This is a genomic window from Burkholderia sp. APQ4-4ca (assembly GCF_057837105.1).
Genome location: NZ_JBYQCG010000071.1, coordinates 1 through 55,361, shown reverse-complemented (window position 1 = coordinate 55,361; position 55,361 = coordinate 1). Strand labels below are relative to the sequence as shown.

55 protein-coding genes and 3 pseudogenes (1 of these 58 running past the window's edge) are annotated in these 55,361 nt (G+C 67.0%); 27 read left to right on the top strand and 31 right to left on the bottom strand.

Annotated features, from left to right (window positions below; all coding sequences use genetic code 11):
* The 4 genes from AC3IFE_RS05655 to AC3IFE_RS05640 all read right to left on the bottom strand — a co-directional run.
* Nucleotides 1-230: the beginning of a hypothetical protein gene (locus tag AC3IFE_RS05655; RefSeq protein WP_489189840.1), read on the bottom strand. Its footprint begins 298 nt before the window's first position; the window shows 230 of its 528 coding nt (coding positions 1-230); it begins with the start codon at nt 228-230; its stop codon lies off the left edge, out of view.
* Nucleotides 172-2,973: an ABC transporter transmembrane domain-containing protein gene (locus AC3IFE_RS05650; protein WP_489189839.1), complete on the bottom strand. Its 2,802-nt coding sequence runs from the start codon at nt 2,971-2,973 to the stop codon at nt 172-174. Before AC3IFE_RS05650 ends, AC3IFE_RS05655 begins: the two co-directional genes overlap by 59 nt.
* A 47-nt stretch (nt 2,974-3,020) precedes the next feature.
* Nucleotides 3,021-3,872 (bottom strand): BON domain-containing protein, encoded by an 852-nt coding sequence (locus AC3IFE_RS05645; protein ID WP_489189838.1) that lies wholly within the window; start codon nt 3,870-3,872, stop codon nt 3,021-3,023.
* Nucleotides 3,873-4,056: 184 nt separating this feature from the next.
* A complete protein-coding gene (locus AC3IFE_RS05640) occupies nt 4,057-4,410 on the bottom strand; it encodes a chemotaxis protein (protein WP_489189837.1) in 354 nt (117 codons plus the stop codon).
* A 268-nt stretch (nt 4,411-4,678) separates the two neighbouring features.
* On the opposite strand from AC3IFE_RS05640, the pseudogene AC3IFE_RS05635 reads away from it, so the two are divergent.
* A pseudogene (locus AC3IFE_RS05635) lies at nt 4,679-6,267 on the top strand (PAS domain-containing hybrid sensor histidine kinase/response regulator).
* 10 nt (nt 6,268-6,277) lie between these two features.
* On the opposite strand, the gene AC3IFE_RS05630 reads toward AC3IFE_RS05635, so the two are convergent.
* From AC3IFE_RS05630 to AC3IFE_RS05620, 3 genes are all read right to left on the bottom strand, one after another.
* Nucleotides 6,278-6,601 (bottom strand): four-helix bundle copper-binding protein, encoded by a 324-nt coding sequence (locus tag AC3IFE_RS05630; RefSeq protein ID WP_489189836.1) that lies wholly within the window; start codon nt 6,599-6,601, stop codon nt 6,278-6,280.
* 58 nt (nt 6,602-6,659) lie between these two features.
* Nucleotides 6,660-7,865: a zinc-dependent alcohol dehydrogenase gene (locus tag AC3IFE_RS05625; protein WP_089471182.1), complete on the bottom strand. Its 1,206-nt coding sequence runs from the start codon at nt 7,863-7,865 to the stop codon at nt 6,660-6,662.
* 285 nt (nt 7,866-8,150) lie between these two features.
* Nucleotides 8,151-8,789, bottom strand: coding sequence for a MarC family protein (locus AC3IFE_RS05620; RefSeq protein WP_489189895.1), 639 nt, complete (start codon nt 8,787-8,789; stop codon nt 8,151-8,153).
* A 122-nt stretch (nt 8,790-8,911) separates the two neighbouring features.
* Here AC3IFE_RS05620 and AC3IFE_RS05615 point away from each other — a divergent pair, with 122 nt between their 5' ends.
* On the top strand, nt 8,912-9,130 hold the full coding sequence (locus AC3IFE_RS05615; protein ID WP_059574987.1) for a DUF6566 family protein: 219 nt from the start codon (nt 8,912-8,914) through the stop codon (nt 9,128-9,130).
* A 35-nt stretch (nt 9,131-9,165) separates the two neighbouring features.
* On the opposite strand, the pseudogene AC3IFE_RS05610 reads toward AC3IFE_RS05615, so the two are convergent.
* The 5 genes and pseudogenes from AC3IFE_RS05610 to AC3IFE_RS05590 form a co-directional block, all read right to left on the bottom strand.
* Nucleotides 9,166-9,285: pseudogene (locus AC3IFE_RS05610) on the bottom strand (DUF5594 family protein); the annotation flags it as partial.
* A gap of 42 nt (nt 9,286-9,327) precedes the next feature.
* On the bottom strand, nt 9,328-10,854 hold the full coding sequence (locus AC3IFE_RS05605) for an FAD-dependent oxidoreductase (RefSeq protein WP_489189835.1): 1,527 nt from the start codon (nt 10,852-10,854) through the stop codon (nt 9,328-9,330).
* A 346-nt stretch (nt 10,855-11,200) separates the two neighbouring features.
* A complete protein-coding gene (locus AC3IFE_RS05600; protein WP_489189834.1) occupies nt 11,201-11,656 on the bottom strand; it encodes a DUF1269 domain-containing protein in 456 nt (151 codons plus the stop codon).
* A 96-nt stretch (nt 11,657-11,752) separates the two neighbouring features.
* Entirely contained in the window at nt 11,753-12,205 is a 453-nt protein-coding gene (locus AC3IFE_RS05595; RefSeq protein ID WP_489189833.1) for a phosphate-starvation-inducible protein PsiE, read from the bottom strand.
* Between the two features lie 178 nt (nt 12,206-12,383).
* Nucleotides 12,384-12,539: pseudogene (locus AC3IFE_RS05590) on the bottom strand (helix-turn-helix domain-containing protein); the annotation flags it as partial.
* Nucleotides 12,540-12,976: 437 nt separating this feature from the next.
* Here AC3IFE_RS05590 and AC3IFE_RS05585 point away from each other — a divergent pair.
* The 5 genes from AC3IFE_RS05585 to AC3IFE_RS05565 all read left to right on the top strand — a co-directional run bounded on the left by AC3IFE_RS05585 (nt 12,977) and on the right by AC3IFE_RS05565 (nt 21,002).
* Nucleotides 12,977-14,056, top strand: a complete 1,080-nt coding sequence (locus AC3IFE_RS05585) for a Dyp-type peroxidase (protein ID WP_489189832.1) — start codon at nt 12,977-12,979, stop codon at nt 14,054-14,056.
* A complete protein-coding gene (locus AC3IFE_RS05580) occupies nt 14,049-14,864 on the top strand; it encodes a family 1 encapsulin nanocompartment shell protein (protein ID WP_489189831.1) in 816 nt (271 codons plus the stop codon). The genes AC3IFE_RS05585 and AC3IFE_RS05580 overlap by 8 nt, the downstream gene beginning before the upstream one ends.
* Nucleotides 14,865-14,968: 104 nt before the next feature.
* Entirely contained in the window at nt 14,969-15,238 is a 270-nt protein-coding gene (locus AC3IFE_RS05575) for a hypothetical protein (RefSeq protein WP_489189830.1), read from the top strand.
* A gap of 530 nt (nt 15,239-15,768) precedes the next feature.
* Nucleotides 15,769-18,600, top strand: coding sequence for an ATP-dependent Clp protease ATP-binding subunit (locus AC3IFE_RS05570; protein WP_489189829.1), 2,832 nt, complete (start codon nt 15,769-15,771; stop codon nt 18,598-18,600).
* A gap of 122 nt (nt 18,601-18,722) precedes the next feature.
* On the top strand, nt 18,723-21,002 hold the full coding sequence (locus AC3IFE_RS05565) for an FdhF/YdeP family oxidoreductase (protein WP_089471173.1): 2,280 nt from the start codon (nt 18,723-18,725) through the stop codon (nt 21,000-21,002).
* A gap of 294 nt (nt 21,003-21,296) precedes the next feature.
* On the opposite strand, the gene AC3IFE_RS05560 is transcribed toward AC3IFE_RS05565, so the two are convergent.
* The 4 genes from AC3IFE_RS05560 to AC3IFE_RS05545 all read right to left on the bottom strand — a co-directional run bounded on the left by AC3IFE_RS05560 (nt 21,297) and on the right by AC3IFE_RS05545 (nt 23,586).
* A complete protein-coding gene (locus tag AC3IFE_RS05560; RefSeq protein WP_089471172.1) occupies nt 21,297-21,743 on the bottom strand; it encodes a hypothetical protein in 447 nt (148 codons plus the stop codon).
* Nucleotides 21,744-21,978: 235 nt separating this feature from the next.
* Entirely contained in the window at nt 21,979-22,527 is a 549-nt protein-coding gene (locus AC3IFE_RS05555) for a hypothetical protein (RefSeq protein ID WP_489189828.1), read from the bottom strand.
* Nucleotides 22,528-22,619: 92 nt separating this feature from the next.
* A complete protein-coding gene (locus AC3IFE_RS05550) occupies nt 22,620-22,913 on the bottom strand; it encodes a RebB family R body protein (RefSeq protein ID WP_050014033.1) in 294 nt (97 codons plus the stop codon).
* A gap of 115 nt (nt 22,914-23,028) precedes the next feature.
* Nucleotides 23,029-23,586, bottom strand: coding sequence for an RNA polymerase sigma factor (locus AC3IFE_RS05545; RefSeq protein WP_089471170.1), 558 nt, complete (start codon nt 23,584-23,586; stop codon nt 23,029-23,031).
* Between the two features lie 411 nt (nt 23,587-23,997).
* Here AC3IFE_RS05545 and AC3IFE_RS05540 point away from each other — a divergent pair, with 411 nt between their 5' ends.
* Complete coding sequence (locus AC3IFE_RS05540; RefSeq protein ID WP_089471169.1) at nt 23,998-24,672, top strand: Crp/Fnr family transcriptional regulator; 675 nt, start codon at nt 23,998-24,000, stop codon at nt 24,670-24,672.
* Nucleotides 24,673-24,753: 81 nt separating this feature from the next.
* Here AC3IFE_RS05540 and AC3IFE_RS05535 read toward each other — a convergent pair whose 3' ends face one another.
* From AC3IFE_RS05535 to AC3IFE_RS05520, 4 genes are all read right to left on the bottom strand, one after another.
* Nucleotides 24,754-25,077, bottom strand: coding sequence for a RebB family R body protein (locus AC3IFE_RS05535; RefSeq protein WP_489189827.1), 324 nt, complete (start codon nt 25,075-25,077; stop codon nt 24,754-24,756).
* Nucleotides 25,078-25,251: 174 nt separating this feature from the next.
* Nucleotides 25,252-25,623, bottom strand: a complete 372-nt coding sequence (locus AC3IFE_RS05530; RefSeq protein WP_301736848.1) for a RebB family R body protein — start codon at nt 25,621-25,623, stop codon at nt 25,252-25,254.
* A 190-nt stretch (nt 25,624-25,813) separates the two neighbouring features.
* Nucleotides 25,814-26,149, bottom strand: a complete 336-nt coding sequence (locus tag AC3IFE_RS05525) for a RebB family R body protein (protein ID WP_034209306.1) — start codon at nt 26,147-26,149, stop codon at nt 25,814-25,816.
* Between the two features lie 80 nt (nt 26,150-26,229).
* Nucleotides 26,230-26,871 carry a hypothetical protein gene (locus tag AC3IFE_RS05520; protein WP_489189826.1) on the bottom strand — a complete coding sequence of 214 codons (642 nt, stop codon included), beginning with the start codon at nt 26,869-26,871 and terminating at the stop codon, nt 26,230-26,232.
* A 475-nt stretch (nt 26,872-27,346) separates the two neighbouring features.
* On the opposite strand from AC3IFE_RS05520, the gene AC3IFE_RS05515 reads away from it, so the two are divergent.
* Both AC3IFE_RS05515 and trpS read left to right on the top strand, forming a co-directional pair.
* The gene (locus AC3IFE_RS05515; RefSeq protein WP_489189825.1) at nt 27,347-27,502 is read left to right on the top strand and encodes a hypothetical protein; all 156 of its coding nucleotides are present in this window, start codon (nt 27,347-27,349) and stop codon (nt 27,500-27,502) included.
* 209 nt (nt 27,503-27,711) lie between these two features.
* The gene (trpS, locus tag AC3IFE_RS05510; protein WP_489189824.1) at nt 27,712-28,725 is read left to right on the top strand and encodes a tryptophan--tRNA ligase; all 1,014 of its coding nucleotides are present in this window, start codon (nt 27,712-27,714) and stop codon (nt 28,723-28,725) included.
* 70 nt (nt 28,726-28,795) lie between these two features.
* On the opposite strand, the gene AC3IFE_RS05505 is transcribed toward trpS, so the two are convergent.
* The 3 genes from AC3IFE_RS05505 to AC3IFE_RS05495 form a co-directional block, all read right to left on the bottom strand.
* Nucleotides 28,796-29,458 carry an amino acid ABC transporter permease gene (locus tag AC3IFE_RS05505; RefSeq protein ID WP_089471165.1) on the bottom strand — a complete coding sequence of 221 codons (663 nt, stop codon included), beginning with the start codon at nt 29,456-29,458 and terminating at the stop codon, nt 28,796-28,798.
* Nucleotides 29,459-29,485: 27 nt separating this feature from the next.
* Nucleotides 29,486-30,136, bottom strand: a complete 651-nt coding sequence (locus AC3IFE_RS05500; RefSeq protein ID WP_489189823.1) for an amino acid ABC transporter permease — start codon at nt 30,134-30,136, stop codon at nt 29,486-29,488.
* A gap of 65 nt (nt 30,137-30,201) precedes the next feature.
* Nucleotides 30,202-31,029, bottom strand: a complete 828-nt coding sequence (locus tag AC3IFE_RS05495; RefSeq protein ID WP_489189822.1) for a transporter substrate-binding domain-containing protein — start codon at nt 31,027-31,029, stop codon at nt 30,202-30,204.
* Between the two features lie 477 nt (nt 31,030-31,506).
* Here AC3IFE_RS05495 and AC3IFE_RS05490 point away from each other — a divergent pair, with 477 nt between their 5' ends.
* The 6 genes from AC3IFE_RS05490 to AC3IFE_RS05465 all read left to right on the top strand — a co-directional run bounded on the left by AC3IFE_RS05490 (nt 31,507) and on the right by AC3IFE_RS05465 (nt 38,185).
* Nucleotides 31,507-32,445 (top strand): LysR family transcriptional regulator, encoded by a 939-nt coding sequence (locus AC3IFE_RS05490; RefSeq protein WP_489189894.1) that lies wholly within the window; start codon nt 31,507-31,509, stop codon nt 32,443-32,445.
* A gap of 102 nt (nt 32,446-32,547) precedes the next feature.
* The gene (locus AC3IFE_RS05485) at nt 32,548-33,696 is read left to right on the top strand and encodes an SRPBCC family protein (protein ID WP_489189821.1); all 1,149 of its coding nucleotides are present in this window, start codon (nt 32,548-32,550) and stop codon (nt 33,694-33,696) included.
* Between the two features lie 49 nt (nt 33,697-33,745).
* Nucleotides 33,746-34,924, top strand: a complete 1,179-nt coding sequence (locus AC3IFE_RS05480; RefSeq protein WP_489189820.1) for an ABC transporter ATP-binding protein — start codon at nt 33,746-33,748, stop codon at nt 34,922-34,924.
* Nucleotides 34,925-34,926: 2 nt separating this feature from the next.
* Nucleotides 34,927-35,991: an ABC transporter substrate-binding protein gene (locus AC3IFE_RS05475; protein WP_301736840.1), complete on the top strand. Its 1,065-nt coding sequence runs from the start codon at nt 34,927-34,929 to the stop codon at nt 35,989-35,991.
* A 96-nt stretch (nt 35,992-36,087) separates the two neighbouring features.
* Nucleotides 36,088-37,326: an ABC transporter permease gene (locus AC3IFE_RS05470; protein WP_489189893.1), complete on the top strand. Its 1,239-nt coding sequence runs from the start codon at nt 36,088-36,090 to the stop codon at nt 37,324-37,326.
* A gap of 25 nt (nt 37,327-37,351) precedes the next feature.
* Nucleotides 37,352-38,185 (top strand): ABC transporter permease, encoded by an 834-nt coding sequence (locus AC3IFE_RS05465; protein ID WP_089471158.1) that lies wholly within the window; start codon nt 37,352-37,354, stop codon nt 38,183-38,185.
* A gap of 186 nt (nt 38,186-38,371) precedes the next feature.
* Here AC3IFE_RS05465 and AC3IFE_RS05460 read toward each other — a convergent pair whose 3' ends face one another.
* Entirely contained in the window at nt 38,372-38,638 is a 267-nt protein-coding gene (locus AC3IFE_RS05460) for a hypothetical protein (protein WP_489189819.1), read from the bottom strand.
* Between AC3IFE_RS05460 and AC3IFE_RS05455 the strand changes: the two genes are divergently transcribed.
* The 6 genes from AC3IFE_RS05455 (at nt 38,616) to AC3IFE_RS05430 (ending at nt 44,294) form a co-directional block, all read left to right on the top strand.
* Nucleotides 38,616-39,968, top strand: a complete 1,353-nt coding sequence (locus AC3IFE_RS05455) for a flavin-containing monooxygenase (RefSeq protein ID WP_489189818.1) — start codon at nt 38,616-38,618, stop codon at nt 39,966-39,968. The genes AC3IFE_RS05460 and AC3IFE_RS05455 overlap by 23 nt on opposite strands.
* Before the next feature lie 58 nt (nt 39,969-40,026).
* Entirely contained in the window at nt 40,027-40,473 is a 447-nt protein-coding gene (locus tag AC3IFE_RS05450) for a RidA family protein (protein ID WP_301736837.1), read from the top strand.
* Between the two features lies 1 nt (nt 40,474).
* A complete protein-coding gene (locus tag AC3IFE_RS05445) occupies nt 40,475-41,152 on the top strand; it encodes a DUF1028 domain-containing protein (protein WP_489189817.1) in 678 nt (225 codons plus the stop codon).
* Nucleotides 41,145-42,329 (top strand): acetylornithine deacetylase, encoded by a 1,185-nt coding sequence (gene argE / locus AC3IFE_RS05440; RefSeq protein ID WP_489189816.1) that lies wholly within the window; start codon nt 41,145-41,147, stop codon nt 42,327-42,329. The genes AC3IFE_RS05445 and argE overlap by 8 nt, the downstream gene beginning before the upstream one ends.
* A 222-nt stretch (nt 42,330-42,551) precedes the next feature.
* Nucleotides 42,552-43,430: an amino acid ABC transporter ATP-binding protein gene (locus AC3IFE_RS05435; protein WP_489189815.1), complete on the top strand. Its 879-nt coding sequence runs from the start codon at nt 42,552-42,554 to the stop codon at nt 43,428-43,430.
* A gap of 141 nt (nt 43,431-43,571) precedes the next feature.
* Nucleotides 43,572-44,294 carry a class II aldolase and adducin N-terminal domain-containing protein gene (locus AC3IFE_RS05430; protein WP_489189814.1) on the top strand — a complete coding sequence of 241 codons (723 nt, stop codon included), beginning with the start codon at nt 43,572-43,574 and terminating at the stop codon, nt 44,292-44,294.
* A gap of 58 nt (nt 44,295-44,352) precedes the next feature.
* Here the strand turns inward: AC3IFE_RS05430 and AC3IFE_RS05425 are convergent, their stop codons facing one another.
* The 4 genes from AC3IFE_RS05425 to AC3IFE_RS05410 form a co-directional block, all read right to left on the bottom strand.
* Nucleotides 44,353-44,766 carry a VOC family protein gene (locus tag AC3IFE_RS05425; protein ID WP_089471152.1) on the bottom strand — a complete coding sequence of 138 codons (414 nt, stop codon included), beginning with the start codon at nt 44,764-44,766 and terminating at the stop codon, nt 44,353-44,355.
* Between the two features lie 93 nt (nt 44,767-44,859).
* Entirely contained in the window at nt 44,860-45,780 is a 921-nt protein-coding gene (locus tag AC3IFE_RS05420; RefSeq protein WP_089471151.1) for a bestrophin family protein, read from the bottom strand.
* Nucleotides 45,781-45,952: 172 nt separating this feature from the next.
* Nucleotides 45,953-46,960: a cytochrome d ubiquinol oxidase subunit II gene (cydB, locus tag AC3IFE_RS05415; protein WP_489189813.1), complete on the bottom strand. Its 1,008-nt coding sequence runs from the start codon at nt 46,958-46,960 to the stop codon at nt 45,953-45,955.
* A 2-nt stretch (nt 46,961-46,962) separates the two neighbouring features.
* Nucleotides 46,963-48,363: a cytochrome ubiquinol oxidase subunit I gene (locus AC3IFE_RS05410; RefSeq protein WP_089471150.1), complete on the bottom strand. Its 1,401-nt coding sequence runs from the start codon at nt 48,361-48,363 to the stop codon at nt 46,963-46,965.
* Between the two features lie 422 nt (nt 48,364-48,785).
* On the opposite strand from AC3IFE_RS05410, the gene fdhD reads away from it, so the two are divergent.
* The 5 genes from fdhD (at nt 48,786) to moaD (ending at nt 53,139) form a co-directional block, all read left to right on the top strand.
* Nucleotides 48,786-49,658, top strand: coding sequence for a formate dehydrogenase accessory sulfurtransferase FdhD (gene fdhD / locus AC3IFE_RS05405; protein ID WP_489189812.1), 873 nt, complete (start codon nt 48,786-48,788; stop codon nt 49,656-49,658).
* Nucleotides 49,655-50,869 (top strand): molybdopterin molybdotransferase MoeA, encoded by a 1,215-nt coding sequence (locus AC3IFE_RS05400; RefSeq protein WP_089471148.1) that lies wholly within the window; start codon nt 49,655-49,657, stop codon nt 50,867-50,869. The genes fdhD and AC3IFE_RS05400 overlap by 4 nt, the downstream gene beginning before the upstream one ends.
* Nucleotides 50,870-51,086: 217 nt before the next feature.
* Nucleotides 51,087-52,211, top strand: a complete 1,125-nt coding sequence (gene moaA, locus AC3IFE_RS05395; protein ID WP_089471147.1) for a GTP 3',8-cyclase MoaA — start codon at nt 51,087-51,089, stop codon at nt 52,209-52,211.
* Nucleotides 52,212-52,258: 47 nt separating this feature from the next.
* Complete coding sequence (locus tag AC3IFE_RS05390; protein ID WP_489189811.1) at nt 52,259-52,831, top strand: molybdenum cofactor biosynthesis protein MoaE; 573 nt, start codon at nt 52,259-52,261, stop codon at nt 52,829-52,831.
* A 50-nt stretch (nt 52,832-52,881) separates the two neighbouring features.
* Nucleotides 52,882-53,139 carry a molybdopterin converting factor subunit 1 gene (gene moaD / locus AC3IFE_RS05385; RefSeq protein WP_089471145.1) on the top strand — a complete coding sequence of 86 codons (258 nt, stop codon included), beginning with the start codon at nt 52,882-52,884 and terminating at the stop codon, nt 53,137-53,139.
* 370 nt (nt 53,140-53,509) lie between these two features.
* Here moaD and AC3IFE_RS05380 read toward each other — a convergent pair whose 3' ends face one another.
* From AC3IFE_RS05380 to AC3IFE_RS05370, 3 genes are all read right to left on the bottom strand, one after another.
* Nucleotides 53,510-54,202, bottom strand: a complete 693-nt coding sequence (locus tag AC3IFE_RS05380; protein ID WP_489189810.1) for an SDR family NAD(P)-dependent oxidoreductase — start codon at nt 54,200-54,202, stop codon at nt 53,510-53,512.
* The gene (locus tag AC3IFE_RS05375; RefSeq protein ID WP_489189809.1) at nt 54,199-54,651 is read right to left on the bottom strand and encodes a DOPA 4,5-dioxygenase family protein; all 453 of its coding nucleotides are present in this window, start codon (nt 54,649-54,651) and stop codon (nt 54,199-54,201) included. Before AC3IFE_RS05375 ends, AC3IFE_RS05380 begins: the two co-directional genes overlap by 4 nt.
* A gap of 181 nt (nt 54,652-54,832) precedes the next feature.
* Nucleotides 54,833-55,361 (bottom strand): aldo/keto reductase (locus AC3IFE_RS05370; RefSeq protein ID WP_489189808.1); only part of this gene is annotated, 529 nt, incomplete at its 5' end.

The following is a 55,361-nucleotide window of genomic DNA, read 5'->3' as shown; positions in this document are numbered from 1 at the left end:
TCATACAGGATCGCGTCCTCGAACGCCGCGTCGTGCGGCCCGAGCGCCGGGTCCATGATCACGACGTGCAGGCAGCCGCTGTCGCCGACGAAATCGCTCTGCAGCGCGGCGGACAGCGTCGGCAACAGCAGCTCGACGGCCGCCACGGCGGCCTGGCGGTCCGCGAACGCGCTACCGCCGCGACGCGCGTTCAGGGCTTCGGGTGTCGTCGGATTCAGAAGGTTCGGCATGGATTTCTCCGGAGGAAAACGCGAGCGCACGCAACGCCGCGATCAGGTCGGCCGCTACCGCGGGCTTGGTCAGGTACGCATGGAAACCGGCTTCGACCGCGCGCGTGCGGTCGCGATCGCGCGCATGGCCGGACAACGCCAGCGCCTCGAGCGGCGCACGGCCGTCGCGATCGCGCGCGGCGTCGAGCTGACGCACGCGCGCCATCACCGTGTAACCGTCCTCCTCGTCGTCGCCGAGGTCGATGTCGCAGACGAGCAGCGCCGGCCAGTCGGCCCGGCGCGCGCGCCACAGGTCGTCCAGCAACGCCTGGCCCGACGCATACGCATGCACGTCGGCGCCGGCCATCTTCAACAGCGCGGTGAGGGCCTCGCGCGCCTCGTCGTGGTCGTCCACGCACGCGATGCGCAGCCCGTCGAGCGGCTTCGCGGCGGCCGCCGCACCGGCATCCGGAGGCGGCACGGCGTCACCGGACGGCATCGATGCCGGCGCCACCGCGTACATCGGCAGCGACAGGTGCAGCGTCACGCCGATATCGTCGCGTTCGCGCACGACGTAGCCGCCGGCTTCCTCGATCGCGTCCTGCAAGCGTTCGAGATCGATCAGCGACAACTCCGCGGCGTCGACGCCCGTGCACGCGATCGTGATGCGCGCTTCCGGGTCGTGGCGCACCGTGCGCACCTCGAGCTGCCCGCCACTGCTCGCTTCGATCGCGCCGCGACACAGCTCCCACACGAAGCGCCGCAGCGCGGCCGGATCGGCGTTGACGACGAGATCCTCGTCCGACACATGGCGGAACACCGGCACGCCGCGCCGCGCGGCCGCCTCCGCCAGCGAATCGAGCACCTGCGACACGAGCGGATTGATCCGTACCGGCTGCCGCGCGAACTTCGCCTCCGTGCGTTCCAGCTCGCGCTGCTTCGCCTGCAGCGACCACATCTGCGCATACACGCCGCCGCTTTCGAGCAACTCGTCGTGGGTGCCCTGCTCGACGAGCCGGCCGTACTCCATCACGAGGATGCGGTCGGCATCGACGATCGTCGACAGCCGGTGCGCGATGATGAGGCTCGTGCGATGCCGCGCGACGCGCATCAGTTCCTGCTGGATCGCGCGCTCCGAGCGCGTGTCGAGCGCCGACGTCGCCTCGTCGAACACGACGATCGGCGGCGCCTTCAGCAACGCGCGCGCGATCGCGACGCGCTGGCGCTCGCCGCCCGACAGCCGCACGCCGCGCTCGCCGACGCGCGTGTCGTACGCATCGGGCAGCCGCTCGATGAACGTGTCGAGTTGCGCGCCGCGCGCGGCCGCGATCACGTCGCCGCGGGTCGCGTCGCGCTTGCCGTAGGCGATGTTGTACGCGAGCGTGTCGTTGAACAGGATGGTGTCCTGCGGGACGATGCCGAGCGCGTCGCGCAGGCTGCGCTCGGTGACGAGCCGCAAGTCCTGGCCGTCGATCCGGATGGTGCCTGCATCGGGCTGGTACAGCCGGAACAGCAGTCGCGCGAGCGTCGACTTGCCCGAGCCGCTGCCGCCGACCACGGCGATCGTCTGCCCGGGCTCGATGCGGAACGACACGTCGAACAGGATCTGCCGGCTCGGCTCGTAGCCGAAGTCGACGTGCTCGAACTCGATCGCGCCGCCGCGCACGACGAGCGGCTGCGCGCCGGGCGCATCGCCGTCCTCGCCCGGCTTGCCGCGCGCGTCGAGCAGCCCGAACAGCCGCTCGATGTTCGTCATCGCGTCGTTCGCCTCGCGGAACACGAAGCCGAGCGCATTCAGCGGCAGGCTGATCTGGATGACGTAGGCGTTGATCAGCACGAGATCGCCGATCGTCATCGCGCCGCGCGCGACCTGCTGCCCGGCGAGCAGCATCACCGCCGCGATCCCCGCGCCGATGCACGCGCTCTGCCCGATATGCAGCGTCGACAGCGCGTACTGGTTGTCGACGCCGGCCTCGCGCCATTCGTCGAGCACGCGCTCGAGCCGATCGCGCTCGACGTCCTCGCGCGCGAAATACTTGACCGTATCGACGTTCAGCAGGCTGTCGACCACGCGCGAATTCGACTCGGCCTCCAGTGCGTTCACGCGCCGCTGGTAGCGCATGCGCCGGCGCGTGAACACCACCGTATACGCCGCGTAGACGGCGAACGTGACGAAGATGATCGCGGTGAACCCGCCGCCGTACTTGCTGATCACGATCACGAGCACCGAGCCGATCTCGATGGCCGTCGGCACGATCGTGAAAACCGCGACGCCGAGCAGGTAGCCGATGCCGGCCGTGCCTTTCTCGAGGTCGCGCACGACCGCACCCGTCTCGCGCTGCGCATGAAAACGCGCGCCGAGGCGGTGCAGATGGCCGAACGTGCGCACGGTAAACGACGCGACCGTATGCTGCGTCACCTGCACGAAGGTCATGTCGCGTACTTCGTTCAGCGCGTTTGACGCGAAGCGCACGACCGCGTACGCGAACAGCAGCAGCACCGGCCACGCCATCGGCTGGCCGGCCGCGCGGCCGAAGCCGTCGACGATATCCTTGAGCAGCAGCGGCACTGATACGGCCGCCGCTTTCGCGAGCACCAGCAGCGCGATCGCCGCGAGCACGCGTGCGCGGTAATGCCAGATCGCGCGCCAGAGTTCGACCGCGATCCGGGCTCGCAGGCCGCGCTTGTCGCGGCGATGGCGGAGGTCGCGGCCTGCGGCCGCATCACGGTCCTTCGCGGGCGTTTCGTCGATTCCGGTCGTCATGCACGCATTACTCGCGGTCGGGGGCGCGGCGTTTCACCCATGGGGGGTCAGTGGCGCGGTTCGCGCTCGCGGCCGCTCGCCACGACGCCCGGTTCCGGGTCGCGCGCGGCAGGCTGGGTCGGTGTGACGGTCCGCTGGTCCGGATGCAGCACCATGCCCGCGTCGGGTTCGTCGTCGCGGCGCACGCGCACGCGGTTCTCGACGTCGCGCACGCCCAGGCAGCCGTCGGCCAGATCCTCGATGTCGTGCTTCATCCAGCGCGCCGGCACCGTGCCGTCCAGTTCGACGCGCCCCGCGCTCACCTGCACGCTGACGTCGCTCACGTCGATCTCGAGCGCATGCGCGAGCCGCTCGCATACGTCCTCGCGAATCCGCTCGTCCGAGCGCGTATAGCCTTTCGGCCCGCGGCGATGGCGCAGCGCGTCGCGTTCGGTATCCCGGCCGAAGCGCGACAGGTCGGGGGCACCGCCGTAGCGCGGATCGCCTACGTCGCGCTCGCCGCCGTACGAACCCATCCGGTGCGGGCTGCGGAATTCCGGCCGCTCGCCGCCGTACCGGCCTTCGTGGCCCGCCGCCGTGCGGCGGCCCGGTTCGCCGTAGCCGCGCTCGGGGCCGCGCGCCGGCTGGCGCGCGCCGCCCGGCCAGTCCGGGTCGGCCGCGCCGCGCCGCTGGTCGACCGGCCGCGCGGCGCGCTCGGTCCATTCGCTGCCCCAGTCTTCCGGGCCCACGTCCTCGCTCGCGAAGCGCCGGTCAGCCGATTCGTCGTCTTCTTCCGGCCACCGGGCCGGGTCGTCCGGGATGCCGCGCTCGCCGGCGCCCCGGTACGCGCGTTCGTTGCGCTCGTACCAGTCGGGCGGGCCGCCGCGCTCGCCGGACCGTCCGGGATATCGTCGTTGCATCGTGTCTCTCCTTGATCGCCCGCGCCGCGCACGACTCCCTGCCGGGTCGCGGCGCGCGTCGGTCGGGTGAATGCAAATCGCGTGCCGGCGCCGTTGCCGTGCCGCGACGGTTGCGCGTCGCCGCGCCGGGAAGCCGTCAGGCGCCCCAATCTGCAACGCGATTGCAGTTTTTGCGTGTCGGGCGTCACGGGGCACCGCCGGGTTCGTCCGGGTCGTCGGTGCGACCGGGATCGCTCAGCCGCTCCGTACGGTCCGGCTCGATGTCGGCGCCGTCCTCCAGCGTCGAATCGCCGTCCGCCGACGCGCGCTCGCCCGTCCCCGCGCGATCCGTATCGGTGTCGAGTGCCGCATCGCCGCGCTCCAGCGCGTGGTCGTCCAGCGGCGAATCGACGTCGAACGGATGGCGCCGCGCCCCCGCCGTATCGCTGCCGCTGTCGGACGAGTCGCTCGGGCCGAGCGCCCGGCCGTCGCGACCGCGGCTGGCGTTGTCGTCGTCCGGGCCGGCCGGTTCATTGTCGGGATTCAGCGTGCTGTTCATGTCGGCCTCCTTGCCTGGCTTGCCGCCGCGCGATCGGCCGGATGGCCGCCGCACCGCAGGCGGACCATCCTGGCGTGCAATCGGCATGCCGCGCCCGGCGCGGACGGCCGGCCCGACAGACGGCACGCCCCGTGCGCACCCATTGATAAGCTGAATCGAGTTCCTTTATGCTTTCGAACGTGCCAATTCGCTCCGTATGGCCGCCGCCGGCGCGTCCGGCGGCGGGCCGGCGACCTGCGGCCGCCCGCATTTTCAACTTGCCGCTCCGATGAAGAAAGACGACGCCGATCTCCAACCGCATCCGCCGCCGCCCGGCTCGTCCGACGCGCGCGACCTGCAGCACCGCTTCGCCGAATTCCGGTTCCAGACCGTGGTGGAGTCGATCACCGACTATGCGGTATTCATGCTCGACCCTTATGGCAACGTCGCGACGTGGAACGCCGGCGCCCAGCGCATCAAGGGTTACTCCGCCGCCGAGATCGTCGGCCACCATTTCTCGCTGTTCTATCCGATCGATGCGATTACGGCCGGCCGTCGCAAGGGCTCGCGCTGGCCGCCGCGCACGGCCACTTCCTGGACGAGGGCTGGCGCGTGCGCAAGGACGGCACGCAGTTCTGGGCAAGCGTGACGATCACGCCGGTGTACGACGCGGCGCACGAGCTGTGCGGCTTCATCAAGATCACGCGCGACATGACCGAGCGCAAGCGGCTCGAGGAGCTCGAGGCGTCGACGCAGCGGCTCAGCGTGTTCATCGCGACGCTTGCGCACGAGCTGCGCAATCATCTCGCGCCGCTGCGCAATTCGGTCGGCGTGCTGCAGACCCTGCCCGATCCGCCGCCTGCGCTCGCGCAATGCCGCGACGCGGTGAACCGCCAGGTCGGTCAACTGACACGGCTGGTCGACGATCTGCTCGACGTCGGGCGCATCACCGCCGGCAAGGTCGAACTCGACGCACGCCCCGTCACCGTGCGCGACCTCGTGTGTCGCGGGGTCGAAAGCATCCAGCCGAAGCTGGCCGCGCGCGAGCAGTGGATCCGCGTCGACCTCCCGGCCGACGCGGTGGTGCTGCACGGCGACGACGCACGGCTCGTCCAGGTCCTGCACAACCTGCTCGACAACGCGTCGAAATTCTCGCCGCACGGCGGCCGGATCGACGTCGGCGCGCGGATCGAGGGGCAGTCGGTGGCGATCCACGTCGTCGACCGCGGCGTGGGTATCGCGCCCCGCGCGCTCGAGACGATTTTCGACCTGTTCGAACAGGAAGGTGGATCGGGCCAAGCCCCGTCCGGCGGTTTCGGGCTCGGTCTGGCCATCTGCCGGTCGTTCGTCGAGCTGCACGGCGGGCGAATCGCCGCGGAAAGCGACGGGCCCGGCCACGGTGCGACGTTCACGGTATGGCTGCCGATCGCGCACGTGGCACGCGACGAGCCCGCCGCACCGCCTGCGCCCGCCGCCTCCGCGCAGCCGGCCGTCGAGCCGCTGCGCATCGTCGTCGTGGACGACAACCACGACTCGGCCGACACGCTCGCGGTGTTGCTGCAGATGAAGGGGCACGCGCCGCGCGTCGCGTACGACGCGGACGAAGCGCTCGCGCTCGCCCGCGACTACACGCCGCATCTGATGATCCTCGACCTGACGATGCCGGACGTCGACGGCTTCACGCTGCTGCAGGAATTGCGCACGATCGACGCGCTACGCGACACGACCTGCGTCGCGCTGTCCGGTCATGCGCGCGCATCCGACCTCGCGCGCACCGAAAGCGCCGGCTTCGACGACCATCTCGTGAAACCCGTCGAGATGGCCGTCCTCGACGCGCTGCTGGAGCGCGTCGCGCGTCGGGTTCGGGATACGCCGTAAGCGCCCGTGCTCACGCCATCGCGCGGCACATCGCGGCACACGCCTCGCACGCGAGCGCGCAGCGGCGGCAATGCTCGTGCGCATGCCGCGAACACTCGGCCGCACACAAGTCGCACGCATGTGCGCACAGCGCGCAAATGCGCGGTGCGAGCCCGCTGCGGCGCGCCATCGCGCCCGACGCGAAGCGGCACAGCTGCGCGCATTCGATGTCGAGCGCGATGCAGGTGGCCAGTGCGTGCACGTCGCGCTCCGCGAGGCAGGCGGCCGCACAGGTGTCGCATGCGTGCGCGCAGGCGTCGCACGCGGCCATGCAGTTGTCGTATTGATCGCTCATCGTAGTCCTCCCGGTTTCGGTTTGATCGTTTCGGTTCGCATCGTTTCGGTTCGTGTCGTCACGGCGTCAGCTTCACCTTCATCCAGCCCGGCTCGCGCACGTCGAACGCGCGATACGCATCGATCGCATTCGTCAGCGGCTCGCTGCGCGTGAGCACCGACAGCGGGTCGAACGCGCCGCTGCGCACCAGTTCGACGAGCGGCGGCGTCACCGTCCGGTGATTGCAGTTGCCCATCTTGATCGTCAGGTTCCGGTTCATCGCCTCGCCGATCGGAAACACGCGCGCCGCCTGCGGATACACGCCGATCACCGAGATCGTGCCGGCCTTCGCGACCACGCGCACTGCCCATTGCAGCACCTGCGACGGCCCGTCGCCCGGCACCCAGTTGCGGCCGTCCGGCTTGCGGTGCGGCGCGACCGCCTCGACTTCCGCATCGAACGCACGCGCGGCGTCGCGATCGGCCGCGGCCGGCCCGTGCGTCGCGCGCATCGCGTCGACGCCCACCGCGTCGATCACGCGGTCGACGCCGATTCCGCCCGTCAGCCGCAATATCGTGTCGACCGGGTCGTCCTCGGAAAAATCGACAATCTCGGCGCCTTGCGCGCACGCCATCTCGAGCCGCGACGCGATGCGGTCGACCGCGATCACGCGCCCGGCGCCCATCAGCTTCGCGCTCGCGATCGCGAACTGGCCGACCGGCCCCGCGCCGAACACGGCGACCGTATCGCCCGGCTTCACTTCCGCAAGCTGCGCGCCGAAATAGCCGGTCGGGAAGATGTCCGACATCAGGATCGCGCGATCGTCGTCGATCTCGTCGGGCAGCCGGATCAGGCTCGCATGCGCAAGCGGCGTGCGTGCGTATTCGGCCTGCAGCCCATCGAACGGGCCCGTTTCCGCCGGCCCGCCGAAGAACGACGTGCCCGCGCGCGGCCCGCCGGGGTTCGCGACGTCGCATTGCGCGGTGTAGCCGGCGCGGCAGTAAGCGCAGCTACCGCATGCGATCGTCGACGGAATCAGCACGCGATCGCCGCGCCGCAGGTTGCGTACGTCGCGCCCGACCGCCTCGACGATGCCGACGCCCTCGTGGCCGAGAATCGTGCCGGGCTTCATCCCGCCGAGCGTGCCGCGCACCATGTGCAGATCGGTGCCGCAGATCGCGCTGGCGGTCAGGCGCACGACCGCGTCGGTCGGCGCGGAGACTTCCGGATCGGGCACCGTGTCGATGCGAATATCGCCGATACCGTGAAATACGACTGCTTTCATGTCAGGCCCTCCTTGTCGAAAACGGAAACGGTGAATGTGACCGTCGAGCCGATCGAGCAAGGGGTGCGCCTGTGCAACGCACACTGCGCGTGGTGACACGCGGGCGGGAAGCGCTGCGATTTCGGGGAAAGACCGGGCCGGGGAATCAGTGGGTCGGCGCGACGTTGCCGCGGGTGCCGCCGTTGTCATTGCACGCGTTCGGCCACGGAGATCGCTTCGACGCGCTTCAGTTCGTCGTCGATCGACAGCGTCGTGCGGCCACCCGATGCAGTCGAACGGACGCGCTCAGTGCGGCAGCCCGAACGCGGCCTTCAGGCTCGCGACGATCATCTGCATCGCGATCGCCGCGAGAATCATCCCCATCAGGCGCTGCGTGACGGCCGTCACGCGCGGCGACAGGAAATGGCCGATCAGCGGCGCCGACAGCAGCGACACGGCGAGCAGCACGAGAAACGCGCCAAGCCCGAGCGCGAACGCGAGCTCCTGCCCGCTCGCGACGGCGCCGTGTCCGAGCACGATCATCGTCGCGATCGTGCCGGGGCCAACGAGCAACGGGATCGTCAGCGGATAGATCGCGACGCTTTCGGCGGCCGGCGGATCGGCGCCTTCGTCGCTGCCCGGCGCATGCTGGCGGCTCGGCGAACCATGCAGCATCGACAGCGCGATCAGCAGCACCAGCAGCCCGCCCGCGAGGCGGAAATCGTCGATCGTCAAGCCGAACACGCGCAGGATCGCGCCGCCCGCGACGGCCGACACGATGCAGCCGACCGTCACGCCGATCGCGGCCGTCAGCGCGACCTTGCGGCGCACGCCGTCCGCAGCGCCTTCGGTCAGCGACAGGAACACCGGGATGTTCGCGATCGGGTTCATGATCGCGAACAGCGCCGCGAACACCTTGATCGAAAAGGTCAGGTCGAAGGTCACCGGGTCGCTCCCGTCTCGCGCGGCAAGCGACAGGCCGCCGCCGGTTCGTTTTCGATGCGCGGCGCACGCGAGGCTGATACGATCCACGCACCACGTTCATTCACGACGGAGGGCCCCGATCGATGCAAGCCACCGACACTTTCATGGGTCACGAGATTCGCGTCGACGCGACACGCAACGCGAACGGCGCGTGGGTCGCGCAGGTGCGGATCTTCCGCGACGGCGCGCCGGTCGATCTGCCCGCGCCCGAACTCGTCACGCCCGAATGGCTGACGTGCGACGAAGCGCTGCGCGGCGGCATCGACCAGGGCCGCGTGATGATCCGGACGCGCGACCGGTAACGACGCCCGCATCGTCCGCGCACCGTCGGCCTGCCCTGCCCGTCGTGCGGCACGACGTCGACCTTCACCTCGCCGGGCTGATACAGGTCGCGCAGGCGCGTCGCGATACGCGGCGCGAACCCGGTTTCGAAACGTGCACGGACGTCGGGATTCATCTCGTCTCCCTTCAAGGTTCGGCGGGTGTCGTCATGCTGCGTTCAGGCGGGCGCGATCTGCCGCTCGAGCGCTGCTTCGGCCTTCAGGCTGTCGAGATCGCGAGCGATCGTCACGACCGCGAGCCGCGTGTTGCCGCGCCAGTACGCGATCGAGCAGTCGTGCGCGCCGAGGTCGCCGTCGATCTCGACGCGATCCCATTGCTCCGCATGCCCGACATAGCGGAGCGTCAGGTCGTAATGCTGACTCCAGAAAAACGGCACCGCGTCGAACGGCCGCTGCTGGCCGAGCAGGTTGCGCGCGGCGACGATGCCCTGCCGCTCGGCGACGACCCAGTGCTCGACGCGAATCCGCTCGCCCGTCAGCGGATCGGGCCAGCGCGCGATGTCGCCGGCCGCGTAGATGCCGGGCGCGCTTGTCTGCAGGAAGCGGTCGACCGTCACGCCGCGTTCGACCGCGAGCCCGGCCTCCTGCGCGAGTTCGACGTTCGGATGCACGCCGATGCCGACCAGCACGACGTCGGCCGGCAACACGTCGCCGTTCGACAGCGTCACGCTGTCCGGCCCGATCCGCGCGGGCGTCGCGCCGAGATGGAACACGACGCCGTGCGCTTCGTGCAGCGCCTTGATCGTGTCGCCGAGCGCGTCGCCGAGCACGCGGCCCATCGGATGCGGATCCGGTGCGACCACCTGCACGTCGAGCCCGCGCGTGCGCAACGCGGCGGCCGCTTCGAGCCCGATGAAGCTCGCGCCGACCACCACGCAGCGGCGCGCGGTTTTCAGCTTCGCGATCAGCGCATCGCAATCGGCGCGCGAGCGCAACGTACAAACGTGCGGTAAATCGGCACCGGGCACGTTCAAACGGTTCGGCTCGGCGCCCGTGGCGAGCAGCAGCGCGCCGTATTCGATACGGCTGCCGTCGGCGAGCTCGACCGCCCGCTGCGCGGGATCGATGCGCGCGACTCGCGTGTTGCAGCGCACGTCGATCCGCTGCCCGCTATAGAACGACGGTGCGCGCAGCGGCAGCCAGTCGGCCTGAGCCGTGCCCGCGAGGTAATCCTTCGACAGGTTCGGCCGGTCGTACGGCGGATCGGCATCGGCGCTCAGCAGCGTGATCGCGTGCGGGTAGCCTTCCTGCCGCAGTGTCACGGCCGCCGCGATCGCAGCGGCCCCGCCGCCGACGATCACGACCGATGCGGGCAGCCCGGCCGCCTTCGGCGCGGGCGGTGCGGCGGCCGGCCGCGCATCGATCACGACCGCGCGGCCGTCGCGCCGCTCGACGCGCCAGCACGGCAACCCGTCGAGCGCCGGCGCACGCTCCATCTTGCCGGTGCGCAGGCAGAACGCCGCGTGATGCCACGGGCAGCGAATCGTGTCGCCGACGAGCAGGCCCTTCGCCAGCGGGCCGCCGTAGTGCGGGCATTGCGCGCCCACCGCGAACAGTTCGTCGCCGCGGCGCACGAGCAGCACTGCCGCATCGCCGACATGGCCTTCGATCATCGCGCCATCGGCGAGATCGTCGAGCGCGATCCCTTGCGTGAGATCGGGTGAGGACGCATCGCTTCCAGTCATGACGTGGCTCCCGAAAAGTCAGGTAACGATCCCATTATCGACATCCCTCCTGAAAAGAACAGGTACAGACGCCTCGCAGCGCACGCAAACACGGACTGTAGCTCGTACACGATCCGCGACCGGCGTAGAACCTGATCGACGTTGCGGCGCAACACGCCGGCCGCGCGGCGAGGGGCCGCGCGAGCCGCGCAATCCGCGTGCCGACTTCACCTGTCAAAGGAGCACTCCCCGATGGCCACCGTCCTGTGCGTGCTCTACCCCGATCCCGTCGATGGCTATCCGCCGCGCTATGTGCGGGATTGATCGACGCGCATGCAATGCTCCCGAATCGGTTCGAAAGGGGCGCTCAGTCGAGCGCCTGGCGAAAGACCTTGCCGCCGAATCCCGTCACGACGTTGTCGACCGAGAACGGCGTGTCCTCCTCCGCTTCGAGAATGACCGCGACGCTGCCGGGCACGAGCCGTGCCGCGATCGTCTCGACGAACGTGCCGTCGAGCAGCGCGTTGCCGGCCGCTTGCGCGAGAATGCCGGCGCCCGCGCCGGCCGCCATGCCGGTCACCATGCCGATCGGCCCGGCCAGCAGGCCGAGCAAGCCACCGGCGATCGCGCCGATCACGTCGCCCTTGAACGGCCGCGATTCGGCGTCGAGCACCGCGAGCTTGCCGTTCGCGTCCTTCTCGACGACGACGCCGTTCTCGATGTGGAATCCTTCGTTCTTCTCCGACAACGCCTCGAAATCGTTCGCGGCCCGGCGGGCCGTCTCGACGCTGCCGAACACGGCGACGATCAATTGTCTGGTCATGCGACACCTCGTGTGTCGGGATGAAGATGAATATGAAGATGAGGCCGCACGTCGCACGGCGCACCGGGGTTCGCTTCGCATGCCGCCCGGGCCACGTTACCTGCGGGCATGCACGTCGTCCTCGACATCGTCGACATCCGCCGGAAAGCGATGCTGGCCGAAGCTCAGGATCAGCACGCCGACAGCGAGCAGCACGATCCCGAAAGTCGTCATCAGCATCCGCTCGGGGCTGTCGGTCGCGCCGCGCAGGATCAGGTCGCGCGCGAGCGACGTCATCGCGATGAACAGCGGAAACCGCACCGGCAGCCGGCCGAGCCGCAGGTAGCGCAGGTTCATCGCGAGCACTTCCAGATACAGGAACATCAGCAGCAGGTCGGTCAGCGACACTTCGCCCGCGAGCACGACCTTCCACGCCTCCTGCGTCATCGCGAACGCGGTCGCCAGCCCGATCACGACCAGGCCGGCCAGCTCGGCCGCGTGAAGGAAATGGCCGAAGCGGCGACGAATGCGCTCGGCGGCCGTATCGGCGGAGGCAGTGGAGATATTCAACGCGTCGTGCCGCGATCGATGCGCCATCGCCGCGGCGGCGGGTGTCGGGAAACGGAAAGCCTGAGACGGGCGGGCGGAAAACCGTTGCGCACGCACCGGTTCCGACCGCGCCGGTCGCCTGCGCGACCGCGGACGGCGTGCGCCGGCAACACGCATGAAACGCGACGCCGGCCTCGGTGCACACGACGTCGCCCGAGCGGTCCAGTAGCAGCCGGCAGCCGAGATAGCGTTCGAGGCCGTCGAGCCGCGCACTCACCTGCGCGACGTCGAGCTGCAGATCGGCCGCCGCGCCGGACAGCCCGCCGTGCTCGACGATTGCACGGAAAATACGCATCGCTTCCAAAAGGTTCATCATGATGGTCGTCGCCGGGCGGAGCGGAACCTAATCTACTGCACGCGACACGCACGCTCAAGAGCACAGCGCCGCGCGCGCCAGGAGTACAGCTGCGCGGGCGCCGCACAAAACCGAGCCCTGTTTGACCCATTCGAATGACAGATCATCGATACGTGTTCCAAAGCCCCGTCGAAGCTGCTAGATTGCAGGCTCGACGACGTTACGCGGTGCGGACAGTTCACGCGCCGGGCGAACGCGCGGCCGATACGTCCGCCTCCCCATCGCGCCGGGAGCCGGCCGCCGCCGCTGCGGCCCGTTGCGCGATGCCCGCGCAACGTCCTTCATCCGCATGTCACAAAGCACAGAGAACAGTCGCATGACACAGTTCAACCGTTCGCGTTCGCGCGCCGCGGCTGCCGCGACCCGTCCGTCCCGACATGACTGACCGGCAGGCCGCGATGCAGATCACTCCTCCCCCGCTCTCCCAGGCCGTTCACAGCACGATCACGCGCAGCGCGATCTTTCTCGTGGCGACGATCAATCCCGGCGCCGATCACGCCGACACGATCCGTTCGTGGTGCGGCGACATCGCCGCGCTGGTGCGCTCGGTCGGCAAGCGCGTGCCGGGCGGCAACCTCACGTGCGTGTGCGGCTTCGGCTCCGACGCGTGGGATACGCTGTTCGGCGAGCCGCGCCCCGCGTCGCTGCATCCGTTCCGCGAATTCGGCGCCGGCCAGCGCGTCGCGGTCGCGACGCCCGGCGACATCCTGCTGCACATCCGAGCCGAAGCGATGGACCTGTGCTTCGAACTGGCGACGCAATTGCTCAATGCGCTCGGCGACGCGGTCACGGTCGTCGACGAGGTGCACGGCTTCCGCAATTTCGACCAGCGCGCGATGATCGGCTTCGTCGACGGCACCGAGAACCCGGAAGGCCGCGAAGCGGTCGACTTCACGGTGATCGGCGACGAAGACGCCGAATTCGCGGGCGGCAGCTACGTGCTCGTGCAGAAGTACCTGCACGACATGGCCGGCTGGAACGCGCTCGCGGTCGAAACGCAGGAGCGCATCATCGGCCGCACCAAGCTGTCCGACATCGAGCTCGCGCCGGACGTGAAGCCGTCGTGCTCGCACAGCTCGCTGACCACGCTCGACGAGGGCGGCCAGGAAGTGAAGATCCTGCGCGACAACATGCCGTTCGGGCGCCCGGGCGCCGGCGAATTCGGCACCTATTTCATCGGCTACGCGCGCTCGCCGGCCCCGATCGAGCAGATGCTCGAGAACATGTTCGTCGGCCGCCCGCCGGGCAACTACGACCGCCTGCTCGACTACAGCCGCGCGGTCACCGGCTCGCTGTTCTTCGTGCCGTCGGCCGACCTGCTCGAGGCGCTCGCCGACCGCCCGGCGCCGCCCGCCGAAGCCACCCAACCGGAATCCACGCCGTCCGCGCCTGCCGCACCGCATCGCGACGGCTCGCTGAACATTGGCTCGCTGAAAGGAACCCCAACCTATGAATAATCTGCACCGCGAACTCGCGCCGATCTCGTCGGCCGCCTGGGAACAAATCGAGGAGGAAGTGGCGCGCACCTTCAAGCGATCGGTGGCCGGCCGCCGCGTCGTCGACGTCAACGGCCCCGCCGGCCCCGAGCTGTCGGCCGTCGGCACCGGGCACCTGCTCGACGTCGACGCGCCGCGCGAGCTCGTGAACGCGCGGCTGCGCGAAGCGCGCACGATCGTCGAGCTGACGGTGCCGTTCGAGCTGAGCCGCGACGCGATCGACAGCGTCGAGCGCGGCGCGCGCGACGCCGACTGGCAGCCGGCGAAGGAAGCCGCGCAACGGCTCGCGTTCGCCGAAGACGGCGCGATCTTCGACGGCTACCGCGCGGCCGGCATCGTCGGCATCCGCGAAGGCACGTCGAACCGCCGGCTCACGCTGCCGGCGGACGTCGGCGCGTACCCGGACGCGATCAGCGACGCGCTGGAAGCGATGCGCCTGGCCGGCGTCGACGGCCCGTACTCGGTCGTGCTCGGTTCGGACGCATACACCGCGCTCAGCGAAGCACGCGACCAGGGCTATCCGGTCCTCGGCCATATCAAACGGATCGTCAGCGGCGAGATCATCTGGGCGCCGGCGATCAGCGGCGGCTGCGTGCTGTCCACGCGCGGCGGCGATTACGAGCTGCACCTCGGGGAAGACGTGTCGATCGGCTACACGAGCCACACCGACAAGGGCGTTCGCCTGTACCTGCGCGAAACGTTCACGTTCCTGATGCTGACGAGCGAGGCATCGGTGGCCGTGGCGCCGCAGGGCAACGCGGCCGCCTGAGCGCGGTTGCCGGCGCGCGATGCCCGCCCGGGCGTCGCGCGCGACGGCCGCACCGCCGGCCGCGGGTTCGTCGCCGATCCAGCCCATCTTGCATGGAGGATGTCATGAGCGAATCGAATGACGCATTACAGGCGCTGCAGGCGTCCGTCGCTACCCTGAAGCAGACGGTGGACGCGCACGCGAGCAGCCAGGCCGGCGACACCGCCGTGCTGTTTACCGTCGTGTCGCTGATGCTGGCCGAGCTGCCGCCCGACACGCGCAACCTGATCGAGGATTCGTTCTCCGTGTGGGCCAATGGTCTGCAGAATGCGGCGCTGTCTGCCGACGTCAAACAGATCGCGCGGCAACGGCTCGCGATGACACTCTCCGACTGATCGTGGTGCACCGCGGTTGCGCGATGTCCGGCGCGTGCGGTGTCGCCCGCCTTCGCCTTCTCCGGCCGCACGGCGCATCGCGCCTGCGGTGCGCGCATGGCCAAACGCCACCGGTTCGCGCCCGCGCGTCGCGTGCCGTCTCGCGTCCCGCCTCGCGCCCCGTTCGGCCGCTGCCGGGGCACTGCGCACCGATGTCGCACCGCGCGCCGTTCGGGCGTCGCCCTGTCCCGCTTCCTGCACCGCAAGCCGTACGCGCCGCACACGCCCGCGCCGCCGCCCGCTTGCGCGTCTGTACTCCTTGCCGCCCCGTCCCGCGTCGATGCGAGGGTGCAATTCACGACCGGTCCGGCATGGAACTGTGTCTTGGACGGACCGCGTCGATTCGTTATTTTGAACGCAGTCGAAGCGATGCCGTGGGCTCCTTGCCGCACTCGCGCGTCCCGCCGCGACCGCGATCGTGCACCACGCCGGCGCGCACCGCATCGGGCGTCACGCTTCGACCCACCTTCACCGACAGGAGCCAGACCACCATGCCCGCACTTTGCGATATCTGCCACGCGCGGCCGGCCGTTGCGCGCGCCACCGTGATGCAGGACGGCGAGCGCAAGACGATCTCGATCTGCGATTACCACTTCCGTCAATTGATGCGGCATCAGAGCATGCTGAATCCGTTCGATTCGCTGCTCGGCGGTGGCGGACCGTCGTCGCTGTTCGGCGGGCTCGGCGACGACTCGCCGCTCGCCGCCGAGATTCCGCGCGAATCGGTCGACCCGACCGACGCGTTCAGCGAACAGACGCTCGAACTGCTGCAGCGCGCGGCCGAAAAGGCGCACGAACTGCGCCGCAGCGAGCTCGATTCCGAACACCTGCTGTACGCGCTCGCGGACACCGACGTGTGCGCCGCGCTGCTGAAGGAACTGAAGCTGTCGCCGGAGGACATCAAGTCGTACATCGACGCGCATGCGCATACCGGCACGGCGGACCCCGATGCGCCGCTCGACAAGCTGTCGATTTCGCCGCGCGTGAAGAAGGCCGTGCAGTACGCGTTCCAGGCGTCGCGCGATCTCGGCCACTCGTACATCGGCCCCGAGCACCTGCTGATCGGGCTCGCATCGGTGCCGGACAGTGTCGCCGGCACGCTGCTGAAGAAATACGGCGTGACGCCCGAGGCGCTGCGCCAGAAGGTCGTGAAGGTGGTCGGCAAGGGCGCGGAGGACGGCCGCGTCGATGCGCCGACCGGCACGCCGAACCTCGACAAGTTCGGCCGCGACCTCACCGCGATCGCGCGCCAGGGCAAGCTCGATCCGGTGCTCGGCCGCGCGCAGGAAATCGAGAGCACGATCGAGGTGCTCGCGCGCCGCAAGAAGAACAACCCGGTGCTGATCGGCGAGCCGGGCGTCGGCAAGACGGCGATCGTCGAGGGGCTCGCGCAGCGGATCGTGAACGGCGACGTGCCCGAAGTGCTGCGCGACAAGCGGCTCGTCGAAGTCAACATCAACTCGATGGTGGCCGGCGCGAAGTATCGCGGCGAATTCGAGGAACGCGCGAAGCAGCTGATCGACGAAGTGACCGCGAAGCAGGACGAACTGATCCTGTTCATCGACGAGCTGCATACGATCGTCGGCGCGGGCCAGGGCGGCGGCGAAGGCGGCCTCGACATCGCGAACGTGCTGAAGCCCGCGCTCGCGCGCGGCGAGCTGAGCCTGATCGGCGCGACGACGCTCAACGAATATCAGAAGTACATCGAGAAGGACGCCGCGCTCGAACGCCGCTTCCAGCCCGTGTTCGTGCCGGAGCCGAGCGTCGAGCAGACGATCGTGATCCTGCGCGGGCTGCGCGACAGCCTCGAGGCGCACCATCAGGTGACGTTCGCCGACGACGCGTTCGTCGCGGCCGCCGAGTTCGCCGACCGCTACATCAGGTCGCGCTTCCTGCCCGACAAGGCGATCGACCTGATCGACCAGGCCGCCGCGCGCGTGCGCATCGGCGCGACCTCGCGCCCCGTCGACATTCAGGAAGGCGAAGCGCAGATCGCGCAATTGAAGCGCGAGCAGGATTACGCGACGTCGCGCAAGCGCTTCGACGAAGCGAAGCAGTTCGAAGAGCAGATCAACGCGAAGCAGAAGGCCGTCGACGAGATGATGGAGGCGTGGCAGCGCAAGACCGGCTCGGAGACGCTCGAAGTGACCGTCGAGTCGGTGGCCGAGGTCGTGTCGCGGCTCACCGGCATCCCCGTGTCCGAACTCACGCAGGAAGAACGCCAGAAGCTGCTGAAGATGGAAGAGCAACTGCGCGAGCGCGTGGTCGGCCAGAGCGATGCGGTGGTCGCCGTCAGCGATGCGGTGCGGCTGTCGCGCGCCGGGCTCGGCCAGACGCACCGGCCGATCGCGACGTTCCTGTTCCTCGGGCCGACGGGCGTCGGCAAGACCGAGCTCGCGAAGGCGCTGGCCGAGACCGTGTTCGGCGACGAGCAGGCGATCATCCGCATCGACATGTCCGAATACATGGAGCGCCACGCGGTCGCGCGGCTGATCGGCGCGCCGCCCGGCTACGTCGGCTACGACGAAGGCGGCCAGCTCACCGAGCGCGTGCGGCGCCGCCCGTACAGCGTGATCCTGCTCGACGAGATCGAGAAGGCGCATCCGGACGTCTACAACGTGCTGCTGCAGGTGTTCGACGACGGGCGTCTCACCGACGGCAAGGGCCGCGTGGTCGATTTCAGCAACACGATCATCATCGCGACCAGCAATCTCGGCGCGGCGATCATCATGGACAACCTCACGCAGCCGGAGGCCGCGCGCAAGACCGACAAGGCGATCCGCGAGGAACTGATGCAGGTGTTGAAGGGGCATTTCCGGCCCGAGTTCCTGAACCGGATCGACGAGGTGATCGTCTTCCACGCGCTGTCGAAGGACAACATCCGCGCGATCGTGCAGATCCAGCTCGACCGCGTGGTACGCACGGCCGCCGCGCAGGACATCACGCTCATGATGGGCGACTCGCTCGTCGCGCACCTGACCGAAGCCGGCTACCAGCCGGAGTTCGGCGCGCGCGAGCTGAAGCGCCAGATCCGCCAGACCATCGAGACGCGGCTCGCGAAGGAGATCCTCGCCGATCGGCTGAAGTCGGGCGACACGTGCGAGCTCGACTACGACAAGGACAGCGACGAAGTGAAGTTCAACAAGCTCGCCGCGCCTGAAGCGAAGGACGCGAAGGACGCCGACGGCAAGGCCAAACCGAACGGCAAGGCCGGCAAGGCAGCCGCAGACGCAAAGGCGGACGACACGCCTGCCGACGCCCCGCCGCGCGCCGCGAAGCCGTCGGGCAAGAAGTCGTCCGGCGCGAAGAAGGACGCACACTAAAACAACGCATGCCCCGCACTCCGGGGCGCGCATGATCGGCTCCGTCCGCGGACGGAGCCGCCCCACGCCGCGACACGGCGCAACCGAGCCACCCGCATCGGGCCCGGCTATTGGAGATTCACATGACAAATCGACGCGAAGTGCCAGGCATCAGGAAATACGACGGGCCCGCCGGCGGTTGGGGCGCGCTTCGCGCGACCGCCGATGCGGTGCGCTCGCAGATGGAAACCATCGAGGCGCCGATCGTGCTGATGCGGACCAACCAGCCCGACGGCTTCGACTGCCCCGGCTGCGCGTGGCCGGACAAGGAACACAAGTCGACGTTCCAGTTCTGCGAGAACGGCGCAAAGGCCGTCACGTGGGAAGCGACGACCAAGCGCGTGACACCCGAGTTCTTCGCGGCGAACACCGTGTCGTCGCTGCTGCGCATGTCGGACTACGAGCTGGAGAACATGGGCCGGCTCACGCATCCGCTCGTCTACGACCGCACGACCGACACGTTCCGCGCGATCGAATGGGACGACGCGTTCGCGCGCATCGGCGAAGTGCTGCGCGCGCTGCCGCCCGAGCAGGTCGAGTTCTACACGTCGGGCCGCGCGTCGAACGAAGCCGCGTACCTGTATCAGCTGTTCGCGCGCGAGCTCGGCACCAACAACTTCCCCGACTGCTCGAACATGTGCCACGAGCCGACCAGCGTCGGCCTGCCGCAATCGATCGGCATCGGCAAGGGCACCGTGTCGCTCGAGGATTTCGACCACTGCGAGCTGATCATCTCGATCGGCCACAACCCCGGCACGAACCATCCGCGGATGATGGGCACGCTGCACGAGTGTTCGCGCCGCAACGTGCCGATCATCGTGTTCAACCCGCTGCGCGAACGCGCGCTCGAACGCTTCGCCGATCCGCAAGACATGATCGAGATGGCGTCGTTCGGCTCGACGCGCATTGCGTCGACGTACTACCAGGTCGACGCGGGCGGCGACGCGGCCGCGCTGAAGGGCATCATGAAGGCGCTGCTCAAGCTCGAAGCCGAGCGCGGCGACGTGCTCGACCGCGATTTCATCGCGCAGCACACCGACGGCTTCGACGCGTTCTCGGCCGATCTCGAAGCCACCTCGTGGGACGACATCGAGCGCGCGAGCGGCCTCAGCCAGGCGCAGCTCGAAGAGGTCGCGCTCGCGTACGCGAAGTCGAACGCGACGATCGTCACGTACGGGATGGGCGTCACGCAGCACAACAAGGGCACGGCCACCGTGCGGCTGATCGCCGACCTGCTGCTGATGCGCGGCAACATCGGCAAGCCCGGCGCCGGCGTATGCCCGCTGCGCGGCCATTCGAACGTGCAGGGCAACCGCACGGTCGGCATCACCGAGAAGCCGTCGGCCGAATTCCTGAAGAAGATCGAGGACGTGTGCGGCTTCACGCCGCCTTCGAAGCATGGGCACGACGCGGTGCAGGCGATGCAGGCGATGATCGACGGCACCGCGAAGGCGCTGCTGTGCCTCGGCGGCAACTTCGCGGTCGCGCTGCCCGATCCCGAGCTGTCGTTCCCGGCGATGGCCAAGCTCGACCTGAGCGTGCATCTCGGCACGAAGCTGAACCGTTCGCACCTGCTGGTCGGCAAGGAAACCTTCATCCTGCCGGTGCTCGGCCGCACCGAGCTCGACATGCAGGCCACCGGCCGGCAATCGATCACCGTCGAGGATTCGATGTCGATGGTTCATGCGTCGGCCGGCAAGCTCAAGCCGGCGTCGGACCAGTTGCGTTCGGAGCCCGCGATCGTCGCCGGCATCGCGCATGCGACGCTGCCGCACAGCAAGGTCGCGTGGCTCGATCTGATTGCGGACTACGACCGCATCCGCGACCTGATCGACAAGACGGTGGCCGGCTTCGACGCGTTCAACGAGCGGATTCGCACGCCGGGCGGCTTCCGCCTGCCGCTGCCGCCCACCGAGCGCGTATGGCCGACGCCGACCGGCAAGGCGATGTTCTCGGTCTACAAGGGTGTGAAGGAGGACGCGGACGTGCTCGGCGCGGAACAGGTGCTGCGGCTGATCACGCTGCGCAGCCACGATCAGTACAACACGACGATCTACGGGCTCGACGATCGCTATCGCGGCGTGTTCGGCCGGCGCGACGTGCTGTTCATGAACGCGGCCGATCTCGAGAAGTACGGGCTCGAACACGGCGACCTCGTCGACATCGAGACGGTCACCGCGTCGGGCCGCACGCTGCGCCTCGAGAAGATCACCGCGATCGAGTACGACATCGCGCCGGGCTCGGTCGGTGCGTACTATCCGGAAGCAAACGTGCTCGTGCCGCTCGACTACATCGACAAGGAAAGCGGCACGCCGTCGTACAAGTCGGTGCCGGTGCGCGTCGCCCGCTCGGCGGTCGTCTGATGCCGCGGCACGCGCAGCCTCTGCCCGGCGGCTCGCTCATCGTCACGCCGGCCTGCCCGGCGCCGACGGCGAGCGGATCGATCGAGGGCGTTGCGACTGCCGCGGCTGTCTCCTTCTGAAATGCCGCTCACGCAGCGTTCGTGTCGTCGCGTGAGCGGCAAGGGAGACAGTCGGCTGACAGGCTGAGCGGCGCGAAATGCGGTTGTTGGCTGGTGTTGACGCGCCAAAGCCGGGACGGCGCCGTCACCGGCGCCCGCGCGCATCGCGGGCACCGGTTTCGACGAATCGTGCCGGCTACACGTCGGCCCACGCGTCGGTGCCCTTCTGATACTGCATCACGCCGCCGTGGAGCCGCACCCGCAGGTTGCCGTCCGGCACCTGCACCCAGTTGGTCATGTCGAGGCTCATCATCAGCGCGGCGAAGAAATCCTGCACCTCTTGCGACACGTTGGCCTGCCAGACGTCGATGCGCCCGAGGCACGCACGCATGTCGCCGCTTTGCTGCATGATCGTCTCGACCTGCCCGGCGACATCCGCCGCCGTATCGTAGACCTTCGTGCCGCCGTCGCCGACGATCGACAGATGGATGCCGCGCACCAACGTCGGCTGGCCCGGCGTCTGCTCGACGAGCGCGATGCAGCTCGTCATCGCGCCGAAATCGATTTCCGTCGCATCGCCCCATTTGCGCTCGCCAACCCCCAGCGGCGCGACACCGTGTACGTTCTGAATGATGTAGGACATGGGTTCCTCACATGATTGGACAGCACTGCCGATAGCAGGCCGCGACACGTTCAACCCGGAACGTGCGTCGCGCCCGCCGCTCACATCCCGCATCGGGCCTGCCGGCCCGGCGGGTCGTGTCGATTGAGACTGCTTCGCCTGCCGCACGCGCGGCACGCGCATGCCCCGCTGGTTCTCGAGGCCTGATTGCCCGCGACGTTCGTATCGACGCCGCGCGCTGCGTGCTCCACGTGCCCTACGTACCCTTCTTGTCCAGCAGCGCCTGATACTTCTGCAGGCTCTCGTCGATCCGGTCGAGCGCGACGCTCGCGGCCTCCCCTTCGATCGCTTCCGCGGCGCCCGCGACGACCGCCGCGGTCGCGACGAACAGATCCGTCAACAGCAGGCCCACCGCATCCATCGCCATGCCTTTCACGTCCTCGTCGATGGTCTTCTGCGCGAGGTCCTTCATCAGCACGCTCTTGCCCGCGATCGCCAGCGACGTCGACGCCTCGAAGTAGTTGGCCGCAGCCTGCGCGACCATGCCGCCGGCCTGCGTGATCATCATGTTCGGGCCGACGGCGATCTGCGTGGTCGCGTAGGACGCCGCCTCCGCGTTGATCGCCTGCACGGTCTTCAGCGCCGACGGGGCGGCCCCGGTCGCCCCCGCGATCTGGTCCGGCGCCTTCAGCGCATCGGTGAACCTGCGCAGCCGGTTGACCGGCCACGCGCGCTTGCCGGGTGTCGGCGTCGCGTCGTGCGGCGCGACCTCGGCCGGCGCCGTTGCTTCGGCCGCGGCGTCCACGGCGTCATCCGGCGCTTGCGTCGCGCCTTCTCCGCGTCCGCCCAAAAGACCTTTCATGTTCATGATTCAGGTATCCCGATAGTCGTCGCGTTCTAATGCGTGGAACCCGTCGGCGAGCCGCCCGCCGCGGGCAGCGACGCACCGCCCGATGCCGGCTTCGGCGATGCCTCGACGGACAGGATCATGGCCACGGCCTTCGACACGACGGCGTTCGAAATCTGGTTCAACGCCGCCTGCTGCTGTGTCATGTTCTGCGCCGAGATGCCGACGGCCTGGCTGAACATCTGGTAAAGCATGCCCAACGCCTGGGCCGGCGATCCCGCGACGACGTTGACGTTGGTCTGCGTCAGCGCATCGGTAATCTGCTCATTGACTTTGTCTGCCACGAGGCCTCCTCGGATCTCGGCTCCGGCATGCGATTGAAGGAAAACGGCGGGCCGGCAGGCCATCGACGCCGCGCATGCCGTTAGGAACGCTGCATGCCGGCATTCGTGAACGCGCTCACGCGAGTTCCTCGCGCAACTTCTTGCGCAGCAGTTCGACGCGCTTTCTGGCCAGCGGCTCGTTGATCCCGAGCGTCGCGGCGATGTGGAAATACGGCCGGTCCTCCTCGAACTTCAGCGTGAACAGCATCTGCTGCTGCGGGGAGAGCACCGACAGCGCCTGCTCGAGACGCAGCAGTTGTTGCCGCAGCAGCAGTTGCTGCTCGACCGACGGCGCGTGGCCGGCCAGCTCGACCGCGTGATCGTCGTCCCAGGCCGGATCGAATTCGAGCATGCCGCTTTCGCGCAGGCGGCGGCGCGCGCCATCGAGGAACGCGTGATTCAGCGCGAGAAAGAGAAAACCCGTCAGATTGCGAACGCGCTCGGGCGAGCGCTGCAGGTAAATGTGGACCTTGAGCGCGGTATCGGAAAGCAGTTCGTCGGCGCGGTGAATATCGCCCTTGCACAACAGGCGCGCGCGGCGCCGCAATTTCCCCTGCATTTCCCGCCACGTGCGGTCGAGCTGCTGCGCCGGAGATTCAGGCGTCGGGGCAGCGTGCTGGTTCGAGGTCGTCATCCCGTGTCTTCCTTTTTTATGGAAAACACAGAATCGATTCGATGCCGGGAATGGCGCTGTTACCCGTGTAACACCGATATAACGATAATCGGTTTCGGTAAATTTTCTTGATTATTATGAATGGAAATTCAAATTCACCGGCATAACCCGATCCGTCGTTTCAGGTGCACCGCCGGGCCTGACCGAATAACGGCATGGCGATGAAAAAGAACGATTGCCGCCGCGATGCGTCCGTGCGCCGGCCTGCTGCTTTCAATGTCGGTCGATCACACGCACTGGCTGCCAAAGTGCCGCCTTGTCCGTACCGCCCGTCGATTATTTCGATACTTTCATTATTCATTTTTCACGCAATGCCGAAAGCAGCGTTTTTCGCTAGGTGGCTGCATCGTCCAACAACCTCGCGCGGAAAACATGCCTGCCCTTGCTAACGCTCAAACGCTGCGCAATATACCGATACTCGCCGATCTGCCGGAAAGCCTGCTCGCCCACGTCGAGCGGCATGTCACGCCCTGGCCCGAACACGGCAATCGCCTGTTGTTCTTCAAGGGCGACCCGGGAGATTTCGTCGCGTTCGTGCACCGCGGCCGCGTCTACAAGACGCTGCACGAGCCCGGCGGACGCGAGATCATTCTCGGCCACTCGATGCCGGGCGAGCTCATCGGCGAAAACACGCTGATTCTCGCGCACCGGCGCAGCTTCACCGCGCAGTTGAGCGCCGACTGCCGCATTTCGCTGCTGCATCGCCAGCACTTCGCGCCGCTGCAGGCCAACGCGGAATTCATGGCGCGCATCCACGAGCAGTTGTGCCGGCACATTCATCAGCTGAGCGACTTCGTCGAGTCGGCGTGCCTGTACCGGCTCGAAGCACGACTCGCGCGCCATTTGCTGAACCGCATGCAAGGGAACGATCTCGAGGTGCCGCTGCCGGAAAGCCAGAGCATTCTCGCCGCGATGCTCAACGTCAGCCGGCCGCGACTGAACAGCAGCCTGCAGAAGATGCAGCGCGACGGCCTGATCCGGCTCCACGAACACGGCGTGACGATTCGGAAACCGGAGCAGCTCCGGACCATCGTCGACGCCAATTGACGCCCCGGCAAGCGTGCGCGTGATGCGGCGCCGCCGTGCCGGCAGGTTGCGCGCGCCGCGTTGCGCGGCGCGCGGTGAAGGTCAGCCGCGCCCGTGGCCGATGGCGTTCATCAACTGCGCGACGGCGGCCAGTTGCGAGACGAAGCTGTCGTTCGCCGCCCGCGCCGCGCTGGCCTGTGCCGCCGGCGAGCTCGCATAGAGCTGCATGATGCCGACGGTCGTGGCGGCGAGGTTGGACGCCGCCTGGTTCGCCTGCATCTGCACCGCGTTGTGAAGCAGGATCGCGGACGCGTGGCTGTTCGATTGCATGAGCGTGCCCAAGGCCACGGCGGGCGCTTCGCCTACCACCTTGACGTTGGCTTGCGTGACTGCATCGGTCATCGCAGGGGAAACCTGTTCCGGCATGTCGTTGCTCCTGATGGGATCGCCGCTGCGGCGCGGCCGCGGCGAAAGCATGAGTGGGTCGGTCGGCGCCGTCGAGACGCGGCAGGACGTCCGCCGTCACGGGCGCCGACACGACGTCGGGCGCCGGGCGACAGCCACCGGGTTCGGGGCCGCCCCCCGGCCCCCGACGCCGGGTTACGCGGCCAGCGCCTTGCCGAGCGCCAGCACGTCAGCCAGCACGGACAGCACGCCGTTCGAGCCGATTTCCGTCGCGGCGGCGCCAGCGCTCGCCGGCCCGAGCGTGTACAGCTGCATCGTGCCGACGTTCGTCGAGGTCGGCAGTTGCACCGCGGACTGCGACTGCTGCTGCACGGCGTTCTCGAACAGCACGCTGAGCGAATGGCTCTGGGCCTGGTACAGCGAGCCCGTTGCCATCGCCGGCGCTTCGCCCACCACCTTGACGTTGGTCTGCGTGACCGCGTCGGTGATCGCGGCGTTCACCGCGCAGGTCTTGCAGGGGGCCTTCGGATCCTTCGTGTCAAGCGGATCGTTGACGTCGTTTGCCATCGTATTTCTCCTGGTTCGGGAACGGGCACCGCATCGAATCGGCTCTGCCCGCTCCGTCGTTTGCTCCGGAACACCGCGCGGCGCCGCTGGTCGGGCGCCGGCGGTCATGCTGCGAATCCGCGGCACGGCGGCGGTATCGGCGGCGCGTGCCGCTTGCGCCGCCGCTCGGCCACGGCGCCGCGACGACGCCTTACTGCTTGGTCACGGCCTTCCCGATCGCGATCACGTCGGCCAGAATGGAAATGATCCCGTTCGCGCCGATTTCCGTGGCGGCCGCGCCCGCGCTTTCCGGTCCGATCGTGTAGAGCTGCATCGTCCCCACGTTCGTCGACGTTTGCGACTGGATCGCGGCCTGCGACTGCTGCTGCACCGCGTTCTCGAACAGGATGCTGAGCGAATGGCTCTGGGCCTGGTACAGCGAGCCCATCGCCATTGCCGGCGCTTCCGCGACCACCTTGACGTTGACCTGTGTGACCGCATCGGTAATCGCGGGATTGACCTGGCACACTTGACACGTATCAGCCATTTGTTGCTCCTTGGTTCACGTAGTTGAGAGGTCGCACATCGGGGCCGGCCAGTTTCGCGTTCGGCCGCATGACCCGCGTGCTACTCCATGGACGCTGCGCCGGGCGTCTCGTGAACGGCAGCGGTGGGTTCGGACGGTTCGGCCGGGCTGGCGCCGATGCGCCGCAACCGGTCCTCCATCGCGTCGAGTTTGACGGCGAGCGCTTCGGCAAGCCGTTCCGCGAGCGCATCGCCGTATTGCCGGAAGCATGCTTCGATTTCCTGACGGATCAGGCCCGTCAACTGTTCGCCGATCATCGTCAGCGCCTCGCGGGTGCTGTCCTGGATCCCGGCCGCGTCGGATGCCTGCGCGTCGCCGGCCGGCTCGTGCGCGTCGAGTACGCCCGATACTTTCCGCTGTTCCGACGCGAGCATGCCGAGGGTCGTCTCGTTCTGCGTGTCGATCGTCTGCAGGATGCCGCGCATCTTCTCGTACGCCTTTTGCTGGTTGAGCTGCAGAAAATGCTTGACCTGTTCGCGCGCCTCTTGCCGGGTCTTGAACTGCGGCAAGGGCGGCTTCGCGGCGCTCGCCTGCGCGGCCGGGCCGGCGGCGGGGGCCGGCGGGTTCCCGTGCCGGCTCGGCATCTGCTCCAGCAGCACCTGTTCTTCGGCCGGCTCGAGAGGCCGCCCCAGTCGCTTCTCCGCAAGTTGCCGCAGCAGCGGGTCGAGTGCTTCGTTGCTCATGGCTTACACCTCCTCAAGGTTCACCCGCGGCACGGGTATGTGCGGTTCGGGTTCGGATGGACGCCGCGCCACGGTGCGCCGGTCGGCGTGCAGCAATGGATATCGCATGGTGTTCTCCTGGAATGGGATGTGCAACGGCCTTGCCGGAAATTTCGGCAGGACCGTTGCAAGGACGAACCGTGGGACGGGGATGTGAAGTCGGCCGCTGGCGGCGCACCGGTCGCGCCCATTCCCGACACTTTTTGACTGTGTCCGGCCCATCGAACTGGTAGGATGCCGGTCGCCCCGACGCGGGCAGCCGGCATCGACCACGAACTGCCCCCTTTTTCGAAGGCCCGCGACTGGTAAACTTCGCGCTCGGCTCGGACAACCCGGGCGAACAGTACCCTATCCCCGTAAAACCCGTCATACCCCGGCCTCGCCCCGCGCGATCCGTTGCAGTAACCGTTGGAGTGGCGCACCCGCGCCTGCAAGCATGAAGAAATTGAAGCAACCCATCCGCCCCTCACGCGACAAGGACCGCACGCCGCTCGTACGCGCCGGTGCATGGCTGCTGATGGCCGGCCTGCTGTACCTGCTGTGGCCGTCCGCCGAAACCGCCTACCTCGCGATGGAATCGGTGATCCGCTGACGCACACGTCTGCCCGCGCACTACGCTATACTGCCGCGATGGAAACCCAACCCGCCTCGCCGATCGTGCATTGCTGGTGGCGCGCCTGACCCAGGCGGCCCGTTTCCTTTTGCATGTCCCGAACGTGATGCCGCCAGCCATGGCGGCATTTGCGTTTCTGCGCTGACGTCATCGCTGGCGGCCTCGACAACCCGGAGCCAACCACGACCATGACGCAACCCACCCGCCCGACCATCCTCACCGGCGACCGCACCACCGGCCCGCTGCATCTCGGCCATTACATCGGCTCGTTGCGCGCACGCGTGCAGATGCAGCACGAGGCGACGCAGTTCCTGCTGCTCGCCGATACGCAGGCGCTGACCGACAACATGGGCCGCCGCCAGCGCGTCACCGAGAACGTGATCGAAGTCGCGCTCGACTACCTCGCCGTCGGCATCGATCCGGCGATCTCGACGATCGTCGTGCAGTCGCAGGTGCCCGAGCTTGCCGAGTTGTCGCAATACCTGCTCAACCTCGTCACGGTCGCGCGCCTCGAACGCAATCCGACCATCAAGGAAGAAATTCGCCTGCGCGGGTTCGAGCGCGACATCCCCGCCGGCTTCCTGACCTACCCGGTGAGCCAGGCGGCCGACATCACCGCGTTCAAGGCGACCCACGTGCCGGTCGGCGACGATCAGTTGCCGATGATCGAACAGACCAACGAACTCGTGCGCCGCTTCAACGCGACCGTCGAGCAGCCGGTGCTGGTCGAATGCGAGGCCGTGCTGTCGGCGGTCACGCGGCTGCCGGGCATCGACGGCAAGGCGAAGATGAGCAAGTCGCTCGGCAACGCGATCACGCTCGGCTCGACGCCGGACGAGATCGCGCAGGCCGTGAAGGACATGTACACCGACCCGAGCCACCTGCGCGTGAGCGACCCGGGCCAGGTCGAAGGCAACGTCGTGTTCACGTTCCTCGATGCGTTCGAGCCGGACGTGGCGAAGGTCGACGAGCTAAAGGCGCACTATCGCCGCGGCGGCCTCGGCGACAGCGTCGTCAAGCGCGTGCTGAACGAGCGGCTGCAGGCGCTGATCGAGCCGATCCGCGCGCGCCGTCGCGAGTTCGAGGCCGACAAGGCCGAAGTGATGGCGATCCTGAAGCACGGCACGCTCCATGCACGGGAAGTGGCGGGGGCGACGCTCGCGCAGGTGAAGGGCGCGATGGGGTTGACGTATTTCGATTGAGCGGCGATGCCGGCGTGCATGGCACCCGCCATGCCATGCACGCCGGACCTGAACGTCGACGTGAGCCGCGTCATGCGAGCCGACGCGCGACGCGCCGTTCGACGGCCGTACCCGCCCACGTCGCCATTTCGACGAGCAACAGGTAACACGCGGATAGCGCGAGCAACGTCTCGACGAACGCGAAGCTCGCCGAGCCGATACCGGTCAACACGAATGTCAGTTCCGGAACGGTGACGATCGACAGCACCGCGGTTTCCTTGCTCAGCACGATGGTCAGATTGGTCAGCGCCGGCAGGATCAGCACCATCATCTGCGGCAATTGCACGCGAAAGGTCGTTTGCCAGCGGCTCAGGCCGAGACAGGATGCCGCTTCGACATGCCCTTTCGGCACCGCCAGGAATCCGGAACGAAATGCCTCGGTGAAATAGGCGCCCGCGTAGAGGGCAAGGCCGACCACGCCGGCCGTCAGCGGATCGAGCGTCAATCCGAATGCGGGGCCGCCGTAGTACAGCAAAAAGAGCTGCACGAGAAACGGCGTGCCGCGAAACAGCTCGACATAGACACGAATCGCCGCGCGTACGAAGCGGCCGCCCGCCTGCTGCGCAAGCGCCGCACCGAACCCGATCGCCGCCCCCGCGAGCGTACTCGCCATCCAGGTCGCGACGGTCATCGCGAGACCCGCGCCGATCTCCGGCAGGTTGTTCACGAGTACATCGGGATGGAAAGTCAGCATGAGGATCTCCGGCGAGCAACTGATGCGTCATGCGGCGCGCAGGCGCCGCTCCGCGCCATGCGCGATCAGCGCCAGCGAACCGCAGAGCAGAAAATAGATCATCCCGGCCGCGACATAAGCCTCGAGCGGCTGGTACGTGCTGGCCGCGATGTTCTGCGCGGTTCGCGTGATCTCCGCCACGCCGACCACGGAGACGAGCGACGATGCCTTGATCAGCAGCACCATTTCGTTGACCAGCGACGGCAGCGTCATCCGCACGGCCTGCGGCACCTGGATCCTCCACAGGCGATCCTTCGCCGAGAGCCCGAGCATCGTCGCCGCCTCGAGCTGCCCCTTCGGGAGATTCGCGAATCCGCCCCGGAGAATTTCGGCGATGTATGCGGCCGAGCACAGCGACACGGCGCTGACGGCCGCCATCACGGGCGGCACGTTGACGCCCACGAACGGCAGGAAGTAGTAGACGAGCAGCAGTTGCACGAGCAGCGGCACCCCGCGAAACGCCCGCACATACGCGCCCGCCGCGACACGTATCGCAACGTGCGGTGCAAGCCACCCGCAGCAGATCGCGAGGCCGATGAAGAAGCCGAGCACGAGCCCGGCCGCGGACACTTCGAGCGTCATCAGCGCCGCATGGAACAGCAACGGCAGGCCGTCGATGAAAGTGTTCAGGCTGAACATGGCAGGTTGCTCGGTAGCGGTGCTCGTCGGCGGTCGCGCTCGATCGTGTTGCCCGGACGCGGCGCTCAGTAGTTCGGCGTGGGCATCTCGGTCGGCAGTGCGGTCGCGACGCCGAGCCACTTGTGCTGCAGTGTCGCCAGCGTGCCGTTCTTGTTCAACGTGACGAGCGCCGCGTTGAACGCATTGGCCAGCGACGCGCTGTCCGCATCCTTGCGCAGCGCATAGGCGAAGTAGACTTTCGCGCCGAACGCAGGCTGCACCACCGAGAATACGGCCGGGCGCTGCTTCGCGACATACGCGATGTTCGTGAGCGAGTTGGCGACGGCGGCGATGCGCCCGGTCGCGAGGTCCGCATACGCCTGGTTGTTATCGACGTATTCGCGGATCGTCGGCGGCTTCGGCAGCGTCGCCGCGTAGCTTTTCAACTGTTCGAGCTGCGCGCTGCCCTTGCCTGCTCCGACGACTTTACCCGCTATATCGGCAGAGGTCTTGAGACTGCCGTCGCCGGTTCGCTTGAGCAACGCATCGGTGGCCTCCGCGACCGGCAACGAGAACGCATAGCGCTCCGTGCGCGCCTTCGTGACGGTCAGCGGTCCCGCGACCATGTCGTACTTGCCCGCGTCGAGCCCGGGCAGCACGCTCTCCCACGGCAGATCGATGAAGCGCACCTTCACGCCGACGATCCGACCCACCGCCGCGAACAGATCCTTGTTGAAGCCCGCCTGCTGGCCGTTCTCGAGGAAATCGAACGGCGCGAACTGCATTTCGGTCCCCACCACCAGCTCGCCGTGCTGCTTGACGCGATCGAGCAGGCTCTCGGCATGCGCGGCCACACTGGCTGCCGCGAAGGTCAATGCGATGAACAGTGAAGTGCAGGACTTGGATCGTTTCATCTGACGTGTTCCTTCGAATCGGAATTGACCGGATGACCGGATGACCGGATTGACGCCCTCCCGGTCGTCGCCGGGCGAATCCATCGTCAATGCAATCTACGTGGCCAATTTATCGGCAGAAATATTGTTTTCCGATCCACCGAAAAGCTTTTCCTTATGCACGCCGTCTTGCATCGTCTCCGCGCCGCTTCGTGGTGCGGCGACGCGTATCGCGCGTGCAATCAATCGTCTGCCAATTCATTGCCCGGACGAACTGTCTGCACGGTTTTGTCGCGTCATGCACCAGTGCGGCTCATCCATTCGAGCGCAGGATGCACGTACGGAAGCATCCACGCCGTCCTCGGGACGCACGCGCAAATGCGCATGGGAAAAAATGATGCAGATCTTCGATCATCCTCTTTTTGACTATGCAAAATGGCAGCGCGCCTCGCGTTGCGAGCCGTGCCCGATCCCGATACTTTGTGCGAGCCACGCTTCATGGAAAATATTGCGTTGCGCTATTCGTTGCGCCAGTTGCGCTACTTCGTGGTCACGGCGGAAACGCTGTCGTTTACTGCCGCCGCGCGCCAACTGCACATTTCCCAGCCGTCGATCTCCACCTCGATCGGCGAACTGGAATCTTCATTCGGCATCCAGCTCTTCATCCGCCATCGCGCGAGCGGCGTGTCGTTGACGCCGGCCGGCCGCGACCTGCTCGGCCAGGTGCGCAATCTGCTGAAAAACGCGGAAGAACTGCAGACGATGGCACGCGAGATGGACGGGGGCATGTCAGGCACGATCGCGCTGGGCTGCCTCGTCTCGCTGGCTCCCCCGTTGATGCCGGCATTGATGAGCCGCTTCGTTTCCGAGCACGGCGGTATCGGCTTCCGCACGATGGAGGCCAACCAGGACGACCTGCTGTTGGCACTGAGCAACGGCACGCTGGACATGGCGCTCACCTACAGCCTCGATATCGCCGAAGACATTTCGTTCACGCCGCTCGTCACGCTGCCGCCATACGCAATCCTGCCGCTCGAACACAAGCTCACGCGCGGCAAGACGGTCGCACTCGCCGATCTGCTCAACGAGCCGTATGTTCTGCTCGACCTGCCGCACAGTCGCGAGTACTTCGCGGGACTGTTCGACCCGCTGGGCCGACGGCCGACGCCGACGTTCCGTTCGTCGCAGCCGGAAGTCGTGCGCGGCATGGTTGCCAACGGTCTTGGCTACAGCATCCTGAACTTCCCGCTTCGTTCCACCCGCACCGTCGATGGCGCGACTTTCGCGGTCCGTCCGTTTCGCGACGAGGTCACCGCGATCACCCTCGGCATCGCCATGTCGCGCAGCATGAAACCCCGCCAGCTCGTCACGCGCTTCGCGCAATTCTGCGAAACCTACATCCCTCAGGTGCACGTCCAGGCAACGCCGGCCGCATAGGAAAAATCTTCTTGTTGCATCCGAAAAGAATATTTCGACTCTTTATTGGACTTGTTAAATTGGTCGCCAATGTGATCGGTTCGAACGTTTCCCGGAGGCACGATGCGTTTCATTCCTACGGCAGCGCCGTCTATCGACGTGATCGTCCGCGACCTGAAAACCAACTGCGAACGCGACTTCAGCGACGCCCGCGCGATGCCGCCGGGCGTCTACACGTCGCCCGAGTTTCTTGAACGGGAACGGCAGACGCTCTTTCGCAACGAATGGCTGTGCATGGGCCGCGCGAGCGCGCTGCCGAATCCGGGCGACTACCTGACAGCGGAGATCGCCGGCCAGCCGATCATCGTGATCCGCCGCGACGACGGCACCCTGCGTGCAATGTCGAACGTATGCCTGCACCGCATGTCTACCCTGCTTGAGGGCCGCGGCAACGTGCGCCGTATCGTCTGCCCCTATCACGCGTGGAATTATTCTCTGGACGGCGAGCTGCGTGGCGCGCCGATGATGGACAGGCAGGACGGTTTCTGTAAGGACAGCTACAAGCTTCCGCAGGTTCGCTGCGAGATCTGGCAGGGCTGGGTTTACGTCACGCTCAATCAGGAGGCGTCGCCTGTTGCCGCTCGGTTGAAGGAACTCGACGAACTGATCGCCGATTACGACATGGCGTCGTATGTCGAAACCTTCCACGAAGAACACGTGTGGGACACCAACTGGAAGATTCTCGCGGAAAACTTCATGGAGAGCTATCACCTGCCGATGCTGCATCGCGCGACGGTAGGCCCACACTCCAAGCTCGACGAGATGGAGTGCCCGCCCGGACTGCCCGCATTCAACTATCACTGGATCACGAAAGAGGCGTCGCTGCCGATCGGCAATGCGCATCCGAACAACACTCGCCTGCAAGGTCAATGGCGCAAGACGACGGCGCTGCTCGCGATCTACCCGACTCATCTCGTCACGCTGACGCCGGGCTATTTCTGGTATCTGGTGCTTCAGCCGCTGGGCGTCGATCACGTGCATATCCGCTTCGGCGGCGGCCTGTCGCCGGAATTCATCGACGACCCGAAGGCCGCCGAATACATGGCGACGCTGAAGAAGCTGCTCGACGAAGTCAATCTCGAAGACCGGCGCGGCGTCGAGGCGGTGTTCCGCGGCGTGCATGCCCCGCTTGCGAAGCCCGGTCATCTGAGTCATCTGGAACGGCCGAACTACGACTTCGCGCGCTATCTGGCATCGCACGTCGCGATTTGAAGCCGCACGCCAACGATTCGCCACCCACGTCACCTCATTGAAGCTCACGATGACCAGCCAACCCTACATTTCGTTCGTCGGCGTCAGCAAGTCCTACGACGGCCGGCATGCGGTTGTCGACGGTCTCGATCTCGACATCGCCCGGGGCGAATTCGTCTCGCTGCTGGGACCGTCCGGCTCGGGCAAGACCACCACGCTGATGATGCTCGCCGGTTTCGAGACCCCGACGGACGGCACCATCCTGCTCGACGGCCACCGCCTCGACGACAAGCCGCCGCATCAGCGCGACATCGGCATGGTGTTCCAGAACTACGCGCTGTTCCCGCACCTGACGATCGCCGAGAACGTCGCGTTTCCGCTCTCGGTGCGCAAGACCGGTCGCGAAGCGCGCAAGCAGCGCGTGCAGCGCGCGCTCGACATGGTGGAGCTGTCGCATCTCGCGTCGCGGCGCCCCGCCCAGTTGTCCGGCGGCCAGCAGCAGCGCGTCGCGCTGGCCCGCGCACTGGTATTCGAACCTCGCGTGGTGCTGATGGACGAGCCGCTCGGCGCGCTCGACAAACGGCTGCGCGAAACGATGCAATACGAAATCATGCGGCTGCATCGCGATCTGTCGCTCACGATCGTCTATGTGACGCACGATCAGAACGAAGCGCTGACCATGTCGAATCGCGTCGCCGTGTTCTCGGACGGACGCATCCAGCAGGCCGCGACACCCACCGAGCTGTACGAAAACGCTCAGAACGCCTTCGTCGCGAACTTCGTCGGCGAGAACAACGGTCTCGCCGGGCACGTCAGCGCGCTCGATGGCGAATGGGCCGTGCTTCAGCTTCGCGACGGCATCACGATCCGCGGTCGCCGCGGCAGCCAGATCGAGGCCGGCGACGACGCCACGCTCGCGCTGCGCCCCGAGCGCGCGCAGGTACTCGGCGCGGCCGAAGCCGCGAACGTGCCGGCGGGCTCGAACGCCCTCGCGGCGACCGTGCGCGACATCGTGTATTGCGGCGATCATCATCGCGTTCAGCTGCAACTCGGCAGCGGCGACACGATGGTCGTCAAGGTCTCCAACACGCGCCTCGTCGCGCTGCCGCCGATCGGTGCGGCCGCAACGATCGTCTGGCGACACGACGACTGCAAGGTGCTGTCGCCGTCGGCCATCACCCGCGTCGCGAGCGCCGCCGTTCGTTTACCCACCCTGCCTGTTGCCGTGCCCATCGCCTCTGGAGCCTGATAATGCAAAACCCTCGCTACGCGTCCCCGCGCCGCACGATCGCGGCTGTCGTCGCACTCGGCGCCTTTTCCGCGCTGCCTGCCGCTCGCGCGGCGGATACGCTGTCCGTCGTCACGTTCGGCGGCGCCTATGAAACGGCCGCACGCCACGCGTGGTTCGAGCCGTTCACCGCGAAGACCGGCACCCAGTTCCAGACCGAGTCGTACGACGGCGGCCTGGCCAAGCTGCAGGCCATGGAACAGGCGAAGAACCCGACGTGGGACCTGATCGACATGGAGACCAACGACGCGATCAACGCCTGCGACGAAGGTTTGCTCGAGAAGCTGGACAGCAAGACCATCGGCAACACGTCAGATTTCCTGCCGGGCGCGCTGCGCGAATGCTCGGTGGCCGCGATGGTGTGGTCGACCGTGTATGCGTACGACGCGTCGAAGCTGAAGACCGCACCGACACGCATCGCGGACTTCTTCGACCTGAAGAAATTCCCGGGCAAGCGCGGCCTGAGAAAGTCGCCGAAGGTCACGCTCGAATGGGCGCTGGTCGCCGACGGCGTGGCCCCGGCGGACGTCTACAAGGTGCTCGCGACCCCCGCCGGCGTCGATCGCGCATTCGCGAAGCTCGACACGATCAAGTCGAGCATCGTCTGGTGGGAAGCCGGTGCGCAAGCGCCGCAGCTGCTCGCGGACGGTGCCGTGACGATGGTGCAGGCCTACAACGGCCGCATCGACAGCGCCGTTCACCAGGACAAGAAGCCGTTCAAGATCGTCTGGGACGCGCAGGTATACGACTATGAATGGTGGGGCGTGCCGAAGGGGGCGAAGCACGCCGCGACCGCGAAGCGGTTCATCGCCGCATCGGCGCAGCCGCAGGCATACGCGGATCTGTCGAAGTACATCGCCTACGCGCCGCCGCGCAAGGCATCGTTGCCGCTAATCGACAAGGCACGCCTTGCCGACCTGCCGACCGCGCCCGCCAACTTCAAGCGACCGATCCAGATCGATGCGAACTTCTGGGCCGACAGCGGCGATGCGCTGACCAAGCGCTTCCAGACATGGCTCGGCCAGTAATGCGCGTCTGCATGACGTCGTAGCGGTTTTACGCGACGCGCCCCGCTCCGGGCGCGTCGCTCCGGAGTTCCGATGAACGATTCGCCAATGTTTCCCATGAGGGCGGCAAGCCCCGCGCTCGCCGCCGGGCACGCCGTCAAATACCGGCAGGCGCGGCGCAAGGCGGCGTTACGCGCGCTGCTGCTGACGCTGCCCCTGCTCGTGTTCCTGCTCGCCACGTTCATCGCGCCGATTGCTTCGCTGCTGGCCCGCAGCGTGCGCAATCCGGAACTGTCCGGCGCGATGCCGTCGTTCGCGCAGACGCTGCGACACTGGAACGGTCAGGGCGTGCCGGACGAGCGGGTGTTCGCGTCCCTCGCCAACGGACTGAAGAGCGCCGGCGACGCCGGCACGCTCGGCGACGTCGCGCGCCGGACGAATTTCTATCAGCCCGAGTTCCGCACGCTGCTGCTGAAGTCGGCACGCACGGTGCGTGCCCAGGATGCCGTCACCGCATGGAAGCCCGTCCTGCTCGCCGCCGACGATCGCTGGAACCGGCCGGAAACCTGGCGCCTGCTGAAACGCGCGGCGTCGCCATGGACGCCGGACTATTTGCTGAACGGCCTCGACGCGCAGGTGTCGCCCGATGGCGCCGTCCATTCGGTGCCTGCGAACAGCGCGGTCTACCGCACCGCGTTCATGCGCACGGTGTCGATCAGCGCCACGGTCACGCTGCTGTGCCTGCTGCTCGCGTACCCGGTATCGTGGCTGCTCGCCAACCTGCCGGCCAGGCAGGGCAACCTGCTGATGCTGTTCGTGATCGTGCCGTTCTGGACCTCGCTGCTGGTCCGCACGACCGCGTGGTACGTATTGCTGCAACCGGGCGGTGTGGTCAACCGCGTACTGCTCGCGCTGCATGTGGTCGATCATCCGCTGCCGTTGATCTTCAACCGCGCCGGCGTGCTGATCGGCATGACGCACGTGCTGCTGCCGTACATGATTCTCGCGATTTACTCGGTGATGAAAAGCGTGCCGCCGATCTACATGCGCGCCGCGCAATCGCTCGGCGCTCACCCGGTCGTCGCGTTCTTTCGCGTGTACGTGCCCCAGACGCTGCCGGGCATCGGCGCCGGATGCTTTCTCGTGTTCGTGCTGGCGCTCGGCTACTACATCACGCCGGCCCTGCTCGGCGGTGCGGGCGACGAGATGATCAGCCAGCTGATCGCGTCGCAAACCAACGATCTGCTCAACTGGGGGCTGGCCGGTGCGCTGTCCGCGTATCTCGTGATCTTCACCGCCGTGTTCTATTTCATCTTCAACCGGCTCGTCGGCATCGACCGGCTCCGGTTCGGCTGACGCCCGACGTCACTGGAGCCGCATCGTGTCCGTGAACCCCAACAGCCTGCCGTCGACGCGCATTGCCACTGCCGGTGTGCGCATCCACTGCGCGGTCGTGCTGTTCTTTCTGGTTGCGCCGATCCTCGTGATCATTCCGCTGTCGTTCAATTCGGGTTCGTATTTTTCGTACCCGATGGAAGGCTTCTCGCTGCGCTGGTACGCGCAGGCATTCGGCAGCCCGGACTGGCAGCGGGCATTCCTGAACAGCCTCGCGATCGGCGCGGCGTCCACGGCAATTGCAACGACGCTCGGCACGCTCGCCGCGATCGGTCTCGCGCGCGACGACTTTCCGTTCCGCTCGCTGATCATGCCGATCCTGATCTCTCCGATGATCATCCCGATCGTCGTGGTCGCGGCCGGCTTCTACCTGATCTTCGCGCCACTCGGGCTCGTCAACTCCTACCCGGGTGTGATCCTCGCACATGCGGCACTCGGCACGCCGTTTGTCGTGATTACCGTGACCGCGTCGCTGCTGTCGTTCGACCGGAGCCTGCTGCGCGCCGCCGCCAATCTCGGCGCCGCGCCGTGGACGACCTTTCGCCGCGTGACGCTGCCGCTGATCCTGCCGGCTGTGGCCACCGGCGCCGTGTTCGCATTCGCGACATCGTTCGACGAAGTGATCGTGATCCTGTTCATCGGCGGCCCCGATCAACGCACCGTACCCCGGCAGATGTGGAGCGGCATTCGCGACCAGATCGATCCGTCGATCCTCGCCGTCGCCACCGTGCTGATCGTGTTCGCGATCCTGCTCTTCATCAGCATCAACTGGCTGCGTGGCCGTGCGCAGGCCGCGGGCGCCGCGCGCGAAGCGGCATAGCGGCCGTCCGCCGCGCAGCGGGAAGGCGGCCTCGACCCATGCCGTCGCGTCGCGCGTTTCGTTGCGTCCGCTTCCTTCCTTTTCCCGCTTCGATGGCGGCCTCGGCGTTTTGCCGGCGCCATCCGCTTGCGTTCAGTTCATTGCCGGTCCGTACGCACGCATCTGCATAGGCAAACCGGATGCAATTCATTTTTTAAATATATTTTTCAGATTCAGTGCACCGGCGTAGATTTTCTTCAGCAGAACGCAATGCTCAGGAAACACGGCCGCACGACGCACATCGCTTCGGATTACCGACGCGTTCCGGCTTCGGTGCTTGAACGTCGCGATCGCCTTGCGCAATCGCATCGCGAGCACTGCGGCGAATTGCGGCGAAACGGATTTATCCGTCCATGAACAACCCGATCGATACGCATCAGGAAAAATCAACATGACCGTCGAAGTCACATCCATCGATACGCTGGTGGTCGGCGCCGGACAGGCCGGTATCGCGATGAGCGAACACCTCCGTGCGCACGGCGTGCCGCATCTCGTGCTGGAACGCGCTCGCATCGCGGAGCGCTGGCGCACCGCGCGCTGGGATTCGCTGGTGGCGAACGGCCCGGCATGGCACGACCGCTTCCCCAACATGACTATCGGCGGTGTCGATGCGGACGGGTTCGCAACGAAGGATCAGATGGCCGAGTACTTCGTCGACTACGCGCGCATGATCGACGCGCCGATCCGGACCGGCGTCGACGTCAGGCGCGTGGTCCGCGACGCCGGCCGTCAGGGCTTCGTCGTCGAGACGTCGGACGGCACCTTCCACGCGAACCGCGTCGTGGTTGCGACCGGGCCGTTCCAATGCCCGGTCATTCCGGCCATCGCGCCCACCGACGCGCGCCTGACGCAGATTCATTCCGCCGACTACCGCAATCCGGCGCAACTGCCCGCCGGCAACGTGCTGGTCGTCGGCGCGGGGTCGTCGGGCGTCCAGATCGCGGCCGAACTGCAACGCTCGGGCCGTCAGGTCTATCTGTCCGTCGGCCCTCACGACCGTCCGCCGCGCGCGTATCGCGGCCGCGATTTCTGCTGGTGGCTCGGCGTACTGGGTCTGTGGGACATGGAAACGATGCGCCCCGGCCGGTCGCACGTGACGATCGCCGTGAGCGGCGCGGACGGCGGCCACACGGTCGACTTCCGCCGTCTCGCGCACGACGGCGTGACGCTGGTCGGCGTGACGCGAGCGTTCGATCAAGGCATCGTCACGTTCGAAGCGGATCTCGCGGCCAACATCGCGGCCGGCGACGAAAACTATCTGTCGCTGCTGGACGCCGCCGACGCGTACGCCGCCAGCAACGGTCTCGATCTGCCGGAGGAACCCGAAGCCCGCCACATTCCCGCCGATCCGCCATGCCTGGCCGACCCGCTCACGCAACTCGACCTCGCCGCGACTGGCGTCACGTCGATCATCTGGGCGACCGGCTACGCGAACGACTTCGGGTGGCTGCAGGTCGACGCCTTCGACGAGCACGGCAAGCCGAAACATCAGCGCGGCGTCGCCAGCGAGCCCGGACTCTATTTCCTCGGTCTGCCGTGGCTGTCGCGGCGCGGCTCCGCGTTCATCTGGGGCGTCTGGCACGACGCGAAACATGTGGCCGGACATATCGCGACGCAGCGCAGCTACCAGCACTATCACGAGGCTGCCGCGCGACGCAGCATTGCGGCCGCGCCGCAAGCCGACGATCACGTCGCCGAGCCAACCATCCCGAGCCCGATGCCGACCCGCGCCGCCGCGCACTGAACGCACGACCGAGTCGCACCGCACGGTCTACCGAACCCTCCTTCAGGAATTCATGACGATGAGCCAGCCGACCCACACCCGTATCCGGATGTTCAACACGAAAGACACCTACCCGAACCAGGCGCTCGACAACGATCTGTGCCAGGCTGTCCGGGCCGGCAACACGGTCTACGTGCGCGGCCAGATCGGCACCGACTTCGACGGCAATCTGGTCGGCCTCGGCGATCCGCGCGCGCAGGCCGAACAGGCCATGAAAAACGTCAAGCAACTGCTCGAGGAGGCCGGCAGCGACCTCACGCATATCGTCAAGACCACTACGTACCTGATCGATCCGCGTTATCGCGAGCCGGTCTATCAGGTCGTCGGCAAGTGGCTCAAGGGCGTCTATCCGATTTCGACCGGCCTCGTGGTCAGTGCGCTGGGCCAGCCGGAATGGCTGATGGAAATCGACGTCATCGCCGTGATTCCCGACAACTGGCAGCCGACCGCCGCCGCCGGAGCGTGACATGACATTCTCGATCGTCGGACGGTGTGCCGAAACCGGACAACTCGGCATCGCGATCAGCTCCTCGAGCATCGCAGTGGGCGCGCGCTGCCCGTGGGTTCGCGCCGGCGCGGGCGCCGTGGCGACGCAGAACGTCACGCTGCCGTCGCTCGGCCCGCAGGTGCTCGACCTGCTCCGCGACGGCGCGGCCGATCCGGCGCAGGCGCTCGAAGCCGCGCTCGACACCGATCGCTGGCGCGACTACCGGCAGGTCACGGTCGTCGATGCGCAGGGCCGCACCGCATTCTGGACCGGCGCGCAGGCGCTCGGCCTGCATCATGCGGTGGCGGGCCGACAGTGCGTCGTCGCAGGCAACATGCTGGCCAGTCAGGACGTGATCGACGCGATGGTGCCGGCGTTCGAGCAGACGCCCGGCCCGCTCGCCGATCGTCTGCTCGCGGCGATGCAGGCCGCGATCGACGCAGGCGGAGAAGCCGGCCCGGTGCATTCCGCCGCGTTGAAGATCGTCGATACGCAGGTGTGGCCGCTCGTCGACCTGCGCGTCGACTGGACCGACGATGCGCCGATCTCGGCACTCGCCGCGCTGTGGCATGCATACCGTCCGCAGATGCAGGACTACGTAACGCGCGCGCTCGATCCGACGACCGCACCGAAATACGGCGTACCCGGCGATGAGTGAGCCGACCAGCCGCACGCTGCTCGCCGAACTGATCGGCTTCGATACGGTCAGCCGGCACTCGAACCTCGCGATGATCGAGTTCATCCGCGACTATCTGGCGGGCTACGGCGTCGACAGCGAACTGTTCTACAACGACGCGCGCAGCAAGGCGAACCTGTTCGCCACGATCGGGCCGCGCGAGCGCGGCGGCATCCTGCTCTCGGGTCATACGGACGTGGTGCCCGCCGACGGCCAGACATGGACCGTCGAGCCGTTCCGGATGAGCGAACGCGACGGCCGGCTGTATGGCCGCGGCACCGCGGACATGAAAGGCTTTCTCGCGTCGATGCTGGCCGCGGTACCGATGTTCGTCGAGCGACCGTTGTCGTTGCCGATCCATCTCGCGTTCTCGTACGACGAGGAGATCGGCTGTCTCGGCGTGCGGCCGATGCTGGCCGAACTCGCGAAGCGCCCGCATCGGCCCGTGCTCTGCGTGATCGGCGAGCCGACCGAATTGAAGCCCGTGCTCGGCCACAAGGGCAAGCTGGCGATGCGCTGCCACGTCAAGGGCGCCGCGTGTCATTCCGCGTATGCGCCGTACGGCGTCAATGCGATTCAGTATGCGGCGCGTCTGGTCAACCGGCTGGAGGAAATCGGCGAGCGCCTCGCGCAACCGGAGCATCACGACGCTCGCTTCGATCCGCCGTTCTCGACTGTCCAGACCGGCGTGATCCACGGCGGCAAGGCGTTGAACATCGTTCCCGATGCATGCGAATTCGATTTCGAGGTCCGCACGCTGCCCGGCTTCGACGCCGATGAAGTGACCACCGAATTGCAGGCCTATGCGGAGCAGCAACTGATGCCGACGATGCGCGCGGTTCATGCGGACTGCGATATCCGGATGCAGCCGCTGTCCGCCTATCCGGGGCTTTCGACACCGGACGACAGCGACGCCGCCCGCCTGCTGGCGATACTCAGCGGATCGAGCGCGTTCGGCACCGTCGCCTTCGGCACGGAAGGCGGACTGTTCGAGCAGGCCGGCATCCCGACCGTGGTGTGCGGACCGGGCAGTATGGATCAGGGGCACAAGCCGGACGAGTTCGTGAGCGTCGAGCAACTGCAGGGTTGCGATGCGATGCTGCGCCGGCTGGCCGACCATCTCTCCACGACCGAAACGACCGATCGCAAGACTGGCTGATTTCGGTTCCGGCAGCGTACGTGGCGGGCCGGCGCCACGCAGGGTCGCTCGATACGGCGAGCCGGCAGGCGATGCTGCATTGGAAAAACCTGCGAACCCCATTCGAAAAGAGTTTTTCCCGATCAATATTGACCACGTAAAGTCGGCTCGTCGAACTCGCATTGCGCCTTTCGCCCGACACGCGTGAATACGGCGCGGCGACCCGAACCGATCGAGGCAATCATGAACGCAGTCAGCGCCCTCCCCGCAAGCGGACCCGCCGCAACGCTCGCCCCGGCGTCCGCCACGTCGCTTGTCGAAGTCAAGGGTTTGCACAAGCGGTTCGGCGAGACCGACGTGCTGCGCGGAATCGATCTGTCGATCGCGACATCCGAAGTGGTCTGCCTGATCGGTCCGTCCGGATCCGGCAAGAGCACGCTGCTGCGCTGCATGGCCGCCCTCGAAACCTACGATCACGGCGAGATCCGGATCGGCGGCGAGATGCTCGGCTATGTCGAACGCAACGGCGCGCGCGTGCGCGCGTCGAGCGCCGAGATCAACCGCGTGCGCCGCAACATCGGCATGGTGTTTCAGCAGTTCAACCTTTGGCCGCACATGAGTGTGCTCGGCAACGTCACCGAAGCGCTGCGGCGGGTGCGCCGCATGTCGCGCGCCGACGCGAACGCCGTCGCTGGCCGCATGCTCGAAATGGTCGGCATGTCCGGCAAGGCGGACGCCCATCCGTCGAAACTGTCCGGCGGCCAGCAGCAGCGCGTGGCGATCGCCCGCGCGCTGGCGATGGAGCCGCACCTGATGCTGTTCGACGAGCCGACCTCCGCGCTGGACCCGGAACTCGTCGGCGAAGTGCTGCAGGTCATGAAGCAGCTCGCGCGCGACGGGATGACGATGGTCGTCGTCACGCACGAGATGGGCTTCGCCGCCCAGATGGCCGATCGCGTCGTGTTTCTCGACCATGGCCGGATCGCCGTGAGCGGCGCACCGGGCGACGTGTTCCGCCGCTCCACGAACCCGCGGCTGCAGCAGTTCCTGCAAAACTATCGCGACCGCAACGCATTCTGGAAATCGGACGACGCAACGGCCGACGCGAACGGACCGCCGTGAGACAGCAAGCGGGTCGATGCATCGACGCATGGCCGGCGCTCGGCCGCCCGACTGGTCGAGCCTTTTCTGCAACTCGGTGCGTCCAACCATGAACTTGCGGCCGGCGCCCCGTTTCTCACACTTCCGATCACGCACTTCGACATGAACGAAACCCAGCTTCGCATCGATCTCGCCGCGGCTTTCCGCTGCTTCGCCCGCCTCGGCATGCATGAAGCGGTCGCGAACCACTTCAGCGTGGCCGCTTCGGACGACGGCCGCCGCTTCCTGATGAACCCCAAATGGATGCACTTCTCGCGGATCCGCGCGAGCGATCTGGTTCTGCTGGACGCCGACGATCGGTCGAGCCTCGAAAACGGCAGCGTCGACCCGACCGCGTGGGCGATCCATGGTCAGTTGCACCAGCAACTACCGCATGTACGCGTCGCCATGCACCTGCATCCCGTCCATGTCACCGCGATCTCGACGTTGTCCGATCCGACCATCCTGCCCATCGAACAGAACACGGCCCGCTATTTCAATCGCGTTGCGCTGGACACCGCATTCTCCGGAATGGCGGATACCGAAGACGAAGGCGCCCGCCTCGTGTCGCTGCTCAAGGACAAGTCACGCCTGCTGATGGGCAATCACGGCGTACTGGTGACCGCACCCACGGTCGGCGAGGCGTTCGACGACATGTACACGCTCGAACGCGCTTGCCAGATCCTCGTCAACGCGTACGCGACCGGCAAGCCGATCAACGTGCTGTCCGACGAAGTGGCCGAGAAGACCGCGCGTGACTGGGAAGGCTTTCGTGAATTCTCGATCGCGCATTTCGACGAGATGAACCGCATCCTCGACGTCGAGGAGCCGTCGTATCGCGATTGAATCGATGCGAATCGACGGATGCGGATAAACCCGATGCATCGACTGGCTATCACCACGGTCAGGGTTGCCCACGCTCCGCCACCGCCGCATGACACACGGCCTCGATCCGGTTGCCGGCCGGATCGACCAGAAAAGCCGCGTAGTAGTCGCCGTGGTACTGCGGCCGCAAGCCGGGATCGCCGTCGGACTGCCCACCCGTAGCGAGGCCCGCCTCGAAAAAAGCATGCACCTGCTCGCGGGAAGCGGCCTTGAAACACCAGTGCCGCTTGCTCGCCCCGACTTCGGCGGGATCCAGATACACCGCCAGAAAGGTCGATGCCGGATCGTTCGCGTTGCAACGCTCGCCATAGCCGAGCGCATTGGGCCGGTCATAGACCTTGGTCGCGCCGAGCGCAGCCATGACGGCGTCGTAGAAGGGCCGTGCCAGATCGATGTCCGGCACGCTGATCGACACGTGATCGAGAAGTTGCATGGTGTGGGCTCCATTGAACGAGCACGAGTCTACACAACCGCCCCCGCTCCAGCCGAGCAACCTTACCGACGACTACACTACCGCCCCCGCCGCCTACGTGATCTGATACGTCGACGCAGGCACGAATTCCTCGGGCATCGGCCGATCGCCGAGTTCGAGCACCGATCGCTCGATCGTGCGCGTGATCGCATCGAGCGCGAGCGCATTCGGCGCAAGACCGAACGGTTCCGCCACTTCGTTCGCAATTGCCTCGAGCGCGATCAGCGTGTAGGAAATGAACACGCAGATCAGCGGCGTGAAGAACTCCGTCGAATCGACGAGCCCGAACGGCAGCAACACGCAATACGCATACACGGTGCGATGGAGCAGCACGCTGTAGGAAAACGGAATCGGCGTCGACAGGATGCGCTCGCAGCCACCGATCGCCTTGCCGAGCGCATCGAGTTGCGTCTCGACCATCCAGCACGTCGCGTCGCTGCCGGGCGCGCGCCCCATCGCACGGACGATGCCGCCGCGCAATTCGTCGAGGATCGCGACCGGCTTGTAGCATTTGCCGCCGAGCGCGGCCGTGCGCTCCGTGCCGAGGATGCGCACCAGGTCTTCGGTCGGATCGGTATGACGCAGCTGGTGTTTCAGCGCATAGGCGAGCGCGATCAGCAGATCGGCAAGCCGGTTGCGCTCGGCGTCGCTCACGCCGTCGGGCAGGTAGCGATGCAGTTGCGACGTCACGGCGCGTGCGGCGATCAGCAGGTTGCCCCACAGATGCCGCGCCTCCTTGAAGCGCTCGAAGCTCGCGTTATTGCGAAACCCGAGGAAGATCGCGAGCGCGAGCCCGAACAGCGTGAACGGCGCGGTGTTCAGCGGAATCTTCTCGCCGAAGATGCGCCCGTTCGTGAAGACCGCCAGCGTGCTGACGATCGCCATGAACACGAGCTGCGGAATGATCGATTGCAGCACGGAGCCGTTCCATACGAACAGCATCCGGAGCCAGTTCTGTCGTGGTCGGACGATCATGATGTTTTCTCGACTGGCAAAGGAATAGGGAACCCGAATACGCAACCCGTTGCGCCCGCACCCGATGTGCAACGGCCCGCGCGTGGCGGGCCGCTTTTCGGTCGGGTGTCGGCCGGACGCCGCGCGGCGCGTGATGACACGCGAGCGCCGCGCCCGTCACCGCGCTTGCCGCTCAGTGATAGCCGATATCGCCCTCGCGCACCTTGCCGCGGAACACGCGGTACTGCATCGCGTTGTACACGAGGATGATCGGCAGCACGATCACGGTGCCGACCAGCGCGAACAACTGGCTCGAGTGGCTCGACGACGCGTCCCAGATCGACAGCGACGGCGGCACGATGTTCGGCCAGATGCTGATCACGAGCCCCGTGTAGCCGAGGAACACGAGCGCGAGCGTCAGCAGGAACGGCGTGGCCTCGTGCGCACGCTTCACCGCGTAGAAGATGCCCCACACGCATGCGACGACGAGGATCGGCACCGGCAGGAACCAGCCGAGGTTGCCGCTGCCGAACCAGCGGTGCGCGACGGCCGGCAGCCCGATCACGGTCCACAGGCTGACCACGCCCATCATCGCGAGCAGCACGCCCGCGAGCGGCTTCATCAGCAACCGCATCTTGCGCTGCAGTTCGCCGTCGACCTTCAGGATCAGCCAGCCGCAGCCGAGCGTCGCATAGGTGACGAGCACGCCGATCCCGCACAGCATGCTGAACGGCGACAGCCAGTCGAACGGCCCGCCCGCGAACTGGTTGTTCTCGATCTTGATGCCCTGCAGCAGCGAACCGAGCACGATCCCCTGGCAGAACGCGGCGAGCGCCGAGCCGCCGATGAACGCGAGATCCCACATGTGCTGCGTGCGGGTGGCTTTCGCGCGCAGCTCGAACGCCGCGCCCCGGAAGATCAGCCCGACCAGCATCAGCACCAGCGGCAGGTAGTTGGCCGGCAGCAGCGTCGAATACACGACCGGGAACGCGCCGTAGAGGCCCGCGCCGCCGAGCACGAGAAACGTCTCGTTGCCGTCCCACACCGGCGCGACGGTGTCGAGCATCACCTGGCGCTCGGCCTTCGCGTCGAAGAACGGAAACAGCAGCCCGATGCCGAGATCGAAGCCGTCCAGCATCACGTAGATGAATACGCCGAGGCCGATGATCGCGGCCCAGACGACAGGAAGATCGATGTGCATGGTTACTCCGCCTCGGTCACGTTCAGCGGCGTGGACAGCGCGCTCTTGCGCAGCCCCGGATGCCGGTGCAGCTCGATGTAGCCGGCCTGGGCCGCCGGCCCGCGCTTCATCAGTTTCATCATGTAGTAGATACCCGTTCCGAACACCAGGAAATACACGACCACGAAGACCAGCAGCGACACGCCGACCTGCTGGGCGGTGAGCGGGGAGACCGAATCGATGGTGCGCAGCACGCCGTACACGGTCCACGGCTGCCGCCCGACCTCGGTCGTGATCCAGCCCGCCAGCAGCGCGACGATGCCCGACGGCCCCATCGCGACCACGAACCACTGGAACCAGCGTGTCTCGTACAGGCGCCCGCCCTTTCTCAGCAGCAGCCCGAGCAGCGCGGTCAGCAACATCAGCATCCCGAGGCCGGCCATGATCCGGAACGTCCAGAAGATGATCGGCGAATACGGGCGGTCCTGCGGCGGAAATTCCTTCAGCCCGCGGATCTCGCCGTCCCAGCTGTGCGTGAGGATCAGGCTGCCGAGGTGCGGCACCTGGATCGCATAGCGGGTGGTTTCGGCCTGCATGTCGGGCAGCCCGACGAGGTTCAGCGCGGTGCCGCCCTTCTCCGTTTCCCATAGTCCTTCGATCGCCGCGATCTTCGCCGGCTGGTATTCACGGGTGTTCAGCCCGTGCGCGTCGCCGACGAAGATCTGGATCGGCGCGAGCACCAGCAGTATCCACAGCGCCATCGAGAAGCTGCGCTTCACCGGCTCGTCGCGGCGCCCCTTCAGCAGGTGCCACGCGCCGCAGGCGGCGACGATGAAGCCCGCGACGATGAACGCCGCGATCGTCATGTGCGCGAGACGGTACGGAAACGACGGGTTGAAGACGATCTTGAACCAGTCGACCGGCACGACGAGGCCGTTCTCGATCTTGTAGCCCTGCGGCGTCTGCATGAAGCTGTTCGACGCGAGAATCCAGAACGTCGAGATCAGCGTGCCGACCGCGACCATCAGCGTCGCGAAGAAGTGCGCGCGCGGGCTGACGCGCTGCCAGCCGAACAGCATCACGCCGAGGAAGCCGGCTTCGAGGAAGAACGCCGTCAGCACTTCATACGTGAGCAGCGGCCCGGTGATGTTGCCCGCGACGCGCGAGAACCCGGACCAGTTGGTGCCGAACTCGTACGCCATCACGACACCGGAGACCACGCCCATCCCGAAGCCGATCGCGAAGATCTTCGACCAGAACTGAAACATGGACTTGTAGGCGGCGTCGCCGGTGACGAGGTAGCGCCATTCCAGCACCGCCAGGAAGCTCGCCATGCCGATGCTGATCGCGGGGAACACGATGTGGAACGACACCGTGAATGCGAATTGCAATCGGGCGAGATGGAACGCATCGAAGATTTCCATGACCGTAATTTGCTCGTGGTTGTGAGGACGTACGCTCGAAGCAGGAAATCGCGCGACGGCTTGACGACGACACATGCGCGCACCAGCGGTTGCTCGCACGGCATCGAAGCGTGAACGACGATATCGCGTTTGCAACGATACTCGCAATCATTCGAACGTGCGCTGAAACTGTGCTGCTTGCGCCGCCGAAGATGTGTGCACGGAAAATAGTTACCATGCCGGCGGGACGCTCAGCTGTACTGCTTCCCGCGTGGCGGCGCTGTGCGTCGGGCGCACTGTTCACTCCACTTAACATGTCGTGCAACGCCTGCCCGCGGCGGTCGCGCGCCCTTCGGCGCCCGCCCGGCGGCATCGATACCCGTGGTTCGGCGTACGCGCCGAGCCCGGCCGGCCCGCCGGCCGCCCCGCCTGGAGAAACCCGCATGGAGTCCTGCATTCGCCGCGACGACCCGACCGGCAGCACCGCGTGCCGGGTGACGCGCCATCGTGCCGGCGACGCGCGCGACACCGTCGATCGCGTCGTCGACGAAACCCCGGTTGCACTCGTGTTCAACGGCATCTCGCACACGGTCATGATGGCGACGCCGATCGACCTCGACGCGTTCGGCCTCGGCTTCGCGCTGAGCGAAGGCATCGTCGAGCGCGCGTCGGACGTCTTCGACATCGAAAGCGAATGCCGGCCCGGCAGCGCCGAAGTGCGGCTCACCGTGTCGCAGCAAGCGTTCATGACGCTGAAGGCCCACCGCCGCGCGCTGGCCGGCCGCACGGGCTGCGGCGTGTGCGGCATCGAAAGCATCGCACAGCTCGACCTGCACCCGCCACGTATCGCGGCCGCCGGCACGGCCGCGGGCATCGGCGCCGACGCGATCGCGTGCGCCGCGCGTGCGTTGCCGGCCCGGCAGACGCTGATGCGCGAGACGGGCGGCATCCACGCGGCCGCGTGGTGCGATAGCAACGGCGTCGTGCTCGACGTGTGCGAGGACGTCGGCCGCCACAACGCGCTCGACAAGCTGATCGGGCAGTTCGCACGCCGCCGCGCCGACCTGCACGCGGGCTTCGTGTTCCTGTCGAGCCGCGCGAGCTACGAACTGGTGCGCAAGGCCGCGCGGGTCGGCATCCCGATGATCGCGACGATCTCGGCGCCGACGTCGCTCGCGATCGACGTCGCCCGCGAAGCCGGCGTGCGGCTGCTCGGCTTCTGCCGCAACGACGGCTTCGTCGAATACGTGTCGCCCGCCGCCGTTCACCCCGATCCACACGAACCCGCACCGGCACATCCGGCCCACGCTTCATGACACACCTGTCCGATTTCGATACCGCGCAGCAACGGTTCGCCAGCGCGTTCGCGCCGCTCGAGGCCGTCACCTCCGTGCCGATCGCGCAAGCGGCCGGCCACGTGCTGGCCGCGCCGCTGACGGCCGTGCTCGACCAGCCGCCGGCCGACCAGAGCGCGATGGACGGCTACGCCGTGCGTCATGCGGACCTTGCGCACGGCGAGCCGCTGCGTGTCGCGCAACGCTGCTATGCCGGCGATACGCCCGCGCCGCTCGCGCCGAGCACGGCCGCCCGCCTCTTCACCGGCAGCCTGATTCCGCCCGACGCCGACACCGTCGTGATGCAGGAGCATGCGCACGAACTGGACGGCCGCGTCACGTTCGACATGCCGCAGCGCAGCGGGTCGCACATCCGCCGCCGCGGCGAGGAAGTACGCGCCGGCGCGCTGCTCGTGCCGGCGGGCGTGCGGATGGGCGCGATGCACGTCGGCGTGGCCGCCGCGCAAGGTCTCGCCCGAATCGACGTGCGCGCGGCGCTGCGCGTCGGCATCCTGACGACCGGCGACGAGCTGGTCGCATGCGGCCAGCCGCGCGCGCCGCAGCAGATCTACAACAGCAATGCGCCGATGCTCGCCGCGCTGGTCGCCGGAACCGGCGCCGACGTCGCGGCGAGCGTGCACGCGGCCGATACGGTGGCCGCCGTCGAACGGGCGCTGCGTGACCTGCACGCGCAGTGCGACCTCGTGATCTGCGTCGGCGGCGCGTCGGTCGGCGACAAGGACCTGCTGCGCCCCACGCTGGCCGCGCTCGGCGCGTCGTTCCTCGTCGCCGGCGTGCGCATGAAGCCCGGCAAGCCGGTCGCGCTCGCGCGGCTCGATGCGCGGCCCGTCGTGCTGCTGCCCGGCAATCCGGGCGCCGCGATGACGACGTTCGCACTGTTCGTCGCGCCGCTGATCCGACGCCTGCAGGGGCGCGACGCTTGCGTGCCGGTCGTGCCGTCGCTGCCGATCGACACCGGCTTCGAGCCGGACGCGCAGCGCGAGCGCTTCGTGCGCGTGCGCTGGACGGTGGGCGCGGACGGCGCGCTCGCGCTCGACACGCTGCGTCAGCAAGGCGCCGGCACGCTGCAGTCGCTGGTGCAGGCCAGCGGGCTCGCGCGGCTGCCGGCGGGACTCACCATCGCGCGCGGCGACGCGGTTCCGTACTACGAATTCGCGCGCTGGCTCGCATGAGCGCGAAGTCGACTATCCGCCCGATAAGGCGCGCCTGCCCCGTTCGCCGCGCGTGTCGCGCGTCCCGCGCGGCGAACTGTATTCCTGCAATTCGGGCGCGATTGTGTCCCTGCCGGCCAAACGCGGCGGACTATGCTCACGATGAGGCTCGTCACGACCTGTGCGCCGACACGTCGGCATCCGCACGGCCGAGCGGCGACGCCCCTCCGCTTACTTCATGCAGGCCGACGACCCGATCGTGAATGCCATCGTTTCCGCCGCGCCGGCCGCCGCCGCTTCATCCGGCGACGCATTGCCCGGCGCTTTCTCCCGCCCGTCCGACACGCTCGGCCGTCCGCTGCGCGACCTGCGCCTGTCCGTCATCGACCAGTGCAATTTCCGTTGCGGCTATTGCATGCCGCGCGAAAGCTTCGGCGCCGACTACGCGTTCATGCCGTCGTCCGAACGATTGTCGTTCGCGCAACTGGAAAAGATCGCCCGCGCCTTTACGTCGCTCGGCGTCGAGAAGATCCGCATCACGGGCGGCGAGCCGCTGCTGCGCCGCCACCTCGAAGCGCTGATCGAACGGCTCGCCGCGCTGACGACCGTCGACGGCAGGCCCGTCGAAATCGCGCTGACGACCAACGGCTCGCTGCTCGCCGCGAAGGCGCGCACGCTGCGCGACGCGGGGCTGTCACGCGTGACCGTGAGCCTCGATGCGCTCGACGACGCGGTGTTCCGCCGGATGAGCGACGCCGACGTGCCGGTGTCGCGCGTGCTGGCCGGCATCGAGGCCGCGCACGCGGCCGGGCTCGCGCCGGTCAAGGTCAATGCGGTGATCGAGCGCGGCGTGAACGACGACCAGATCCTGCCGCTCGTGCGGCACTTCCGGCATACGGGCGTGGCCGTGCGTTTCATCGAATACATGGACGTCGGCGGCGCCAGCTTCTGGTCCGGCGACAAGGTGATGCCGGCCGCGCGGATGCGCGAGCTGATCGACGCACACTATCCGCTCGTGCTCGTCGGCGAACCGGGGCACGACGCCACCGCGATTCGTTGCGCGCACATCGATGGTGCAGGCGAAGTCGGCTTCATCGCGAGCGTGTCGCATCCGTTCTGCGGCACCTGCTCGCGCGCCCGCGTGTCGGCCGACGGGCAGCTTTATACGTGCCTGTTCGCGACGCAAGGCACCGACCTGCGGCCGTGGCTCGACGATGCGGCGTCGGCCGCCGACCTCGCCGCCGCCGTGCGCGAACGCTGGACGCGGCGCGACGACCGCTATTCCGAGCGCCGGGCCGCACGGCCGGCCCGCGCGCCGGGCAAGACCTATCCGACCGTGCGCATGTCGCTCGTCGGCGGCTGAAGGGCCGCCGCGCGACACCGGATGCGCCGCCCACTGGAGAACCTGTCATGACGACCTTCACCGAATCCCGCGCCGGGCTGCCCGACGATCCGCCGCGTGCCGGCAGCCCCGCGCCGACCGTCGATGCGGTCGACCCGCACCCCGAAGCGGCACCCGCGATCGCCGCCGGCTTCGAAGTGCGCGTGCAGCATGCGCCGATCGACGCGGGCGCGGAGCTTGCGCCGATCGTTCGCAATCCGAATGTCGGTGCGGTCGTGAATTTTCTTGGGGTCGTGCGCAAGGAAGGCGACGTCGACGACGTCGTCGCGCTGGAAGTCGAGCATTACCCGACGATGACCGAACAGGCGCTGTGGAGCATCGTCGAGGAGGCGAGCGCGCGCTGGCGGCTCGAGGCGGTCAGGATCGTGCACCGCGTCGGCCGCATTCCGCTCGGCCAGCCCGTCGTGCTGGTCGTGGTGGCCGCCGCGCATCGCGCGTCCGCGTTCGATGCGTGCGAATTCCTGATGGATTTCCTGAAGACTCATGCGCCGTTCTGGAAGAAGGAGATCCGGCACGACGGCGAATCCGGCTGGGTCGAGGCGAAGGCGCACGACGACCAGGCGATGCGGCGCTGGGGCTGATTGCGTTCGCTTCGTGTTTCCAATTCCGCCGCTGCTGCTGACGACATCCTATGAAACTGACGATCAAATACTTCGCGAGCATTCGCGAACAACTGGATCTTGACGTAGAAACCGTCGAGATCGACGCACGCGAACTCACCGTCGACGCGCTGCGCGGCACGCTGGCCGCACGCGACGCGCGCAGCGCGGACGCGCTGCGGATGGACCGCCCCGTGCGGGCGGCCGTGAACCTCGAAATGGTGACCGGGGACTTCGTCGTGCGGGAGGATAGCGAGGTTGCGTTCTTTCCGCCGGTGACGGGGGGATGACGCGACGCGCGGGGCTGCGCGCTCGCATGCAGTCATTTCGCCGCGATCGACGCATCGAGCGCGGTCATCGGCGCCAGCGTGGAAAAACAAAGGTTCGTCGCGGAGTCCCTGGGGACACCGGGGAGAAACGTCGGCGGTCGGCCAGAAGTTGTCATTCGTGCTTTGATGTTGGAGGACTGCAACCGGCGTGTAACCGGCCATTCGATTGCCGGAACAATTCGTTGCAGTACCCCTGGCTTGTACGGGCCGGTGCTCAATGGTCGATCGCTCCCAAGGGAGTCAAGAATTTGCGCGGCGGCGCCCTTCGCTGCCGTGATAAATGCCAACGCTCACGAAAGTTCATATTGCCAAGTCCAATGTGACTCCACGGTCAAAAGCTCTCTACCCAGGGCCGCACCTCGATTTCCCACGACCATGCACTGCGGTGTTGGCGCAAGAGATCGATATAGCCTCGAGCGATGGCGTCCGGATCAAGCGTGCGATCCGATGGATCCACGCGTCCGCTCGCCCGCACACTGCCGTCGACGATTACGTGGGCGACGTGGATGCCTTGAGGCGCAAGTTCACGGGCAGCACTCTGGGCCAGTCCCCGCAGAGCGAACTTACCCATCGCAAAAGGTGCGGAGCGGGCAAATCCTTTGATGCCGGCGGTCGCTCCGGTCAACAAGACTGCGCCTCTGCCCACAGGAACCATGTGCCTGGCAGCTTGCTGTATCGCGTAAAACGCGCCCAATGCGGTGACGGATACTGCATGTTCGACATGAACCGGATCGAGCTCAACGATAGGACCGCGGACGACGCTACTGGCGTTATAGATAACGATCTCGGGCGGCCCGATTCGCTCCACCGTCTCTTCGAAAAGGCGCGCGACCTGCGCGGCTTCTGATGCATCGACCTGCAGCGCGACGGCTCCCGTCTCGCTCACCAGCGGCGCCAATCTATCGGGGTTTCGTGAGGCGATAATGACGGGAAGACCTGCGGAACGCAGCGCCCGCGTGAGGGCTGCACTAATGCCGAAGCCAGCCCCGATGATGAGCGCATTGCCGTAGGGAATATCACTCATGGCTTCACCGTTGGTCGAGTGTTGGTGACGAGATCCGGCTCCGGTCCTTCATCGACGGGGAGCAGCTGCCGGTTGACGATGTCGAGCACTTCACCCATCCAGACCGGATGGTCGAGGTGGTCCGCGAGTGGATGGCCGGTATTGGGATGAACGAGTACCGTCAGTCCACGACGATTTATCATGAGCCAAGGCAGGAAACGACCGAATTCATGTCGGGAAAAGGCGACCTGATACATCGGCTTCGCATGAGGGCCAATCGGTCGATCGTGCCAGCGACCGAGAACGACCGGGAAGCGTTGCGCGATGTGTTCCCGCAAGACTTCGGCGACACGCCGTTGCTCCGGGCCGTCAAAGTAAATATGCGCGTGATAGCTGCGTATCGTTTCGAGCGGCTGTACTTTCAAGTGTTCCTGCGAGTCCGCCGGCGTCACTGCATCGGCTTCAAGCATTGGCATCTCCTTCGTTTGCACTCCCGCGCCGCGTTGGCCACGGCGAGCAGCGCGTGAGGCACCGTTCGCGCGTCTCGCGCCGCAGCATTTGCATCAGTTCGGGTAGCTGAATTGCGGTAAAAAAACCTATACATGGCGTCTCGTGGACGCCATGCTTGCGACCTGCTATTGAAACACTGCCTCAAGCGACCGGCACTGCAGGCGAATCGAACTCGTCGGCCTTGCCGCCCGTATAGCCCTGGCGGGTTTGGGGCGCGTCGATCACCGTGTACGGAAAGATGGGTGGAATCGCGCTCGCGATGTCGAGGCGGCCGATCTGCTCTACCGAAAGGGTGACCCGGATAGCGGCCAGATTGCTCTGGAGCTGCGCCAACGTGCGCGGCCCGATGATAGGCTGCACGCCCTTTCCGGCAACCCACGCGATGGCGATTTCTCCGGGAGTCACGCCCGCTTCGTCTGCAACGGCAATCAGCGCGTCGAGGATCGCCGTACGTTGCGGGGTATTTTCGGGCTGGAACACGTTGCCGCCAAAACCTTCCCGCCTCCCGGTTTCGCCATTACGGTATTTTCCGGTAAGCATGCCGCCGCCCAACGGGGACCAGCCAACGATCCCCAGTCCCAATGCCTTGCCGGCCGGAAGAAGTTCATGCTCGCTGCTACGTTCCACGAGGCTGTATTCCAGCTGAAGACCCGCGACAGGCACCGTACCG

What these genes read in the sequence shown, in the direction of transcription:
- AC3IFE_RS05400 (WP_089471148.1), top strand. Translation starts at nt 49,655, where the DNA reads ATGACACACCTGTCCGATTTCGATACCGCGCAGCAACGGTTCGCCAGC.
- AC3IFE_RS05435 (WP_489189815.1), top strand. Translation starts at nt 42,552, where the DNA reads ATGAACGCAGTCAGCGCCCTCCCCGCAAGCGGACCCGCCGCAACGCTC.
- AC3IFE_RS05475 (WP_301736840.1), top strand. Translation starts at nt 34,927, where the DNA reads ATGCAAAACCCTCGCTACGCGTCCCCGCGCCGCACGATCGCGGCTGTC.
- AC3IFE_RS05565 (WP_089471173.1), top strand. Translation starts at nt 18,723, where the DNA reads ATGACAAATCGACGCGAAGTGCCAGGCATCAGGAAATACGACGGGCCC.
- AC3IFE_RS05420 (WP_089471151.1), bottom strand. Translation starts at nt 45,780, where the DNA reads ATGATCGTCCGACCACGACAGAACTGGCTCCGGATGCTGTTCGTATGG.
- AC3IFE_RS05545 (WP_089471170.1), bottom strand. Translation starts at nt 23,586, where the DNA reads ATGACGACCTCGAACCAGCACGCTGCCCCGACGCCTGAATCTCCGGCG.
- AC3IFE_RS05445 (WP_489189817.1), top strand. Translation starts at nt 40,475, where the DNA reads ATGACATTCTCGATCGTCGGACGGTGTGCCGAAACCGGACAACTCGGC.
- AC3IFE_RS05535 (WP_489189827.1), bottom strand. Translation starts at nt 25,077, where the DNA reads ATGCCGGAACAGGTTTCCCCTGCGATGACCGATGCAGTCACGCAAGCC.
- AC3IFE_RS05515 (WP_489189825.1), top strand. Translation starts at nt 27,347, where the DNA reads ATGAAGAAATTGAAGCAACCCATCCGCCCCTCACGCGACAAGGACCGC.
- AC3IFE_RS05495 (WP_489189822.1), bottom strand. Translation starts at nt 31,029, where the DNA reads ATGAAACGATCCAAGTCCTGCACTTCACTGTTCATCGCATTGACCTTC.
- AC3IFE_RS05470 (WP_489189893.1), top strand. Translation starts at nt 36,088, where the DNA reads ATGAGGGCGGCAAGCCCCGCGCTCGCCGCCGGGCACGCCGTCAAATAC.
- AC3IFE_RS05460 (WP_489189819.1), bottom strand. Translation starts at nt 38,638, where the DNA reads ATGGATGTGACTTCGACGGTCATGTTGATTTTTCCTGATGCGTATCGA.
- AC3IFE_RS05455 (WP_489189818.1), top strand. Translation starts at nt 38,616, where the DNA reads ATGACCGTCGAAGTCACATCCATCGATACGCTGGTGGTCGGCGCCGGA.
- AC3IFE_RS05615 (WP_059574987.1), top strand. Translation starts at nt 8,912, where the DNA reads ATGCAAGCCACCGACACTTTCATGGGTCACGAGATTCGCGTCGACGCG.
- AC3IFE_RS05630 (WP_489189836.1), bottom strand. Translation starts at nt 6,601, where the DNA reads ATGAGCGATCAATACGACAACTGCATGGCCGCGTGCGACGCCTGCGCG.
- AC3IFE_RS05430 (WP_489189814.1), top strand. Translation starts at nt 43,572, where the DNA reads ATGAACGAAACCCAGCTTCGCATCGATCTCGCCGCGGCTTTCCGCTGC.
- AC3IFE_RS05485 (WP_489189821.1), top strand. Translation starts at nt 32,548, where the DNA reads ATGCGTTTCATTCCTACGGCAGCGCCGTCTATCGACGTGATCGTCCGC.
- AC3IFE_RS05450 (WP_301736837.1), top strand. Translation starts at nt 40,027, where the DNA reads ATGAGCCAGCCGACCCACACCCGTATCCGGATGTTCAACACGAAAGAC.
- argE (WP_489189816.1), top strand. Translation starts at nt 41,145, where the DNA reads ATGAGTGAGCCGACCAGCCGCACGCTGCTCGCCGAACTGATCGGCTTC.
- AC3IFE_RS05525 (WP_034209306.1), bottom strand. Translation starts at nt 26,149, where the DNA reads ATGGCTGATACGTGTCAAGTGTGCCAGGTCAATCCCGCGATTACCGAT.
- AC3IFE_RS05375 (WP_489189809.1), bottom strand. Translation starts at nt 54,651, where the DNA reads ATGCTTGAAGCCGATGCAGTGACGCCGGCGGACTCGCAGGAACACTTG.
- AC3IFE_RS05530 (WP_301736848.1), bottom strand. Translation starts at nt 25,623, where the DNA reads ATGGCAAACGACGTCAACGATCCGCTTGACACGAAGGATCCGAAGGCC.
- moaD (WP_089471145.1), top strand. Translation starts at nt 52,882, where the DNA reads ATGAAACTGACGATCAAATACTTCGCGAGCATTCGCGAACAACTGGAT.
- AC3IFE_RS05645 (WP_489189838.1), bottom strand. Translation starts at nt 3,872, where the DNA reads ATGCAACGACGATATCCCGGACGGTCCGGCGAGCGCGGCGGCCCGCCC.
- AC3IFE_RS05580 (WP_489189831.1), top strand. Translation starts at nt 14,049, where the DNA reads ATGAATAATCTGCACCGCGAACTCGCGCCGATCTCGTCGGCCGCCTGG.
- AC3IFE_RS05480 (WP_489189820.1), top strand. Translation starts at nt 33,746, where the DNA reads ATGACCAGCCAACCCTACATTTCGTTCGTCGGCGTCAGCAAGTCCTAC.
- AC3IFE_RS05575 (WP_489189830.1), top strand. Translation starts at nt 14,969, where the DNA reads ATGAGCGAATCGAATGACGCATTACAGGCGCTGCAGGCGTCCGTCGCT.
- AC3IFE_RS05540 (WP_089471169.1), top strand. Translation starts at nt 23,998, where the DNA reads ATGCCTGCCCTTGCTAACGCTCAAACGCTGCGCAATATACCGATACTC.
- moaA (WP_089471147.1), top strand. Translation starts at nt 51,087, where the DNA reads ATGCAGGCCGACGACCCGATCGTGAATGCCATCGTTTCCGCCGCGCCG.
- AC3IFE_RS05585 (WP_489189832.1), top strand. Translation starts at nt 12,977, where the DNA reads ATGACTGACCGGCAGGCCGCGATGCAGATCACTCCTCCCCCGCTCTCC.
- trpS (WP_489189824.1), top strand. Translation starts at nt 27,712, where the DNA reads ATGACGCAACCCACCCGCCCGACCATCCTCACCGGCGACCGCACCACC.
- AC3IFE_RS05600 (WP_489189834.1), bottom strand. Translation starts at nt 11,656, where the DNA reads ATGACCAGACAATTGATCGTCGCCGTGTTCGGCAGCGTCGAGACGGCC.
- AC3IFE_RS05500 (WP_489189823.1), bottom strand. Translation starts at nt 30,136, where the DNA reads ATGTTCAGCCTGAACACTTTCATCGACGGCCTGCCGTTGCTGTTCCAT.
- AC3IFE_RS05380 (WP_489189810.1), bottom strand. Translation starts at nt 54,202, where the DNA reads ATGAGTGATATTCCCTACGGCAATGCGCTCATCATCGGGGCTGGCTTC.
- AC3IFE_RS05505 (WP_089471165.1), bottom strand. Translation starts at nt 29,458, where the DNA reads ATGCTGACTTTCCATCCCGATGTACTCGTGAACAACCTGCCGGAGATC.
- AC3IFE_RS05390 (WP_489189811.1), top strand. Translation starts at nt 52,259, where the DNA reads ATGACGACCTTCACCGAATCCCGCGCCGGGCTGCCCGACGATCCGCCG.
- AC3IFE_RS05520 (WP_489189826.1), bottom strand. Translation starts at nt 26,871, where the DNA reads ATGAGCAACGAAGCACTCGACCCGCTGCTGCGGCAACTTGCGGAGAAG.
- AC3IFE_RS05410 (WP_089471150.1), bottom strand. Translation starts at nt 48,363, where the DNA reads ATGGAAATCTTCGATGCGTTCCATCTCGCCCGATTGCAATTCGCATTC.
- AC3IFE_RS05605 (WP_489189835.1), bottom strand. Translation starts at nt 10,854, where the DNA reads ATGACTGGAAGCGATGCGTCCTCACCCGATCTCACGCAAGGGATCGCG.
- cydB (WP_489189813.1), bottom strand. Translation starts at nt 46,960, where the DNA reads ATGCACATCGATCTTCCTGTCGTCTGGGCCGCGATCATCGGCCTCGGC.
- AC3IFE_RS05650 (WP_489189839.1), bottom strand. Translation starts at nt 2,973, where the DNA reads ATGACGACCGGAATCGACGAAACGCCCGCGAAGGACCGTGATGCGGCC.
- AC3IFE_RS05425 (WP_089471152.1), bottom strand. Translation starts at nt 44,766, where the DNA reads ATGCAACTTCTCGATCACGTGTCGATCAGCGTGCCGGACATCGATCTG.
- AC3IFE_RS05560 (WP_089471172.1), bottom strand. Translation starts at nt 21,743, where the DNA reads ATGTCCTACATCATTCAGAACGTACACGGTGTCGCGCCGCTGGGGGTT.
- AC3IFE_RS05625 (WP_089471182.1), bottom strand. Translation starts at nt 7,865, where the DNA reads ATGAAAGCAGTCGTATTTCACGGTATCGGCGATATTCGCATCGACACG.
- AC3IFE_RS05640 (WP_489189837.1), bottom strand. Translation starts at nt 4,410, where the DNA reads ATGAACAGCACGCTGAATCCCGACAATGAACCGGCCGGCCCGGACGAC.
- AC3IFE_RS05570 (WP_489189829.1), top strand. Translation starts at nt 15,769, where the DNA reads ATGCCCGCACTTTGCGATATCTGCCACGCGCGGCCGGCCGTTGCGCGC.
- AC3IFE_RS05490 (WP_489189894.1), top strand. Translation starts at nt 31,507, where the DNA reads ATGGAAAATATTGCGTTGCGCTATTCGTTGCGCCAGTTGCGCTACTTC.
- fdhD (WP_489189812.1), top strand. Translation starts at nt 48,786, where the DNA reads ATGGAGTCCTGCATTCGCCGCGACGACCCGACCGGCAGCACCGCGTGC.